Genomic DNA, 56,056 nt, shown 5'->3' on the forward strand with positions numbered 1-56,056 from the left:
ACCTCGGCACCCTGAACTTCGCCAAGATCAAGGGCAGCCATACTGCGATGAAGTCCGGCATGCTCGCCGCAGAATCCGTGGCTGACGCGCTGTTCGCAGAAAAGGACGGCACTGAAGAGCTGACCACTTACGTCGACGCGTTCAAGAAGAGCTGGCTCTACGACGAACTGTTCGCCAGCCGCAACTTCGGCCCGGCGATCCACAAGTTCGGCGCCATCGTTGGCGGCGGTTTCAACTGGCTGGATCAGAACATCTTCGGCGGCAAACTGCCGTTCACCCTGCACGACACCAAGCCGGATTACGCTTGCCTCAAGCTAGCGGCGGACTGCAAGAAGATCGACTATCCGAAGCCGGACGGCAAACTCAGCTTCGACAAGCTCAGCTCGGTGTTCATCTCCGGTACCAACCACGAAGAAGAACAACCTTGCCACCTGAAGCTGACCGACCCGAGCATCCCGATCAGTAAGAACTTGCCGCTGTACGACGAACCGGCGCAGCGCTACTGCCCGGCCGGCGTGTACGAAGTGATCACCAAGGAAGACGGCGAGAAGCGCTTCCAGATCAACGCCCAGAACTGCGTGCACTGCAAGACCTGTGACATCAAGGACCCTTCGCAGAACATCACCTGGGTCACGCCGGAAGGCGCTGGCGGCCCGACTTACCCGAACATGTAAGTCGAACCGCTGAACATCAAGGCTCCCGAATCGGGGGCCTTTTTGTTGCCCAAAATTTACTGCATCACTTGACTCCCTGTGGGAGCTGGCTTGCCAGCGATGGCGGTGGATCAGGTGACATCTATGTTGAATGTGCCGGCCTCATCGCTGGCAAGCCAGCTCCCACAGGGATTGTGAAAATCATCAGGCAGCGCGCTCGTCACCCGGGCTGCGCTCAAAGTAGCGCTTGTACTCGCGGCTGAACTGCGACGTACTCTGATACCCCACCCGATGCGCCACCTGCGCCACACCCAGGCCTTCGGCGACCAACAACGTCTGCGCCTTCAGTAACCTCAGGCGCTTCAGATACTGCACCGGCGACAACAACGTGCTGCGTTTGAAATGCTCATGAAAGGTCGACACGCTCATGTTCGCGCAACCGGCCAGCGTTTCAACGTTCAACGGCTCGGTGTAATGCGCATGCAGATGACTGATCGACGCCGCCACCCGCGCGAATTGCCCTTGCTGCTCGACCAATGCCCGCAACACATCCGCCTGCGGCCCGCGCAACGCGGTGAACAACAATTCACGCACCCGAGCCGGCCCAAGAATCTGGCATTCCAGCGGATCGTGCAGGCAACTCAGCAAGCGCTCGACGCAACCGCGCATGGCATCGTCGAGTACCACTGAGGTCATCGACTCCGGGGTCTGCGCCGGGATATGCCGGCCCGGCGCCAGCCCCATGGCCAGCACCAGCTCGCCGAGCAACACCCGATCAATCGCCACCGAAACACCGAGCAACGGCGCATCCGGCAAGGCAAACGTCTCGCATTCGAACGGCACCGGCAGCGCCTGAATCAGATAGTGCCCGGCGCCGTACTCCATGGTGCGCGGCCCGAGAAACGCCAGTTTGCTGCCCTGGGCGATGATCATCAGGCTCGGTTCGTAAATGTGCGGGCCACGGGCAACGTCGCAACTGGCGCGCAACACTTGCACACCGGACAACCCGGTCGGGGAATAACCATCGCGCAGCGCCAGCGGCTCGATCAGCGAAACCAGCCGCGCATTGGCATCAAGATGACGGGTCAACTGCATCGAATTGCTCTTCACAAAAAATCACGAAAATAAGGGATGAAAGCATCATCGCAGATCCTTTTGCCAATGCGACCGATCAAACCCGCATGCCGGAGGATTAGGCATGAGACCCGGAGGAATCGTCATGGCCGGACCGACAGTCGGCGCCCAGAATGCGCCGCCTCACTTGTTCCTGCTTTTGCGAGGTTTCACATGTACACCGCCATCGGTTATGCCGCCCAATCGGCCACCACCCCCCTCGCCCCGATGAAATTCGAACGCCGCAGCCCGCGCGCCGATGACGTCGCGATCGAAATCCTTTACTGCGGCGTCTGCCACTCCGATATCCACCAGGCGCGCAACGAATGGGGTATCGCCGTTTACCCGCTGATGCCCGGCCACGAGATCGTCGGAAAAGTCACCGCGATCGGTGCGAATGTCACTCAACACAAGGTAGGCGACCTGGTCGGGGTTGGCTGCATGGTCGACTCGTGCCGCACCTGCGAAGCGTGCCAATCGAACCTTGAGCAATACTGCCTCGAAGGCCCGACCATGACCTACGCCACCCCGGATCGGGTCGATGGCAGCAACACCATGGGCGGTTATTCCGACAGCATCGTCGTCAGCGAGCACTTCGTCGTGCGCATTCCGGAAAAACTGGCGTTAGCCAGCGCCGCGCCAATCCTCTGCGCCGGTATCACCACCTACTCGCCGCTCAAGCACTACGGCGTGAAGGCTGGCGACAAGGTCGGGATTCTCGGCATGGGCGGTCTGGGCCACATGGGCATCAAGTTCGCCAAAGCCATGGGCGCCGAAGTGACGCTGTTCACCCGCTCGGCAAGCAAGGCTGAAGAAGGCCGCCGTCAGGGTGCCGATCATGTGATCGTCTCCACCGACGCCGAGCAGATGAAAGCGGCTGCCGGTTACTTCGACTTCCTGCTCGACACCATTCCGGTGCAGCACGATCTCAACCCGTACCTCGACACCCTGCGCTTCGACGGCGTGCACATTCTGGTCGGTCTGATCGAGCCGATTGATCCACCGGTACACGCCGGCAAACTAGTGATGAGCCGTCGCGTGCTGGCCGGCTCGTTGATCGGTGGCGTCGCCGAAACCCAGGAAGTCCTGGATTTCTGCGCCGAGCACAACATCACCTGCGACATCGAAATGCTCGACATCCGCCAGATCAACGAGGCTTACGCCCGGATGATTGCCGGTGACGTGAAGTACCGCTTCGTGATCGACATGGCGACGCTCAAGGTTTAAACCTTCAGGCCTAGCTCTGCCGACAGCCGGGCTGTGACCCCTTTGATCAGGGGAATCAGCTCGGCCATTTTTTCCAGCGGCATGTACGGCACGGTGCTGGCGATACTGATCGCCGCCACGATGCCCTTGCTCGCATCCCGAATCGGCGCCGCCACGCAGCGGATCGACGGTTCGTTGTCCTCCAGATCGAAGGCGTAGCCCCCGGCGACGTACTCGGTCATACGCTGCTCAAGCTGCTCCCACGACTGCTGAGGATGCTGCGGCCAGAACTGACTCTTCCCACCTGCCGGCAGACTGATGTCGTACAGACGTTGCCAGTCTTTCGGTGAGTCATCGAGCATCAATGCCTTACCAATACCGGTGCGCGCCAGCGGCATGCGATGGCCGACCCGCGAACGCATTTCCGGGCCGTTGCGCCCCGGATTTTTCAGCAGATACAACACTTCATCGCCTTCGCGAATGCCCAAGTGCACGGTGTCACCAGTCAGCGCCGACAACTCGTCCAGATACGGCCCGGCCAGGCTCACCAGCGGCAACTCTTCACGCGCCTGGAAACCCAATTCGATCAGCTTCGGTCCGAGCAGATAACCGACTTGCGGCACCACGCGCAGGTAGCGCTCGTCGACCAGGCAACTGGCCAGCCGATGGGTGGTGCTGCGCGTGGTACCGATCAGCCGGGCAATTTCCTTGAGATCGCGGGCGCCACTGGCCACCGCTTGCACCACACCCAAGCCACGCAACAGCGTCTGCGTGCCGGTGGGCGCGGCGTCCTTGGTTTTTTCCGGAGCGTCTTCCTGCATATCCAGCCTTTTACCGTTGAGCGAAGGAACGGGCGGCATTATGGTCGCCCGACGCAGACCACTACAACTCGATACGCTCGACCTTGCCGACCAGCAGCACGTAGGACAAAGCACCGATCAAGGCGAGAACCGCGATATAGGTGATCGCCGGGGCGAACGAATCGCCGCTGGCAAGGAAACCGATGACGATCGGCGTAGCAATTGCCGACAGGTTGCCGATGAAATTGAACACCCCGCCAGTCAGCCCCAACAACCGCGCTGGCGCTAACGTCGACACCAGTGACCAAGTGATCGAGGCCAGGCCGTTGCCGAAAAATGCCAACGCCAGAAAGGCAATCACCAGCGGCGTCGACTCAACGAAGTTGGCGCCGATGATCGAGGTGGAAATAAGCAGCCCGCCAATGATCGGCAACTTGCGCGCAAACCCGACGGTGTAGCCGCGACGAATCAAGAAGTCGGAAAAGAACCCCGAACACAGCACACCGATGAACGCGGCGAGAAACGGCAGCGACGCCAGCAGGCCGGACTTGATGAAGTCCATGCCGCGATATTTCACCAGATAGGTCGGGAACCACGTCAGGAAAAACCACAGCGTCGAGTTCAGGCAGAACTGGCCGAGGTAGATGCCCCACAATTTGCGCTTGGTCAGGACGATGCCCAAATCGGTCCAGCTGAATTTGGCTTTGACCTTGGCCGACTCTTGCTGAATATCAACTAGACCACCGCCCTCGCGGATCAGGTCGATTTCCGCTTCGTTCGCGCCTTTGAAATCCCGTGGCTCGCGATACACCGCGTACCAGATCGCCGCCCAGATAATGCCGACAGCGCCTGTTGCGACGAACACCATGTGCCAGCCGAATTCATGTTGCAGCCAGGCGAGCACCGGAGTGAGAAATGCCAGACCAACGAACTGTCCCGACGTGTAAAAACCAATCGCCGTGGCGCGTTCCCGCTCGGGAAACCACGTCGTGACCACACGGCTGTTGATCGGATAAGCCGGCGCTTCCAGCGCACCGACCGCCATGCGCAATACAAACAACGCGATGAAACTCGCAGCGAAACCGAGCATCACCGTAGCCACAGACCACAACAACAACGCGACGCTGTAAAGAATGCGCGGCGGCACGCGATCGACCAACCAGCCGCCGGGGATCTGCATCGCGGCGTAAGTCCAGCCGAACGCGGAGAAAATCAGACCGACGTGAATCGGATCGATGCCCAGCTCACTGGTCAGCGCCGGCGCAGCAATCGACAGGTTGCTGCGGTCGAGGTAGTTGATGACCACGGTGATAAACAGCAACACCATGATGAAAAAACGCTTACGGCTGGGCGTGACTAAAGACGCCTGCCCGGTGAGGGTTTGCGGTTGCATGGGGAGAGCCTCTTTTTATGTTTATTGAGGTCGGCCTGAGGCCTGATCGTTCCCACGCTCCGCGTGGGAATGCAGCCCGGGACGCTCTGCGTCCCAAAAGCGCACGCAGAGCGTCCATTGAGGCATTCCCACGCAGAGCGTGGGAACGATCTCATCGGGTGTGTCAGGGACGACTCACCACTCGGCAAAACTGCCATCGGCATGGCGCCAGATCGGATTGCGCCAGCGGTGGCCAACGGCCGCGCGCTCGATCACGTATTCCTCGTTGATCTCGATACCCAGGCCCGGGCCGTTCGGAATCTTCACAAAACCTTTGTCGTAATCGAACACCCGCGGATCCTTCACGTAGTCGAGCAAGTCGTTGCTCTCGTTGTAATGGATGCCCAGGCTCTGCTCCTGGATAAACGCGTTGTAACAAGCCGCGTCCAATTGCAAACACGCCGCCAGCGCAATCGGCCCCAACGGGCAGTGCAGCGCCAGTGCCACATCGTAGGCCTCGGCCATGTTGGCGATCTTGCGGGTTTCGGTGATGCCGCCCGCGTGGGAGGCATCCGGCTGGATGATGTCGACGTAACCTTCGCTCAACACGCGTTTAAAGTCCCAACGCGAGAACAGCCGCTCACCCAGAGCAATCGGTGTGCTGGTCAACGGCGCCAGCTCTTTCAACGCTTCATAGTTTTCGCTGAGCACCGGCTCTTCGATAAACATCAGTTTGTACGGGTCGAGTTCCTTCATCAGCACCTTGGCCATTGGCTTGTGCACGCGGCCATGGAAGTCGACGCCGATACCGACGTTCGGCCCGACCGCGTCACGTACGGCGGCGACGTTGGCCAGCGCCAGATCGACTTTCTCGAAGGTATCGAGGAATTGCAGTTCTTCGGTGCCGTTCATTTTCACCGCAGTAAAACCACGGCTCACCGCCTCTTTCGCCGCACGCGCGGTGTCCGCTGGACGGTCGCCGCCAATCCACGAATACACGCGAATCTTGTCACGCACCTGGCCACCGAGTAGATCACTCACCGACACGCCAAGGGCCTTGCCCTTGATGTCCCACAACGCCTGATCGATACCCGCCAGCGCGCTCATGTGGATCGCACCGCCACGGTAGAAACCGCCGCGATAGAGCACAGTCCAGATGTCTTCGATGTTGCGTGGGTCTTTGCCGATCAGGTAGTCGGACAATTCTTCGACGGCAGCCGCGACGGTGTGTGCGCGGCCTTCGACCACAGGCTCGCCCCAACCGGTCACGCCCTCGTCGGTTTCGACTTTGAGGAAACACCAACGCGGCGGGACGATGAAGGTGGTGAGTTTGGTGATTTTCATCTTTTTGTCTCTCTTGTAGATGCAGCGCACGCAGCGCCAAAAAGTCTTAGCGAAGGGCCTTCCACGCGGCCACGTAGGCCTTGGCATTCACCGCCACTTGCTCCGGGGTCATGCCCGGTTTGAACAGTCCGGAACCGAGGCCGAAACCTTTTACACCGGCATCGATAAACGCCTGCATATTGTCCGGGGTGATGCCGCCGACCGGCACCAGTACCGTTCCCGTCGGCAACACTGCGAGCCAGGCTTTGACGACCGCCGGGCCCATCTGCTCGGCCGGAAACATCTTGAGAATGTCCGCGCCCTCCTCCAGTGCCGCGAAAGCCTCGGTCGGCGTGGCGACACCCGGCGACAGAAACAGCCCCGCCGCTTTCGCCGCACGCAAGACCTTGGCGTCACTGTGCGGCATGACAATCACTTGGCCGCCGGCTTCTTTCACCAGCTCGACCTGTGCCGGGGTCAACACCGTGCCGGCACCGATCAGGCAATCGGCGGGCAGGGCCTTACGCAGGATGCGGATACTTTCGTACGGCGAAGGGGAATTGAGCGGTACTTCGATGACGCGAAATCCGGCCGCATACAGGACTTCTCCGACAGCGGCGGCTTCCTGCGGATGCAGTCCCCGCAGGATCGCGATCAGACCGTTTTGCGCCAATGCTTGCTTGAGCATGTCAGGCCTCCAGTCAGGGTTAACGGGATGAGGAATCGATCAGTCCGGCGGCCAGCGCCAGTTGCCACAGACCACGCTCGGTGGCCTGTTCGGCCAGCGTCACGTTGGCGAAACCGCAGGCAGCGAGGGCACGGCTGTAGCGCGTGCAGAGTTGCGCGTTGCCGATGAGGATGATCGAAGGGAGATTCGGGTTGTTGCGGCGACGCCGCTGAACCGTGGCGAGCGCCGCCAGTTCATGGCCGATCATCAGGCCGGACAGATAATCCGCCTGCGCGGTCGGGCTGAGTTCGCCGGTCAGGCCCAAGGTACGGGCACTGAACAACGTCGACAGCACGCCGAGTTCGCCGTCCGCCGACTGCGCAACCTGCACACCACGGTCAAACGCCAGAGCATCGAACGCCGCCCCCTGCTTCAGGGTACGGCCGAGAATGCTGTGTTCACTGAGCACGGCGAACACTTCGCCGGTCATGAACGTGTCGAAATGGGTGATGCAGCCATCGACGACGTCCACCCATTTCGAATGACTGCCCGGCAGACCGATCAACAGATCAACACCCGCCTCAATCGGCAGATTCTGCAGCACGCCGAGCACTTGGGTTTCTTCGCCGCGCATCACATTCGGCAGGCGCGAACGCTGAATCACACCCGGCACGATATGCACGCGGGTGCCGCGCAGGCTGACAATTGTTTGTAGGGAGTTTCCGAGATTGGCGACGTTCGCCGGCGTCTCGCAGTAGGCTGCTTCACGCCAGCCCTGTGCACTGCCGACCATGCCGCAAGCTATCACCGGTAGATTCGGCTGCGCATCGAGCCAGTCGCCGCACGCCTCGTCGAAGGCCAGTTCAAAACCATCGGCGCATTCGCGACCGTTGATGACTCGCGGAGTCTTCGGCAGTTGCATGATCCCGGACGACAGCGCGCGCTGCTCCAGCACCACACCGTCCGCTGCGAGTTTGTAAGCACGTAATGAGGTCGTCCCCCAATCGAGCGCGATCAATTGCGCCAGCATCGCTTCACCTGTTTTGTTTTTGGCAGTGAGTGCGACGGACTATAGACCTCTCAGACGGGAAATCTCAATATGTAATTTTGCATCCCACATTATGGGATAAAGCAATCATTGCACGCGCTGCTGTTCAATGACGTGTACGAGGTCAGTTGCTGGAATCAGCATTGACTTCGAATAGTATCCCCCGAATGAGTAAGCTGAGGTAAACACTCTGCAAGAGACGGCGTTACGTTCATTTAATAATGCCAGCAGTTCTTCCGCGCTCATGAAAACATTTGAAACGCCCTCATCCTCCTTTCTCACTGCGGACAATCTAGACGTATAAATATGGTCTAAACCAGACTTATCGGCGTCAACCTCAACAAGATTACCAACAAAATAATTAGTCAATTTATCGGAGTTTTCAAATTCAAGCTCTTTATCCAGAGAGCAAAACAATGTTTCACCTAACTGTGTTTCTCCCGTCGCATCCTTAAAAAAATTCAACACATCGGTCTTCGAACTAAAGCGAACACTCCAAGACAAACTATCGCCCCCTGTAGCGACAGAAATGAATTCAATCTCGGTATCAGGAAGAATCGGCCGCTTGGCACAAGAACTACATAGAAGCATCGTCAGCACAATAAATAGTCGTATCATTTTTTCGATTCCAAATATTGAGTCACTCGCTCATAAACTATATCGCACGCAGACTTTCCACTTTGAAGTTTGGAGGCGAACAGCATACCTGCTTGCCGGTGATTCGCACTGACCGCCTCATTTATATTCGGTCCAGATGTCATGATCCAGCGCTCTCCCAAACTGGCAACAGTATCTGAATCGTCTTTTTCCTTGGGGGATGCCAATATATTTATCCAGTAATCTGCCACGGGCTTTGGCGTCGTAAAATAGATATCAGAGAACATCCATACACCTGTACCACCGCCAACAGGATCGAGTGTTACCAACATCTTGACTGTATAACCTCGCTCTTTCAAAATCGAGGTCAAATGTGCACCATTCCACCCCCCAAGGCTATGACCAACAATCACAAGATAAACCGTCTTATCACCTTTTAACGGGCGTATTACATACTTCTCGATATCCTTCTCACCGCGAACATCCTTATAGCTTATATAAGGTAAATTAACGTCGAGCTTTTGTTCCGGAGACAGTCTGTTCGACAACTGATTCCACGCATTTTGCACGTTATGATGAGGAGGTTCATTCTGATAATACTCCTCTTTATCCCCAGCACCGCCAATAAAGAAAACGGCTACCTTTTTCACTTTGACAGTAACTTGCTTGACGCTCTGGTCAGTCTTGCAGGTCAACTCATGGCCAGCCACTTCAGTTTTGCAGTCTCTGAGTGCAGGATTTTCGACTTCCATTTCGATCACTCTACAAACAATTTAATAGTTTCAGCCAAGTGAGAACTCACCATATGGGTAAAGCCCTGCTCATTGGTGATGCCATGTTCTATGCGCCCATCACCTCGCTGGATCGCATACGGATGATCGGGGATAGGCTCGCCAGTCGCCTCGTTAACCACTTGCAACCTGTCCGTAAAATGCACCGGCATCGGCAACAGCCCACTAAACGCTGCCCCTCCGCCACTCTGGCCGATAATCACCGTCCCCGAGCCACCCACCACGACATTGCCGTGGCCTCCGGTGCTGTCGAGCGTGGCGGCATTCAAGCCGTTGATAAAAACGGTGCCGGAAACTGCCCCGGTAATCGGACTGCCGCACGCCGATTTATCGGTCATGCGCGCGGCGGCGAGGCCGTCGAAGAAGACGTTCGGCGAGCCGGAGGCAATCGGGTTGGTGCCATGGCCTGGCAATGGGCAGGCGGTCGGGTCGGTGACGCGTGCAGCGGGTTTACCACTCAATTCAAAGCTCCTTGCTTCAGGGGTTCCGGGTGCGGCTGATGAATATCGATGTCGGTCGCGGCGAACCGCCAGCGGTTGTCGACGGGGTCGAACAGGGCGTGGCAATGCTCACGCCTGTCGGGTGATGCGGCGGTTTGCAGGTGTCGCCAGGCTTCGTCGGTTTGCCAGGCCAGTTCAGCCGGCGAGGCGTCGTCGAGTTCGTTGAGCCAGGCGTTGTAGTTGCGCAGGTGATTACGCTCGTAAGTCGATTGCAGCAGTTCGGCCATTTGTGCGCCGAGGTCGAGATGATGCTGGGCCGTCCACTGGCCGATCTCGGAATAGACGTACCAGCCCATCGGCATCAACCCGCCGTCCTTGAGCAGCGAATGCCCGGCAGGGGCGACGAAACCACAGCAAATGTGCAGCATCAGCCAGCCTTGATGGGCGTCGATAAACGCCGTCGGATCGAAAGTGCGCAGCGGTATCACGCGGTAATCGGCGAGCCCGGCACTGCGCGTCATCAACTCAGCATCGAGGCGTGACACGAACGCACGAATGGCGCTGCCGCCCATGCGGTTTGTCATGCACAGAATGTCGACCGGTTGGCGCTGGGGGTTGTCGCTCGAGCCTGAGTTTTTCACTAGGCCATACAGACGCATTGTCGCCCGTAGTCCGCTCATCGCCGGTCACTCGTTGACGCAGCGAAGGCTCCACGGGCGTGGAGAAGTTGTGCCAGAGGCATTGCAGGTGTCGTCCGTGAGCGCGCAAAAATGGCGCGTAGAATGCCGGACTAGAGCGCTGGCGACAATCGAATTACTGCCGGATTGCCATCATCGTGTTCAACCCTCGGCAAACTCACGCAAAACCTGGCCATCCATGCGGTAGCGCACCCACTCTTCCTGAGGTTGCGCGCCGAGGGATTTGTAGAATTCGATCGCCGGCGTGTTCCAGTCGAGCACGCTCCATTCGAAGCGGCCGCAGTCGTTATCGCAGGCGATTTTCGCCAGGTGACGCAACAAGGTTTTGCCAGCACCGCCGCCGCGTTGCTCCGGGGTGATGTAGAGGTCTTCAAGATACAGGCAATTGCTGCCGAGCCAGGTCGAATAGCTGAAGAAGAACACCGCGAAACCGATTGGCAAACCGTCGCGTAGGCAGATCAGGCCGTGGGCGGTGGCGCCTTCGCCGAACAGGCTGCGTTCGATGTCGGCGACGCTGGCGATGACTTCGTGACGGGCCTTTTCGAAATCGGCGAGTTCAGTGATGAAGGCGAGGATTTGCGGGGCATCGCTGGGGGTCGCCGGGCGGATTTCGATCGTCATGGACGGGCCTTGTCGGAAAAAGGAAAACGCCATACTAAGACGGTGCGCGGCGCTCGTCACATGGCAAAACACACACTACCCTGCGCAATGTTGCAAAAACAGCAGTCCCCTGTGGAAGCGAGCCTGCTCGCGAAAGCGTCCTTTCAGTCACCTGCATTGTTGATTGACAGACAGCATTCGCGAGCAGGCTCGCTCTCACACAGTGACTTCGACAGTCTAAAAGGATGTTTATGAACCTTGAGTTTTTTACACCGGTGGCGGCACTGGCAGCAGAGTTACTGCCTTACGCATTGGAGCCGTCCGACGACGGCGCTCACGACCTCGCCCACCTGCAACGGGTCTGGCACAACGTGCGTACGCTGCATGAAGAAGAAGGCGGTGATCTTGAGGTGTTGTTGGCCGCCGTGCTCTTGCACGATTGCGTGGCCGTCGAGAAGAATTCGCCACTGCGTTCGCAGGCTTCGCGGCTGGCGGCAGATAAAGCTTCGTCAGTGCTGGCCGATCTGAACTGGTCCGAAGAGAAAATCGCCGCCGTCGCCCACGCCATCGAAGCCCACAGTTTCTCCGCCAACATCACCCCGCTCACCCTCGAAGCGAAAATCGTCCAGGACGCCGATCGGCTCGACTCACTCGGCATGCTTGGCGTCGCCCGCACTTTCTACATCGCCGGGCGCATGGGTTCGGCGCTGTACGACCCGCAGGATCCCGAAGCGAAACAACGCGATTACGATGACACACGTTTTTGTCTCGATCATTTCCAGACCAAACTGCTGCACCTCGCCGACGGTTTCCAGACCACCGCCGGCCAGCGTCTTGCGCAGGTCCGTCATCAACGTCTGAAGGGTTTCATGGAACAGTTCAAGGAAGAGATTGGCATTGTTTAAGCCGTTACTCCGGCGTGCGCTGAACCTGACTTCGCCAACTTCAGACCTAACCCGCTCACCTGGCGTGCTAAACAGATGACGCTGAATTTCCGGTCAAGGAACCGCGTCATGTCGCAAGCATCACCCCAGGTATCAGGCAAGCTGTTCGGCTTGTTCTGCCTCGCCAGTTATCTGCTGTCGCTGTCTTACGGCTCGACGTTTTTATTGTCGCTGTTGATCAGTTCTCGCGGCGGCAATGAACACGATGCCGGCAGCGTGATTTCGGCGGCGATGCTCAGTACGTTTGTCGCGGTGCTGGTGTCCGGGCATCTGTCGGACTGGCTCGGTGCGGCGCGTTCGATTGCCCTGTTTGGTCTGTTGCTGGCGGCGGCGAGTCTGGGCTTTGCAATGACGCCGGGATTCGGTCATCTGCTGTTGTTTTTTGGTTTGTTACTGGGCCTGGGCTGGGGGGTGTTTTACACCTTGGGACCGATCATCGTTGCCAGTCTGGTGACGCCGGCGCAACGGGCCAGGTATTTCGCGTTGCTGTCGGGCAGCATGATGACTGGCATCGGCAGCGGCCCGTTACTCGGGCGCGCCGCCAGTGCGTTGGGTATGCCTGTGACCTCGGCGTTTTATCTGGCGGCGCTGGCAAGCCTGATCGGCGCGCTGCTGTTCTGGCAACTCGGCGCAAAACTGAAAAGCACACAGGCGACAACCACCGCGAAAATCAGCTGGCAAGCAACCACTCAAGTGCTGGGCTCGCGCGCCGTGTTCCCGATCATCATGGTCGGTCTCGGCGGTTGCGTATTCGGTGGCCTGTCGAGCTTTCAGACCAGCTATGCCGCTGCGCGCTCGCTGGATTATTCATTGTTCTTTCTGGGCTTCATGAGTGCGGCGATCAGCAGTCGAATGTTGATCGCGGGGTATGTGGTCAAGCGTGACCCGTTGCGCGCGTCGAGCCTGCTGTCAGGGTTGATGTTGAGTTCGATTGTGCTGTTCGCGTTCGGCGTGCACGGCGGGTTCACTTACCTGCTGGCGGCAGTGCTGCTGGGTGTTGGTTATGGCCTGACCTATTCGGTGATCAACGGTCTGGCCGCCAACGAAGCACCGGCCGGCACCACATCACAGGCGCTGTTGCTGTTCAGTCTGGCGTACTTTATCGGCGTATTCGGCTTCCCGTTGCTCGCTGGCAAAATCATCGTCGAACACGGCATGGCAACGCTTTTACACACTGTGTTGGTAGTGGCATTGATGAACTGGCTGATCACCCTTGGTCGTCTGCTCTGGCGTCGACTGAATGTCAAAACCGTACCAGTGATTTAGACCGTTCGTCGTTCATCAGGCACCAAACCGCTCAGAGGGCAGACCAACGACAGGTAAGGATTCCAATCACTGGAGACGCCCTATGATCCCGTCAAGGTTGACCGCTTTCGTATTCAGCGCCCTGCTCTGCCCTGCAGTTTTCGCAGCATCCGCTACCGCTGCGGGCACCGGCCCTACCGACCCGACCCCACCACGCGCCCCCGCCATCAACAGTGCTCCCGGTATGAATACCGATGGTTCCGGCGTGCCCTTGATCAATCAGCCGCCCGCCACCGGTACTGATCCGCGCACCCAGGGCAGTGACCCGGGTCGTCAGGGCGGGATGAACACTCCCGACGCCCCCGCCACGCCTGACAATGCGGGCCCCGGCGTCGGCTCCAAAACCACCACTGGTGGCTCCGGTTCCGAAGGCTCCGGTCAGTAGTTCGCCGACGCGAGCGTCCTATTCAATCCAATGAAGAGGTAACCATGAACGTCGATAAAAACCTGGAAAAAGAAGTCCTCACCCGCCTGCTGCATGCTCATCCGAGTGGACTGGGCAAGGAAGTGTTGGACAATTACCGGGGCGAGAAAGTCGTGGCCAGCGCCCTCGCCGCTTTGCAGGATCGTGGACTGATTCACCACGGGCATGTGACCTGCAACGAGGCTGGCGAACATTCGTTGAACCTGCCGATCAAGCTCAGTGCGGCCGGGGTTGAAGCGGCGCGCAAGCTGGATAGCTGAGCGATATGATCGTGTGATCGTGTGATCGTGTGATCGTGTGATCGTGTGATCGTGTGATCGCTAATCATGCAGGAGCGGCTGTTGGCTGCGATCTTTGCTTTTAGAAGATCAAAAGATCGCAGCCTTCGGCAGCTCCTACATTGGATCTAAGGCGAACAGAAATCCCCTGTGGGAGCGAGCTTGTTCGCGAAAACTATCTATCAGGCGCTGCTGGACTTGCGGATAAACGCATCCACTTCATCTGCCCCCGGCGATGTCGCCGGCCCCCAACGTGTCACCGCGATAGCCGCTGCCGCATTCGCCCGCCGCGCGGCTTCATGCGCTGACAAACCCTGCGCCAACCCGGCGACAAACACCCCGGCATGTGCATCACCGGCACCATTGCTGTCCACGGCTTTCACGGCAAACCCCGGCACATGCCGACGCTCGTTGGCCTCTTGAATCCAGCAACCCTGCGGCCCGTCCCGCACCACCATCAGCACCTCTTTGGGCAGATGCTCAGTCAGACGATCCAGCGCTAAAGCAATGTCTTCAGCCCCAGTAAAGCGCAACGCCTCAACACTGTTGCTGGTCCACACATCAATGCGCGGCAGCAACGCTTTCATCAGCAGCGAGTCCGGCGATTCAACCAACGGGCCCGGATCGAACACCACGTTGATCGACTCCGGTAACGCCAACGTCCAGTCGAGCAACGCTTGGGCCTTGCCTTCGTGGAGCAGGCTGTAGCCGCTGAGATAAACGTAATCGCCCGCCTCGGCCACAACGCTGTTCAGATCCTCTTCGGTCACCTCACCTTCAGCGCCGATGTAGGAAATGAAACTGCGCTCGGCCGACGCATCGGTCAGCGCGACGCACAAACCGGTGTCTTTCAGTGCGGGTTCGGTGATGCCGATGTGAATCCCCTCGGCGTTCATCGCCTGGCGCGCGAGATCACCGAAACGCCCAGTGCCATGGCGACCGAGGTACACCACCGACAGGCCATTACGCACCGCCGCCGCCATCACGTTGAAACCGCCGCCTGCTTCGAAACCGGCCGACTGCGCCAGCACGTCACCGCCAATCTGCGGCAGCTTATCCACGGCCATGACCAGGTCGATAATGACCTGGCCGGTGTGCAACATCTTAGGCATGAGCATTCTCGGTTTGCGCGGCGCGGCGGTCTTTCGCCCCGCCAAGGACAAAGTAAATGCCACCGGCGACCACGAAGGTCACGATCCAGCCGAGGCCGTTGTGGCCCAGCCAAGAGTCGGACAGGAAGCCTTTGAACCAGACGTTTTCAGCAGTGGTGCCAATGGTGGTGAAACTGAAGCCAAGGACGATGGCAATCGCCCAGGCGCCGAACGCGCGCCACTCGATGCCGCCGTGATACCAGTAGGCACTGCTCGGGCTGACGTCGAGCAGGTCTTTCGGGCTGTAGTAGTGACGGTGAATCAGGTCGACGACGAAGATCCCGACCCACGCGGTGATCGGCACCGCCAGCAGGGAAATAAAGGTAATGAACGGGCCGTAGAAACTGTCGGCGATCAGCATGAAGTAGATTGAGCCGGCGAAGATCGCGCCGATATCCACTACCACGGCGTAGACGCGTTTGACCTTCAGGCCAAGGGTCAGCGTGGTCAGACCGGCGGAGTACACCGACAGGTTGTTCGACAGCAACAAGCCACCGAACGCGGTGATCAGGTACGGCACGGCCATCCACGTTGGCAGCATGTCGCGGATCGCCACGATCGGGTCAGTCGCCGAAGCGAGGTCGTTGTTGCCCACCGACAGCAGACCGCCGAGGGTAATCAACAGCACCAGCGGAATGCCCGCACCGAACGCTGCTGATGCAACCAAACGCACGGCTTTGACGCTGCGATGCTGATAGCGCGACATGTCGGCGCCAGCGTTGGCCCAACCAATGCCGGTGCCCGCGGCCATGGTGCCGATACCGATGATCATTGCGCTCATCGGTGCTGGCGTAGCGTTGAACACGGCGCTCCAGTCGATGGTCGCGCAAAGGAAACCACCGACGAGAATGTTCAGCGCGCCGAACACGTAAGTGGCCCACTTCTGGATCACCAGCAGCGTCGCGTGGCCGAGGCCTGATACCGACAGAGTCAGCAGCACGAAAATCGCGATGAAGATCAGCGTCAGTATCGGCGCACTTTTCGCTTCCACTGGCGAGCCGAACAGGATCGAGCACAGCGACAACAGCACAAATGCAGCGGTGGTGGTGTTGACGGTTTCCCAACCCAGGCGCGACATCAGCGAGACCAGCGTCGGGCCGATATTGCCGCGCACGCCGAAGATCGCCCGCGACAAGGTCAGGCTCGGCGCGCGGCCACGGCGACCGGCAATCGAGATGATCCCGACCACCGCGAACGAACCGGCAGCACCGATGATCGCGACGATGATCGCCTGCCAGATCGCCAACCCGCGAAATGCGACCAGCGTGGCGCCCAGTGGCAGACCGAGGATGGAGATGTTAGCGGCGAACCAGACCCAGAACAGTTGCAGCGGATGCCCGTTGCACTCGGCTTCCGGTACCGGTTCGATGCCGCGGGTTTCCAGTTGCCCGGCGCTTTGCCCGACGGTTGATGAACTCATGAAGGTGCTCCTGTTTGCCTTTTTTGTGGTTGTGGCAATGATGCAAAACGACAAGACATCGCGGCCGTCCTCGGCCTGTCTGCGCGATCCATTGCGGGTTGTAAATTCGATTATGCGGTGCGCCTATCGCTGGCAAGCCAGCTCCCACAGGGATCAGGGTGTACACAAATGTGTGTTCACAGCAAAAACCTGTGGGAGCTGGCTTGCCAGCGATGGCGTCATTTCACTCAGCGCAACGCCAACAGCCCCTGCACCAACGGCTCAAGCTCTAGGTGATTAACCGATTTGACCGTGTCGATCATCGGCACTGGCCAACTCTCAAGCCCCAGGCAGGCCCCAAGCATCGCGCCAAGAATCGCCGCGATGGTGTCAGTGTCACCGCCAAGACTGGCGGCCATGCACAACGCATCAAACGCGCTCATCTCGCCGACGGCCACTTGCTGCGCCAGGGCAAAGGAGACCACCACCGATTCCTGCGACGCCACCGAAGTACCGATCACGTCATAGAGCAGATCCGCCAGCAAAGCCTTGTCGCTATCGACACTGATGGTGCGCGCCCAACTGATTCGCGAGCCAATGCGCCCACCGGCCACCCAGTGCCCGTGCGCCTCGGCTTGCTGAGCGATGTGCTGGCCGAGGTTCAACGCCTCGCCCAGGTCCATGCCATTGATGCCGGCAGATACCACCGCTGCCACCGCCGCCGCACTGGAAATCCCCAGCGTGGTGTTGTGGGTGACCTGACAGGCCTGTACCACCGCTGCGATAAACCGCTGAGGATCGGCAACATCCGCCGCGATCCCTACCGGCGTAATGCGCATGGCCGCGCCGTTAGTGGTGCCGTAGCGTCCGGCCTCTTCCGGCGAATGCCCGGCAAGGATCATTTCGATGGCGCGCTTGGTCGACGGCCCGAGCAAGTCCTGCGAGCCCTTGGCCTGCATCTCGGCCTCCCACTCGATCAAGCGTTGCGCGAGGATCGCCGGTTCGATGCGGCCTTTGCCTTCGACCAGCAACTCACCGACCAGAATGGCTTGTTCAGTGTCGTCGGTGATCGAGCCTTTGGGCATGTTTGCGGCGATGGGTTGCAAGGGACCTGCATCCTGCAGATCGGTGATTGTGCCGAAGCGGGTCTTGATGGTTTCGCGGTTCAGCGATTGCGTCGGCATGCCCAGCGCATCACCGAGGGCCAGGCCATAGAAAGCACCAAGGGCACGGTTGAGCGCGGTCATTTCGATTCTCCAAATTGCAGGTGCAAACGGAAATGCACCGGGTCGAGCAGGCTTTCGACCAGCTCCATAAAACGGTTCTGGCGATCGTAGGTGGTGCGCAACGCCTTGAGGAAAACCGTGCCGACCGGGCGCCCGAGCAATTCGGCGTCTTCGGCATTCAACGGCTCGGCACCGATCCACTGATCACCGCGTTCGCCGATGTAGCCGTAAGCGGCCAAGGTGATGGTCAGGGAATTGTCGATCAGGCCGACACGCGGCAGGCTTTCCAGGCCGCCGGTGGCCGGCATCAAAGAGCGTTCGAGAGAGACCAGCGTGCCGTCGTTGGAGCGCCGACGGCGGTCGAGGGTAATGAATTGGTCAGTGCCGAACCGCGAGAGCAGATCGGGCCGGGTCACGGCTTCCAGACGCAGCACTTCGGTATTGATCAGCGCGCCGCTGTCGGCCAGCGCCTGCGCCCAGCCGCTGCGCTGGTCGAGCGCGACACCGTCGAAAGTGACGATGGAGCCGACGCCGCTTTGCGTGGCGATGTAATTGCGCCGTTTCAGTTCGGCCAGCGCTTCGCGCAGCGTGCCTCGGCTGACTTTGAATTCTTGAGCCAACTGATGTTCGCCGGGCAACAGAAAGCCGTCCTCCATGAGGCCGCTTTCGATGCGTCGGACGAGTTCGTCGACCACCCGTTGTTTCTTGTCAAATCGTACCTGTCTAATCATGTACAAATTGATACCCGAAACTAGCGTGGGCGGGCAAGGGATATTTAGCGAGAGTGACGAAAGGCGGGAGAATCAAAAGCCCCTCACCCTAGCCCTCTCCCGAAGGGAGAGGGGACTGAATGGGGGATGCTCAAGAAGTACGCCGACCTGAAAGTGCTTCGCCGAATCCACAATCGACCTGAAAGTACTTTGCCGAATCCATAATCGACTAGGTCTTTCAGGTCGATGCAGGACGCAAAGCACCCCGGTCGGCCCCCTCTCCCTCCGGGAGAGGGCTGGGGTGAGGGGCTCTTGATTTTTAGCGTTGTTTCAGACGGTCGATGACGACGGCCAACAGCAGGATCGAACCACGGATAACATATTGGTAGAAGGTATCAATGTTCTTCAGGTTCATCGCATTCTCAATGATCGCCAAAATCAACACCCCGGCAATCACATGCCGAATCATGCCGATCCCACCGCTCAACGACACCCCGCCCAACACGCACGCCGAGATCACCGTCAGTTCAAATCCCTGACCAATCATCGGCTGCCCCGAGGTCATCCGCGACGCCAGAATCACCCCGGCCAGCGCACCGATCACACCGTGCACGGCAAAGATAATGATCTTGGTCCGATCAACGTTCACACCCGCGAGCAACGCCGCTTCCTGATTACCACCGATGGCCATGGTGTTGCGCCCGTAGGTGGTGTAATTCAACAGCCAACCAAAAAACAGAAAGCAAACAATGGTGATCAGAATCGGCACCGGCACGCCAAACAGCTGGCCGTTACCGAAGACGAAGAATGATTCCTGCGACACGCCCACCGCTTTGCCGTTGGCAAAAATGTAAGCCAGACCGCGAACGATCTGCATGGTCGCCAACGTCGTGATCAAGGCGTTGACGCGCAACTTGGCAATCACGATGCCGTTGATCAACCCGACAATCAGGCCCATCACCAACGCTGCACTGACACCGAGAAACACGCTATTGGTGTCACGCATCACCACCGCCGCGACCACACCGGCGCAGGCAATCACCGAGCCGACCGACAAGTCGAAATGCCCCGACGCCAGGCAGTACAACATCGTGCACGCGGCGATCCCGGTGGTGGAAATCGCCAAGCCCAATCCGCGCATGTTCAGCGGCGAAAGGAAGTTGTCGATCAGCAAGGTGCAGGCGACAAAAATGCCCACGGCCGCCAGCAGCATGACCCAGTCGTCAAGGAAGCGGCGCATGTCCAGAGGTTTGCGCTCTTTGGGCAGGGTTTCGTTTTGGGTTGTCATCATAGTCACCTCTCAGTTCGCCACGCCGTCAGCGCGGTGGCGCGGCAAAGCCAGTTGCAGCAGGTTGGATTCATTGGCCTGATCGCGGCCGATTTCGCCGCGCAGGGCGCCTTCGCAGAGCACCAGAATGCGGTCGGAAATACCCATCACTTCCATCAGGTCGCTGGACACCACGATCACCGAAATGCCGTCGGCGGCGAGGTTATGGATGATCTGGTAAATCTCGGCTTTGGCACCGATGTCGATGCCGCGCGTCGGTTCGTCGAGCAGCAGGACTTTCATCGGCATCGACAGCCAGCGACCGAGAATGGCCTTCTGCTGATTGCCACCGGAAAGGAATTTGATCTGCTGACCGGCGTGCGGGGTTTTCACTTTCAGGGCTTTGATCTGTTTGTCGGCGTTGCCCTTTTCCCACAGACCGCGAATCAGGCAACCGAGGCCCGAATGGGCGCCGCGTGCGCTGATATTGATGTTTTCGGCAACGCTGGCCAGCGGGATAATGCCTTCCTTCTTGCGATCTTCCGGGCAGAGCAGAATGCCCGCAGCAATCGCGTCGCGCGGTGAGCGCAGTTTCAGTTCGTGACCGCGCAATTCGAGGCGTCCGGCGGTGTTGCGTTCCAGCCCGCTGAGCAAGCGAAACAGCTCGGTGCGCCCTGCCCCGACCAATCCGAACAGGCCAAGAATTTCACCTTTGTGCGCTTCGAAACTGATCGGTTCGCGCAGACCCGGGCCGAGCAAACCATCAACCTTCAGCGCGACGGCACCGCGTGGTCGATGGCGATAATCGTAAATGTCCTGAATGTCGCGGCCGACCATGCAGGTCACCAACTGATCGTGGCTCAACTGGCTCATGTCGTCGAAGGTGCGCACGTAGCGACCGTCCTTGAACACCGTCACGGCGTCACAGATGCGGAACACTTCTTCCATGCGGTGGGAAACGTAGAGCACGACTTTGCCCTCGTCACGCAGGCGTCCGATGATCGCCATCAAGCGGTCGATCTCACGGGCCGAAAGGCTGCTGGTCGGTTCGTCGAAAGCGATGACGTGGGCGCCGCGCGACAGCGCCTTGGCGATTTCCACCAATTGCCGCTGGCCGAGGGACAAGCGCCCGACCTTGGTTTGCGGATCGATTTCGTCGGCCAGGCCTTTGAGGCAGTTCAACGCTTGCTGGCGTAAAGCACCGCGATTGATCAAACCGAAACTGGCCGGCAGATGGCCGAGGAACAGGTTTTCGGCGACGGTCATTTCCGGCACCAGATGCAGCTCCTGGTGAATCACCGCGACGCCGCTGCCGATGCTGTCAGCGGTCGACTTGAACGCCATGGTCTGCTCGCCGATCTGCAACTCGCCGCTGCTCGGGATGTAAGCACCGCCGAGGATTTTCAGCAGGGTCGATTTGCCGGCGCCGTTCTCGCCCATCAAGGCGTGAACCTGGCCGGGATGGGCGACAAAGCTGATAGCGTCCAGCGCTTTCACCCCGGGAAAGGTTTTGCCGATCCCGTTGAAGCGCAGGCTGCCGCTGGCGCCGTGTTGTTCTTGTGTTTGTACTTGCGCGTGCATAAAGCCACCTCTTCACACCGAAAAACGGCCCGGCTGCCCGGGCCGTCGCGGCATCAGTTCCACAGGCCGATTTTTTCCAGCTCTTGCTTGAAGTTCTCGCGGGTGATCAGGGTGACGTCGTCCATCGCGGTGTACTTCGGCGGTTCTTTGCCGGTGGTGACCCACTCGTACATCATCTCTGCGGTTTTGTAGCCTTCGATGTGCGGGCTTGGCAGCATCGAGCCGAAGAAACCGCTATTAGGCTTTTTCAGTTCGCCGATGGCGTCGGTGCCGTTGATGCCGATGCCGATCACGTTGGCCGCAGCAAACCCGGCGGCTTCGGTGGCGCGCACGCCGCCGAGCACGGTGTTGTCGTTCATACCGCCGATGATCAGGTTTTTCGCCGCGCTTGGCAGCTTCACCAGCGCCGAGTTAGTGGCGTCCATGCTGCCCGGTACGTCGAGGGTTTTCAGCGCAGCGAACAGAATGTGGTCTTTCGGCATACCGGCGTCTTCAAGGGACTTCACCGAACCGTCGGTGCGCTTCTTGCCGGTATCGAGCTCGTTGTAGGTGTTGACCACCGCGTAAGTGTCTTTCCAGTCCCAGTTACGTTTCTTCGCTTCGGCGACCATGGCGTTGCCCTGTTTCTGGCCAACTTCAAACGCGGCCATGCCGAGGTACGGCACGTCTTCCATGAACTTGCCGTTGGCGTCGACGAAACGGTCATCGACGGCAATCACTTTCAGGTCGTTGAGTTTGGCTTTGGCCATGATTGCCGGGCCGAGCGAGACGTCCGGCGGGCAAATCACAAAGCCCTTGGCACCGTTGGCAGCAAGACTGTCGATCGCCGAGAGGGTTTTCTCACCGTCCGGCACGGCAATCTTGATCAGTTCAAAGCCCTTGTCCTTGGCGGCTTTCTCGGCGAAGGCCCACTCGGTCTGGAACCACGGTTCTTCCGCCTGCTTGACCAGAAAACCGATTTTCACGGTGTCGGCAGCGAGCAGGGCACTGCTCAGGCTGAACGCGGTGACCGCCAGGGCGGTACTGCACAGGGTACGAATCCCGAAACGACGTTTCATAAGCTGACTCCTTGTTATTTTTTTTGAGCAATGTTTGAAAAGCGTTAAAGCGTGTTCCTGCAAAATCTTCTGACAATAGTCATATCGTATGATGATTGGATTTCACACGGATTTATCCGCGTGAAAGCCACTGTGCTCAGTCGTGGTACATCACCGAGCGCCCACCATCGATGGTGATGCATGCAGCATTGATGAACGGCGCCTCATCGCTGGCCAGAAATACCGCGGTCATCGCCACTTCGAGCGGCTGACCGATGCGCTTCGGCGGGTGCAGATCGAAGGCGCGCTGACGCTCGGCGTGCGGGTCGGCGAATCCGTTCCAGTAGTCGACGTTCAACTGCGTCTCGATATAGCCCGGGGCGATGGCGTTGACGCGGATGCCCTTAGCGGCGTACTCAATGCCGAGCGCGCGGGTCAGGCCGAGCAAACCGTGTTTGGCCACCGGGTACGGAAAGCAGCCGGGAATGATGTGGCTGGAATGGGTCGAAGCAATGTTGATGATGCTGCCGACGCCCTGCTCGATCATCTGTGGCAGCACCGCTTTGCAGCCGAACCAGGCGCCGTCCAGATCAATAGCGAAGCAGCGACGCCAATCTTCTTCGGTCATGACCAGCGGATCACAGAACACGTTGACCCCGGCGCAGTTGACCAGCACATCGATGCGCCCGTGCAGCTCAACGGCGCGTTTGGCCATGGCATGCAGGTCGGGCTGATGCGAGACATCCGCCTTCAGCGCTTGCACGTCGTAACCTTGCTCACGCCAGTGCACGGCAACCGTTTCGACTTTTTCCGCCTGAATATCACTGATCACCAGTTTCGCTTGCTGCGAGGCGAACGCCGCAACAATGGCTTCGCCGATGCCTTGGGCGGCGCCGGTCAGCAGCACGACCTTGTTTTTCAGACGCTCGCCCCTCGGCGGCGCAGGCACCGGCGGCAGGGAAAGAGGTTCAGCCATGGATCAGGACTCCTGTTTCGCAAGCACAAAAAAACCGGGCATCTGCCGATGTCCGGTCTGGAAGGCGGTTGGAACGAAACAGGCAAGCGCAGGCGACAGCTTGGGGCCGTTGCGAGACGCGGACTCCACACGGGAGTGCGATAGACATTCGCTGCATCACTTCACCTGTTTTGTTTTTTTAAGTGTGAGTGCGTGTTACTGCTGGAGCCGACTATAAACCCGACTGCCGAATAATCTCAATATATAATTTTGCATCCCATATTTTGGGATTTAACAAGCAAACCGCGTACAGAGTTTTCCTGCGACATCCACGCGTATCGACAGCACTGCGCCATCCAATGGATGGTTGTTCGGGCTCTGGGCGCTGGTGATGAACAGGGTTTTCAGGTCTTCACCGCCGAATACACAACTGGTCGGGCGGCTGACAGGCAGATCGATCCTGCGGTCGACCTTGCCGTCAGGCGTCAGGCGCAGCAGGCAGCTACCGTCCCAGCGGGCATTCCATACATAGCCTTCGGCATCCATTGCTGAACCGTCCGGGCCACCGTTCTGATCAGGGCCGTACCAGGGAGTGGCCACATCAAGGTTGCCGTCGGCGTGAATAAAATAGCGATACAGCGTGTCATCGAGACTGTCACCGAACAGGACTGTGGTGCCGTCGTCGCTCCACAGCAGCGTGTTGGGAATGCCCAAGCCGCGCAGCAATGGCGTAACACGTTTATCCGGATCTATGCGGAACAGGCCACCGGAGCGCTGGGTGATCGGCAGATCTTCGCCCTGCTCGCCGATGTTGTTTTGCATGGTGCCGAGCCACAGTCGCCCCTGAGCATCGCAACGCGCTTCGTTGGGGCGATTGCCCGGTTGCGGGTCGGCGACGCAGAACAGCGTCAGGCGTGGTTCGAGGCCCGGGGAATCTAGGTCGAGGCGATAGACGCCGCTACTCAGGGTCACCAGTGCATCGCCGCTGGCGCAGGGGATGAAGGCGGAAACGTGTTCGGGCATCTGCCAGATCTGCACGTTCTGGCCGATCAGACGCAGGGCCTGTTTGCCGGCAATGTCGACCCAGTACAACGCCTGGGTCGGCGCGTCCCAGAACGGGCCTTCACCGAGTCGGGCGCGGTGTTGGGTCAGGGCGGTCCACGGCATATAACGGTCTCCATTGTTCTTGTGATTTTCTGTAGGAGTGAGCCTGCTCGCGATGGCGTAGTGTCAGTTGACTTCAATGCGGCTGATATACCGCTATCGCGAGCAGGCTCACTCCTACAGGGGATCTGGGTGTTAGCCGGCTTTTTTGTCGGCCATGACTTTCGGGTAAAAACGTTTGATTGCCAGGTCGGCGTTGTCGATCAGGGTCATGCACGCCCACACGCCCCGCGCGGAATCCCGGGCGGCGATGGCGTCGGCAATGTCCTTGTGGATCGGCAAGGTGCGGCGCAGTTCATCCGGATCGGCAGCAGACACTTCGAACGATACCGCCAGCAACGCACCGAGCGCCGGAACCATTTGTTCAATGAATTGATTGTGGCTGGCCGCGAGGATGCATTCGTGGAAGAACTGGTCGGCGCGGTTGTAATCGGTGCCGCTGTCGACCGCGCGCTCGAGGGCGTTGTAAGCCAGTTGCACCGCTTCGATCTGGTCCAGCGTCGCCCGCTCACATGCCCAGCGCACGGCCATCGGTTCGATGGTGCGGCGCAGGTCAAGCAAGTCATCGACAAAATTTTCCGGCAGGCCGTTGCGCGACAGCCAACCGACCACTTGCGGATCGAACAGGTTCCAGCGCCGCACCGGCAGCACGCGGGTGCCGACTTTCGGCCCGACTTCGAGCATGCCTTTGGCGACGAGGGTTTTGATTGCTTCGCGAATAACCGTGCGACTGACGCCGAGCTGTTCACCCAGATCGGCCTCGACCTTGATGGTCTGCCCCGGCTTGACCTGGCCAGCGGCGATCCAGCTGCCCAGCCAGTCGACCGTGGATGCGTGAAAGCTGCTGGACATGAACACCTCAAAGCGGGTCTCGATGGGTGATCAAGCTAATCATCATACGATTAGCTGTCAACGACAAAAAAGATCGCAGCCTTCGGCAGCTCCTACAGGTGTAAGCCATGTAGGAGCTGCCGAAGGCTGCAATCTTTTAAGGTTCGAGGCCGATGCGGAAGAACTCGCCGCCGCTCCACACACCGAGCCAGCGCTGGCCATCGATTTCGCGACTGACCGCCAGTTCCACCAGTTGATAGAACACATTGCGGTGGATCAGCGCTTCAAGGTTGGTGCGCACATGCACGTAGGGCGCGGGCTCTTGCGTTGTCGGATCAATCTCGACGCGAATCGGATGCTCCGGCCCCGCTTCGGCGGTTTCTTCGACGTTGGTGGTAAAGCGCAACAGCTGCGCCTCCCCTTCGCCTTCAACCTCGACCGCAATCGCCACAAACGGCGCGTCGTCGACCTTGATCCCGACTTTCTCGACCGGGGTAATCAGGAAGTAATCATCGCCGTCGCGGCGCATGATCGTGGAGAACAATTTGACCATCGGCTTGCGCCCGATCGGCGTGCCCAGGTAATACCAGGTGCCGTCGCGGGCGATGCGCATATCGATGTCGCCGCAGAAGTCCGGATTCCACAAGTGCACCGGCGGCAAGCCTTTGGTTTTCGGGATCTGTCCCAACAGGTCATTGGCTTTTTGCGGGCCACTCATGGCGTTCTCCTTGAATTATTGGTCGCCGACTCCCAACAGGCTGCGCGCGTACTGTGCCAGCGGCGGGCCGATCAGGTCTTCGGGCTTGCTGTCGTGGAACGTCAGTAAACCGCCACGACTCTTGATCCGTGCAGTATCAATCAAATACTGGGTGCTGGTCTCGATCAACATGATCTGAATCACGCCGCCGTCGATGCCGAGGCGATCCACCGCTTCTTCATCGAGCCACTCATCGGAGTTGCCGATGCGGTCGTCAGCCTTGGCGAAACGCGTGTACAGCAGATAGTGCGCACCGGCATCACGAGCTTCACCCATCGCCTGATCGAGGCCTTCCGGCGCGCGAGCACGGCGGACCATCGGGAAGTACTCGACGAAGCCTTTGAAGGCTTCTTCGGCCACCACGTTCGGGCGCGGGTAGGAACCGCCCGGCGGTGCGAACGCGCCTTGGGCGATGTAGATGAACGAGTCCGGCTGAATGCGGAAATTGTTCACGCGACGGCTGTCGCTGTGATCCAGCAAGCCCGCGTCGCTCATCTGGTAGCGAGTGCCTTCGGCCATATCGCTGACAGTCATACAGCCGCCAAGCGCCAAAACGGCCAGCAGCAAAACCAGGCTACGCATCCTATTCCTCCAGAGGCCGGTGACGGAAAACCGGCGAATGGCCGTAGGATGCAGCTTTTGCGCCAGCTCTGGTTCTTCGTTGATTGTTAGATCGTATTCGCGAGCAGGCTCGCTCCCACCAGTGGAATGCATTCCAAGGTGGGAGCGAGCCTGCTCGCGAATAGGGGGATGTCAGCCGCCGATAATCTTCATGATCGTTGCGCCACCGGAGAACGCCACTTCCTGCTTGTCGCCCAACGCTTTGACCAGCAAACGCTGGAGCGCTGGCAAGGCCTGATGACGCGGCTTGTCGAGCAAATCGCCGACATAGTGACGGTTGCTCGACGACAGGCAGCCATGCAGCCAACCAGTCGACGACAGGCGCAAGCGCGAGCAGGTCCGGCAGAACGGCACGCTTTCGTTGGCGATCACGCCGAAGTTGCCCAGGCCGGGAATCGCATAGCGCACCGCCGTAGCGTCAACTGGCGCGTCGGTTTGCGCGTACTCGTAACGTTCGCCAATCAGCTGCAGCAATTGCTGCAGGCTGACGAACTGTTGCAGGAACGCATTGGAGTCCTTGGCCAGATGGCCCATGCGCATCAGCTCGATGAAGCGCAGTTCGTATCCGCGCTCCAGGCAGTAATCCAGCAGCGGCATCACCTGGTCGAGGTTCTGCCCGCGCAACGGTACCATGTTGACCTTGATCTTCATCCCCGCTGCTGCCGCTTGATCCATGCCGCCGAGCACGGTGGCCAGATCGCCGCCACGGGCGATGCTGCGAAAAGCAGCGGCGTCGAGGGTATCGAGGGACACGTTGATCCGGCGCAGACCGGCATCCACCAGCAGTGGTAGTTTTTTCGCGAGGAGTTGACCGTTGGTGGTCAGGCTGATGTCTTCAAGGCCCATCTTGCCGACAGCGGTCATGAACGTTTCGAGTTTGGGGCTGACCAGCGGCTCGCCACCGGTAATTCGCAGCCGCTCGATGCCGGCGGCCTCGATCAGATACGCCACGCCACGCGCCATGGCTTCGGCCGACAGTTCATCCTGCGCAGCCACCAGCCGCTTGCCGTTCGGCACGCAGTAAGTACACGCGTAATTGCAGGCTGAAGTCAGACTGATCCGCAAATTGCGAAAACGCCTGCCTTGACGGTCAACGATCATGATCACTCCGGCGAAAGAATTTCGAGCCGCTAAAACTTGACTCACAAATCAAGTTTTAGCAAGCCCTATGCCTGAGTATATTCCTGCGTTACTGCGCCATGTAGCGAAATCATGGCGCAATAAGGCGGCTGAATGGCTCAGCTGCTTGGCGTTTCCGGGTCACGCTTGCGTTTGTTGCCCATGCGCACGCCAATGTCCATCAGGAACTGGAAGAAACCTTCCTGATCTTCCAGCACATTGCTCCAGAACGGCGAGTGATACAGCGCAACAGCGCCGTGCACCAGCGCCCAGGAAGCGCAGTAGTGGAAGTATGGCGGCACGTCTTCGAGCTTGCCTTCGCTAATACGGCCCTTGATCAGCAGGGTCAGGCGTTCGAAGTTCGAGGCACGGATCTTGTGCAGCTCCTCGACCATTTCCGGCACCTGATTGCCTTTGACGACCTTCTCTTCGAGACGGTCGAACAGGCGATAACGCTGCGGGTCGCGCATGCGGAATTCGAAGTAGGCGCGGGACAGCGCTTCCTTGTCCTTGTCGACATCGGCCGAATGCAGCAGCTCGTTCAAATCGCGCTCGTAATCAAGCATGAGGCGCAGATAGATCTCGGCCTTGGATTTGAAGTGTTTGTAGATCGTGCCTTTGCCGATACCCACGGCATCAGCAATCATCTCGACGGTGACACTGTCTTCACCTTGGTCGAGGAACAGCTTGAGCGCGGTATCGAGAATTTCTTGCTCGCGGCGACGAAACTCACGGACCTTACGAGGTTCTTTGTGCATAAGAAAAGGTCTGAAGGGTCAAAATTCGAAGCCGCGTATTATGCCTAACTTGCGCAAAAATGCACGGATCATCCGACCATATCTGTGTTTCTTGTTCATTTTGAGAACGTTTTGGGCGCAATGAGAACTCAACTGAAGCGAACGTATTCCAAATTTGTTTAAAAACCCCGACCGGCTAACTGGACTGCACGCCAGACTGATCAATACTTGAAATGTCGGGCGACATCTCCCCCAAGTGTCGCGCCGATAAAGGTACCAAGGGACCGCGTGCCTTTGTTTTACTCCTAATGGTCTTAACCCGGATTCACCCCCCAGAACCCGGGTTTTTTTTGCCTGCGATTTGGCTAAGGCCTACAGGGCAGATTTAACACTGGCTAGCGGGAACAGACGCTTGAAGTTTTCGGTGGTCTGCTCGGCAAAACGTTCGTAGTTCTCACCACGCAGCATCGCCATGAATTCCGCCACTTCGCGCACGTACTGCGGCAGATTGGGCTTGCCGCGATAAGGGATCGGCGCCAGATACGGCGAATCGGTTTCCACCAGCAAGCGATCGGCCGGGACCTTGCTCGCGACGTCGCGCAACGCATCAGCATTGCGGAACGTGACAATACCCGACAGGGAAATGTAATAACCCATGTCCAGTGCAGCCTTGGCCATGTCCCAGTCTTCGGTGAAGCAATGCAGCACACCGGCCTGAGGCAACGCCGCTTCGCGCAGCAATTCAAGGGTATCGGCACGCGCGCCACGGGTGTGGATGATCACCGGTTTGCCGGTCTGCTGCGCCGCTTGCAGGTGCAGACGAAATGACTCCTGCTGCAGTTCGGCGGCTTCCGGTTCGTAGTGATAATCGAGGCCGGTCTCACCGATCGCCACGACTTTCGGGTGATTGAGTTCGTGCAATAGCCAGTCCAGCGCTGGCGCCGCACCGGGTTGTACATCGAGTGGATGCACGCCGACCGAACAATCGACATCGTCATAACGCTCAGCCAGGGCTTTGACGTCGGCGGCGTTATCGGCACTCACGCCGATGCACAAGAAGTGCCCTACTCCGCGCTCACGGGCCGCATCCAGTGCAGCATCCAGCGAGCCGTCATGGGCGGCGAGGTCGAGGCGATCAAGGTGACAATGGGAATCTACAAGCATAAAAAGACGGCTACTTACATCGTATGAGTGGGACGGTCGGATTTAAGCGCTCCGGCCAGATGGGTTTCGATGCGACTGCGCGCCGTGTTGTCGCCATCGTTGAACTGTACACCGACACCGGCAGCGCGATTGCCTTGCGCCCCTTTGGGGGTGATCCAAGCGACCTTGCCGGCCACCGGGATCTTCTCGGCCTCGTCCATCAGGTTGAGCAGCATGAACACCTCATCGCCCAACCGGTAACTCTTGTTGGTCGGGATGAACAAGCCACCGTTCTTGATAAACGGCATATAAGCGGCGTAGAGCACCGACTTGTCCTTGATGTTCAGGGACAAAATGCCGTTGCGCGGCCCTGGGCTGACGGATTCATTCATGTTGACCTCCACTGCTGATGTTCAGAGTCTAGGTACACATTCTTATCTTTGACCAGGCAATCCCGCCCATTGCACCAACAACGCTTCCAGCAGCAAGGCCGGATTGAGGTTGGCTTTGCTCATGACCTTCTGCCGCTGAGCGAGAATCCAGTCCTGAATCTCGAGGACTTTGCCTTGCGCACTTTTCTGCGCCAGGTATTGCACGACTTTGCGCATGTCGGTCAGGCCGAGGCCGGCTTCATCCTGAGTCAGTTGATAACGCAGGATCAGGCTCGACCAATCGCAGAACCAGTCAAACAGACGCAGCATCGGAATGCTTTTCCACTCCTCAGCCAGTTGCGTCGGCGATTGCTGTTGCTTGAGCAACTTCTTCACGCCCTCGACCACTTGCGCGCGTTGTTCACGCACGCCCTGGGATTGCAGACTGACCGCCATCAACGGTGAGCCGGCGGCCAGCGTCAGCAGTTCGACACGTTCGTCTTCGGAGCAGTCCGGCAGCGCCTGAGCCAGCCATTGCAGGCTCATCGCCTCGCCCGGCAGCGGACAGGCCTGCTGCACGCAACGGCTCTTGATCGTTGGCAGCAAGCGACTGGTCTGGTGGCTGACCAACAGCAGAACGGTATCGCCGGAAGGCTCTTCAAGGCTCTTGAGCAAGGCGTTGGCGGCATTGATGTTCATCGACTCGACCGGCTCGATCAGCACCACTTTGCGCCCGCCCAGTTGCGCGGTCTGCACCACGAAGCTGACCAGATCGCGGACCTGATCGACCTTGATCGCCTTATCGGCTTCTTCCGGTTCGAGAATGTAATTATCGGGGTGACTGCCGGCCTTGAGCAGCAGGCAGGATTTACACTCGCCGCAGGCTTGCGGCGTCGGCCGCTGGCACAACAGGCTGGCCATCAAGCGTTCGGCCAGCGCACGTTTGCCGATGCCGGCCGGGCCATGCAGCAGATAGGCGTGGGCGTGCTGCTTACGCCCGGCCAGTTGCTGCCAGAGGCTGTCCTGCCATGGATAGGCCTCAGCCACGGGCCAGCTCCAGCAAATTCGGAATCAGGGTATCCAGCGATTGTTGAACCTTGGCCAGTGGCTGACCAGCATCGATGCGCACATAGCGCGCGGGATCGGCTTCGGCGCGCTTCAGAAACGCATTGCGTACAGCCTCGAAAAACGCCCGGCCTTCCAGTTCGAAACGATCCAGACGGCCACGGGCACTGGCGCGGGCCAGGCCGATTTCTACCGGCAGATCGAAAATCAGCGTCAGATCCGGACGCAGGTCGCCCTGCACGAACGTTTCCAGTGTGGCGATGCGCTCCAGCGACAAACCGCGACCGCCGCCCTGATAGGCGTAAGTCGAATCGGTGAAACGATCACAAAGCACTACCGCCCCCCGGGCCAGCGCCGGTCGAATCACTTCAGCCAGGTGCTGAGCGCGCGCGGCGAATACCAGCAACAACTCGGCGTCCGGGTTCATGACCTCGTCGGCCGGCGCCAGCAGCACGTCGCGAATCCGCTCGGCCAATGGCGTGCCACCCGGCTCGCGGGTCAGCACCACTTCGATACCGGCGGCGCGCAGGCGCTCGGCAAGGTATTCGCGGTTAGTGCTTTTGCCGGCGCCTTCCGGGCCTTCCAGGGTAATAAACAAGCCAGTCACAGGCAGTCCTTAATCAAAGTCATTGCGTGTTTTGTGGGGCGGCAGCTTCTGGAGCCGGCGCAGATTCCTGAGGCGCAATTTGTGGCAACGATTCCGGCGCTGTATCCGGAGAGGCAGCGGGAATCGCCTCTTCAGGAGCGGGAGCGGTTTCAGGCGTTGTCGCCGGCGCAGGGCTGGAACGGTAATCGGCACGGCGTTTGAGCTGGTACTCACGCACCGCATTATTGTGCGCATCCAGATCATCGGAGAACACATGGCTGCCATCGCCACGCGCAACGAAGTACAGGCTGGTGCCATCCACCGGGTTCAGCGCCGCATGAATTGCTTCGCGCCCGACCATCGCAATCGGTGTCGGCGGCAGGCCGGGAATTACGTAGGTGTTGTAAGGCGTCGGCTCTTTCAAATGCGCCCGAGTCAGCTTGCCGGTGTAGCGATCGCCCAGACCATAGATGACGGTCGGGTCGGTTTGCAGCTGCATGCCCAGCGCCATTCGACGTACGAAGACGCCGGCAATCTGCCCCCGTTCCTGCGGCACACCGGTTTCCTTCTCGACCAGCGACGCCATGATCAGCGCTTGATAGGGTTCGCTGTACGGCACATCGGCAGAACGACTTTCCCACTCTTTCGCCAGCACTTCATCGAGGCGATCAAAGGCTTTCTTCAGCAGTTCGGCATCGGACATGCCGCGCACAAAGCGGTAAGTGTCCGGGAAGAAACGGCCCTCCGGGAACAACCCTTTATGACCAATCTTCGCCATGACGTCGCTGTCGCTCAAACCGTTGAGGGTCTGCTCGACCTTATCGTCTTTGGCCAACGCCGCGCGCACTTGATGGAAATTCCAGCCCTCGACCAGCGTCAGGCTGTACTGGACCACTTCACCGCGCTTCCACAAGTCGATCAGACCGTTGACGGTCATGCCCGGCTGCATACGGTATTCGCCGCTATGGATCGGTGTACCGGCGAGATTGAAGCGCCAATAGACTCGCAACCAGAATGCGTCCTTGATGACGCCATCGGTTTCGAGGGAAAGGAACGTACGGGTCGGAGTGGAGCCTTTCGGCACATCCAGCAGTTCTTCCTGCGTGATGTTCAGAGGCTGTTCCAGTGCGGAGTGAATCTTCCAGGCGCTGGCGCCCATCAACAGCCCTGCCAGAACCAGTCCGGTTTCCAGCAGCAGCAAAAGTTTACGTCTCACAAATCAGGCATCCAGTAGGGCGCGGGCAATGGTTTGCAGTTTACGGGTGAGCGGGCCAACCGGCCAGCTCAGTGCAGCGTAGGCGCGTACCGGCCAGACGCCATACACGCTGTTGCAGACAAACACTTCATCGGCCCATTGCAGCTGTTCGAGGCTGATGTCGGCGATCTGCGTGGGAATGGCCAGTGACTCGGCCTGAAACAATATTTCGGCGCGCATCACACCGGCAACGCCGCAGCGTTTCAGATCCGGCGTGATCAATACACCGTCGCGCACCAGAAACACATTACTGAACACCCCTTCGATCACTCGACCGGCTTGATCAAGCATCAAGCCTTCGGCGTGCTCGCTGTCCTGCCATTCGGCACGGGCGATGACTTGTTCCAGTCGATTGAGGTGTTTGAGTCCAGCCAGTAAAGGCTGTCTGGAGAGTCGCGTGTTGCACGGAAACAGGCGAATGCCTTGTTCAGTATGCACAGCGGGATAAGCTGCCGGAGGATTGCCTTGCAGAATACGTCGGCCAGGCGCCGCCGGATCAGGTGCATAACCGCGCAGACCGTCGCCACGGGTGAGGATCAGCTTGAGTACACCCTCGCCCATCGCTGCCGCATAACTCAGCAGCTCGTGGCGAACCCGTTCGATATCGGCGGCGATGGCCAGACGCGAACAGCCATCGGCCAGACGCGTCAGGTGCCGATCCAGCAGGATCGGCTGTCCATCACGCACGGCGATGGTCTCGAACAGACCGTCGCCGTAAGCCAGGCCGCGATCTTTCAGCGACAGAGCGTCAGCCGGTTGACCGTCGACCCAGCTGTCCATCAGCCTGCGAACCGACGGAACGCCAAGGTGCCGTTGGTGCCGCCAAAACCGAAGGAGTTGGACAGCACGACATCGATGTCCATGTTGCGCGCAGTGTGCGGCACGAAATCGAGATCGCAGCCTTCATCCGGCTCATCGAGGTTGATGGTCGGCGGTGCCACTTGGCTGTTGATCGCAAGAACGCTGAAGATCGCTTCAACCGCGCCCGCCGCACCTAACAGGTGACCGGTCATCGATTTGGTCGAGCTCACTGCCAGTTTGTAGGCGTGATCACCGAACACGGTCTTGATCGCATTGGCTTCGGCGAGGTCGCCGGCCGAAGTCGAAGTACCGTGAGCGTTGATGTATTGCACTTGATCGGCGTTGATCTTCGCATCGCGCAGCGCGTTGGTGATGCAGCGTGCTGCACCGGCGCCGTCGGCAGGTGGCGAGGTCATGTGGAACGCGTCGCCACTGGTGCCAAAGCCGATGAGTTCAGCATAGATGGTCGCACCGCGCGCCTTGGCGTGTTCCAGCTCTTCGAGAACCAGTGCACCGGCACCGTCGGACAGGACGAAACCATCACGGCCCTTATCCCATGGACGGCTGGCGCGGGTCGGTTCGTCATTGCGGGTCGACAGCGCACGGGACGCGCCGAAGCCACCCATGCCCAGACCGCATGCGGCCATTTCGGCACCGCCGGCAATCATCACGTCGGCTTCGTCGTACATGATGTTGCGTGCCGCCATGCCGATGCAGTGCGTACCGGTGGTACATGCAGTGGCGATGGCGTAGTTAGGTCCCTGTGCCCCCAGGTGGATGGACAGGAAACCGGAAATCATATTGATGATCGAGCCAGGTACGAAGAATGGCGAGATTCGACGCGGGCCCGTCTCATGCAGGGTACGGCTGGTTTCTTCGATGTTGGTCAGACCGCCGATCCCCGAACCCATGGCCACGCCAATGCGTTCACGGTTGGCGTCGGTGACTTCCAGACCAGCGTTGCGTACAGCCTGAAAGCCGGCAGCGAGACCGTACTGAATGAACAGGTCGAGCTTGCGCGCTTCCTTGACCGACAGGTATTCCTCGACATTGAAGCCCTTTACCGAGCCGCCAAAGCGGGTGGAATAGGCAGAAAGGTCGGTGTGTTCGATCAGACCAATGCCACTGCGGCCAGCCAGAATGCCCTGCCAACTGCTCGGCACATCCGTGCCCAGTGGCGACAACATACCCATACCGGTGACTACGACGCGTCTACGCGACACAGCACTCTCCTTTTTCAAATGACGATTTTGCATCAGGCCTAAAGAAAAAACCGCACGCCATGATGGCAGTGCGGTTTTTCCATGACAGCAAACAACGATTACAAACTATTACGCCTGGTGGCTAGTAACGTAGTCGATTGCAGCTTGTACAGTAGTGATCTTCTCAGCTTCTTCGTCAGGGATTTCGGTCTCGAATTCCTCTTCCAGAGCCATCACCAGCTCAACGGTGTCAAGGGAGTCGGCACCCAGGTCTTCTACGAAGGAAGCAGTGTTGACCACTTCTTCTTCTTTAACACCCAGTTGCTCGGCAACGATTTTCTTGACGCGCTCTTCGATGGTGCTCATACCTTGTTTTCACTCCTAATGGACAAATTCAGGCAGCTGGCCAGTGGGTAAGTGTATAGAAAGACTTTTCAGTTTTTCAACTGAAAGCTTCACTCCTCAAACCCTGCAGCCCTCTGCCTATAAATAGATTGCAGCTTTATAACGGATTTTAGACAGCTCGTATGACATTTTTTTGAAGCAATCCGTCACATTTTACTTACATGTACATCCCACCGTTCACCGGGATTGTAGCCCCAGTGACGTATGCCGCACCGTCGGATGCAAGAAAAGCGACCACAGACGCGATCTCTTGAGCTTGCCCCAGACGACCCAGCGGAATCTGCGTCTGCAAGGCTTCACGCTGTGCTTCAGGCAGTTCGCGCGTCATATCGGTGTCGATAAACCCTGGGGTTACCGAGTTGACCGTAATCGAACGCGAACCGACTTCACGCGCCATTGCACGGCTGAAACCTTCCAGACCGGCCTTGGCGGCTGCATAGTTTACTTGGCCTGCGTTGCCCATGGCACCCACCACCGAGCCAATACTGATAATTCGACCCCAGCGCGCCTTGGTCATACCGCGCAGAACGCCCTTGGACAGGCGATACAGACTGTTCAGGTTGGTATCGATTACGTCGTACCACTCGTCGTCTTTCATGCGCATCATCAGGTTATCGCGGGTGATGCCGGCATTATTGACCAGGATTGCCACCGGCGCACCGAACTGTTCCTGAATACCCGCCAGCACTGCACTGACCGATTCATCGCTGGTGACATTGAGTTCGAAGCCGGCGCCCTGAATACCGTTTTCCTTCAGGGTCGCAGCGATACGCTCGGCGCCCGAAGCGGAAGTCGCGGTGCCAATGACGATGGCGCCCTGACGACCCAGCTCCAGTGCGATAGCCTGGCCGATGCCGCGGCTTGCACCGGTGACCAGTGCAACTTTACCTTGCAGACTCATGCAAGTTTCTCCTGATTCAGGCTTGCGCTGCGCGAGCGGCAGCGAAAGCGTCTGGGGTATTGAGGTTGGAAGTCGCCACGCCTTCGGCGCAACGTTTGTTCAGGCCGGCCAGGACTTTGCCCGGGCCGCACTCGACCAGATTGGTCGCGCCTTTGGCGGCCAGGGTCTGTACCGACTCGACCCAGCGCACTGGCTTGTACAGTTGTTCGAGCAGATCACGCTTGAGGGTTTCCAGATCGGCCGGCACTTGCGCGCTGACGTTCTGTACCACCGGGATCTGCGGTGCCTGCCAGTCAATGGCGGCGATGGATTCGGCGAAGCGCTCAGCGGCCGGACGCATCAGCTCGCAGTGCGACGGCACGCTCACCGGCAACGGCATGGCACGCTTGGCGCCACGCGCCTTGCAGCCTTCGATCGCGCGCTCGACGGCAGCCTTGGCACCGGCAATGACCACTTGGCCCGGCGAGTTGAAATTGACCGCGCTGACCACTTCACCTTGCGCCGCTTCGGCGCAGGCAGCCAGCACATCGGCATCTTCCAGGCCGAGGATGGCAGCCATGCCGCCCTGCCCGGCCGGAACAGCTTCCTGCATCAACTGACCGCGACGCTCGACGAGCTTCACCGCATCAGCCAGTGTCAGGCTGCCGGCAGCAACCAGCGCGCTGTATTCACCCAGGCTGTGACCGGCAACAAAGGCCGGACGCGCACCACCTTCCGCCAGCCACAAACGCCACAGAGCGATCGAAGCGGTCAGAATGGCCGGTTGGGTTTTATCGGTTTGATTGAGCAGCTCTTCCGGGCCCTGCTGGGTCAGCGCCCACAGGTCATAGCCCAGAGCCTCAGAGGCTTCTTTGAAAGTTTCGAGGATCAACGGATATTCCGCGCCCAGCTCGGCCAGCATGCCGAGGGACTGCGAACCTTGTCCTGGAAAGACGAATGCGAGGGAAGCAGACATGTAACAAGCCCCTAATGATCTTGTCGTCGGAAAATGGCGCCCCACTGGGGACGCAAGAAACTGACAGTTGGATGGCCCTTTGAACCGGGCGGTCACATTTAAGCATTGTCCGACGAAAACGCCTAAGACAACAAATCCTCCAGACGACCATGGAGACGCTCGGGAAGATTTTCCTGAATCTCGATCAGCGCACGGGAAATAGCACTCTGAAAGCCCTGAACACCGGCCGAACCGTGGCTTTTCACCACGATACCCTGCAAGCCGAGAAAGCTTGCGCCGTTATGTCGCGCCGGCGCCAGATCCGCCTGCAAACGCTTCATCAGCGGCAACGCCAACGCCCCCACGACACGAGAGGCCAGATTCTTTTTGAACAGCGCCTCGATACGCGCAGCAATCATCGTCGCCAGACCTTCGCTGGACTTGAGCAGGATGTTGCCGACGAAACCATCACACACCACAACATCCGCCTCGCCGCGATACAAACCGTCGCCTTCGATAAAGCCGATGTAATTGATGCCACGGGCAGCCTGCAACAGCGTCGCAGCCAGCTTGACCTGCTGATTGCCCTTAATGTCTTCGGTGCCGATGTTCAGCAGCGCGACGCGCGGGCGATGGATGCCCAGCGTCTGCGCCGCCACCGAGCCCATTACCGCAAATTGCAGCAAATGCTCGGCGCTGCAATCGACGTTGGCGCCCAGATCAAGCAACTGGCAATAACCCTTCTGCGTCGGGATAGCCGCCACCATTGCCGGCCGATCGATACCGGGCAGCGTCTTCAGCACGAATCGTGACAGCGCCATCAACGCACCGGTATTGCCGGCGCTGACACAGGCCTGAGCCTTGCCGTCACGCACCAGCTCAAGGGCGACACGCATCGACGAGTCCGGCTTGCCACGCAACGCCTGGGTCGGTTTTTCGTCCATGGTGATGACTTCGCTGGCCGCAACAATCGTCAGGCGCGCGCGATCGGCAGCCGATTGGCCGTGGATCAATTCTTCAAGAAGGGAGGGTTGACCGACGAGGGTGAGGTGCAGCGAGGGCGTAGCAGACAGGCAAGCAAGGCTGGCCTGAACAATGCTGCGGGGACCGAAGTCCCCGCCCATTGCGTCAATCGCGATGACTTGAGCGGACAAGTGATTACTCGTCAGCGCCCTTGTCGATCACTTTACGGCCACGGTATACGCCTTCTGGCGATACGTGGTGACGCAGGTGAACTTCACCAGTGGTTTTTTCTACAGACAGGGTGCTAGCCTCGAGAGCGTCGTGCGAACGGCGCATGTCACGGGCAGAGCGGGATTTTTTGTTCTGCTGAACAGCCATAATTGATTAACTCCTAAACGTTTGGGTCACGCTTTAACTGCGCCAATACACTGAACGGGTTGGACCGCGTTACCTCGTCCTCGCTCGGTTCGGGCTCATCTGCTCCCGCCGGCTGCTGGCATTCTTCCGGATGATGAGCAGGCACAATAGGCAAGGCAAGCAAAAGCTCTTCCTCGACCAGTGACTGCAGATCCAATGGATCTTCGCCCAGTTCCAGCACGTCATAACCTTTCGGTAACGACTGGGTATTCGCACCCTCCTTCACTACAGCGTAACTGCATTCGCTGTGGATCGGCAGGGTGACCAGCTCAAGACAACGCTGGCAAACCATTTTGACCTCGGTGTCGATAAAGCTGTGGATCACCACAGATTTACGTTCATCTCGTTCAAAAACGAATTTCGCCTGCACCGTACCGACATCGTCGGAAAGCGGGTCGCAGAGTCTCTTCAAATCGGCCAGCAGCAGTTCACCTTGAAGGGTGGTGCCACGGTCAGCCAATTTGCGCGGGTCAACGTGAGGTGGAATCGGGTCATTCAACATAGGCGCAGCATTATAGGGATGCACCCACCCATGTCAAAGGAAATTGTGCCCTGTCCGTCACTTGCGTGCCTCCGCTAGAATTCGCACCTGCCTCAGGAGACGCGAATGCTGCCTTTATTACTCGCTTCAAGCTCGACCTATCGTCGGGAATTGCTCGCCCGCCTGCACCTGCCGTTCGTCTGCAGCTCGCCGGATATCGATGAAAGTCACCGCCCGGGCGAATCGGCGATCGAACTGGTCAAGCGCCTCGCCGAACAAAAAGCCCGGGCATTGGCTGACAGCTATCCCGCCCATCTGATTATCGGCTCGGACCAGGTTGCCGTGCTCGGCGAGCAGATCATCGGCAAGCCGCACACCTTTGAGAAGGCGCGCGAGCAACTGATGGCCGCCAGTGGCGCCAGCGTGACATTCCTGACCGGCCTTGCGCTGCTTAACAGTCAGACCGACCAGTGCCAGGTCGATTGCGTGCCGTTCACGGTCCACATGCGCACGCTGGATCAGGCAAGCATCGAACGCTATTTGCGCATTGAACAGCCTTACGACTGCGCAGGCAGCTTCAAGGCGGAAGGCCTCGGTGTGAGCCTGTTTCAATCTACCGAAGGCCCTGATGCCACCAGCCTGATCGGCCTGCCGCTGATTCGCCTGATCGACATGCTACTGGTTGAAGGCGTACAGATGCCTTAAAGCAAAAGATCGCAGCCTGCGGCAACTCCTACACCGATCTCTGTAGGAGCTACCGCAGGCTGCGATCTTTTGATCTTTACAACGAACTAACGCAACGAAGGTCCGTGGAAACCCATCCACATCGCCAATTGCTCTGCCACGCTGGCACCGAGCTTCTTCGAGAAACGATCGAACGGCGACTCCTGAACGGTGAAGTCGACCAGCTCTTTCTCGCCAATCACATCACGCGCCACCGAACTGGCATTGCCCAGACCATCGATCAAGCCCAGCGGCAGCGCTTGCTCACCCGACCAGACCAGCCCGGAGAACAGCTCCGGATGCTCTTTGTCTTTCAGACGATCGCCACGGCCCTGCTTGACGCTGTTGATGAACTGCTTGTGCGTGGTGTCCAGCACCGTTTGCCAGAACGCCGTTTCATCAGACTTCTGCGGCTGGAACGGGTCAAGGAACGACTTATGCTCGCCCGAGGTGTACGTGCGACGCTCGACACCCAGTTTCTCCATGGTGCCGACAAAGCCGTAACCGGCCGCCGTCACACCAATCGAGCCAACCAGACTCGCCTTGTCGGCATAGATCTGATCCGCCGCACTGGCAATGTAATAAGCACCGGAGGCGCCCAGATCGGAAATCACCGCGTAAAGCTTGATCTCCGGATGCAGACCGCGCAGACGCTTGATCTCGTCATACACATAACCCGATTGCACCGGACTGCCGCCAGGACTGTTGATGCGCAGGATCACGCCTTTGACCTTCTTGTCCTCGAACGCCGCCCGCAGGCTGCCAACAATGTTGTCGGCACTGGCGGGCTCTTTGTCGGCGATCATGCCGGTGACGTCGATCAACGCGGTGTAGTTCGGCCCGCGCGTGGCGCTCTTTTCCATGTCCATCAGCGGCGTGAACAGGATCAGCGCCACAAACAGATAAACAAACGTCAGCAGCTTGAAGAAAATCCCCCAACGCCGCGAACGACGCTGTTCCTGAACACCAGCCAGCAGAGTCTTTTCCAACAGCTTCCAGCTTTTTTCGTCACCGCCGTCGGCACTTGCCTTGGCCGGTGCTTTCCATTCGTCGGTCATGCCATCCACCCCAGCAAAAACGTATTAGGCCTACTTCCCCAGCCAGGCATGCAATTCGGAAAAACGGTCGATCGACAGACGTGGCTCGAATTGTTGCAGCGATTCGATCGATTGCGCGCCATAACTGACCGCGACCGAATCCATCCCCGCATTACGCGCCATCAACAGATCGAAGGACGAATCGCCGACCATCAAGGCCTGCTCCGGGCGCACACCACAATGAGCAAGGATCTGCTCCAGCATCAGAGGGTGCGGCTTGCTCGCAGTTTCATCGGCAGCGCGGGTGATATCGAAATAATCTTCCCAGCCATTAGCCTTGAGCACTCGATCCAGTCCGCGACGATTCTTGCCGGTCGCCACCGCGAGGTGATAACCCTGCTCGCGAAAGGACGCCATCGACTCGACTACGCCTTCGAACAACGGCGAAGGCACAGCTTCTGCGGCGATGTAGTGATCGGCGTAATACTCGCGAAACGCGGTCATTTCGGCGTCACTGATCTCGGGATACAGCGTGCGAATCGCCTCGGGCAAGCCCAAACCGATAATGCCTTTGACAGCAAAGTCGTCGCGCAACTCGAAACCGGAGCGCCCGGACGCCGAATGCATGGCTTCGACAATCCGATGAATGGAATCTGCCAGGGTGCCGTCCCAATCGAAAATCAGCAGTTTGTAATCAGATGGGCGCACTCAATCGCTCCACGGTCTTGGCCCACATTTCATCGACCGGCGCCTGCAAGGTCAGCTTGCCGCCATCGGGCAGCGGCACGGTCAGCATGTAGGCGTGCAGGAACAGGCGCTTGCCGCCCAGATCACGGATTTCCTTGGTGAAATCCTCATCGCCATACTTGCTGTCGCCAGCAATGCAATGACCGGCATGCAAGGTATGCACGCGAATCTGGTGGGTGCGACCGGTCACCGGTTTAGCCTCGACCATGGTGGCGAAGTCACCAAAGCGGCGCAGCACTTTGAACATGGTCAGGGCTTCTTTGCCCTCGTCATTGACTTCGACCATGCGCTCACCGGAACGCAGATTGCTCTTGAGCAATGGCGCACTGACTTTCTTGATCGAGGTCGCCCAGTTGCCGCGGACCAGCGCCATGTAGCGCTTGTCGACGCCATCGCCGCGCAATTGCTCGTGCAAGTGGCGCAACATGCTGCGCTTTTTCGCGATCATCAGCAGGCCGGAGGTATCACGGTCGAGACGGTGCACCAGCTCCAGCTCTTTGGCATCGGGACGCAACTGACGAAAGGCTTCGATCACGCCGAAGTTCAAGCCACTACCGCCGTGAACCGCAATGCCGGCGGGCTTATTGATCACGATCAGGGCTTTGTCTTCGAAGACAATCGAAGCTTCCAGGCGCTGCAACAGACCCTGCGCCAGCGGCACCGGCTCATCGCGCTCAGGCACGCGAACCGGCGGCACGCGCACGATATCACCGGCCTGCAGCTTGTATTCGGGCTTGATCCGACCTTTGTTCACACGCACTTCGCCTTTACGCAAAATGCGGTAAATCAAGGTCTTGGGCACGCCTTTGAGCCGGGCGAGGAGAAAATTGTCGATTCGTTGGCCGGCATACTCCGGCGAGACTTCAAGCAATTGAACGCCTGGAGTCGAAGGGGCAGTAGTTGTCATGCCGCGGATGATAACAATTTTTATGGAATTGAAGCACTTAATCATTGCTGCTATAGTCGCGAACGCCGCCAAAAGCGGCCTGGACAGAGGAACCACGGTCAAAAACCGGCCCTGACCAACGCAATTCACCAGGACGCGAGGCCGTCCTACGGGGCTTTCGCTACGTAACGGTGGAGTTTGCAGTTGTAACAAGCGCAGGTGACATGAGGCCTGAATTACACCGTCGAGCAGAGTTTTTACTCGCCTGATAGGCACACATTCAAGGCCAGTTCACAAAGTGCAGTCAGCTACAGATGACCCCGAGCGAATGCTTCGGAAACAACGCCTGAATTAGCCATGATGCGTGACCTCCCCTTTCGGAGCTCACGGTAAATGCCAACCCGCTGCGGATTCTGCGCGCGGCAGCACCCGAATTATCAGGGATACGTGTAGGGTGGAGATGCACAACCGCTGGACTGTGTAGCAATAGGCTTTATCAAGACGCTTCATCTCGTCCACAGCCGCTGGTTGATTCCTCCTCCTGACTGAGTGCTTAAGTAGCCACAGCAAGCAGGACGCGTACGTCGCTATATCGGCCCAATTGGCCGCATATCGCTGGACACGGGAATGGCCAACCACTCCCGACGCACCTGACACCGACCGTGAGAAGTCGTGTGTGCCGAACGCCGTTTCCGGCAGCCCGGAAACCGACGGTACTACATGAAAAGAATGCTGATTAACGCAACTCAACCCGAAGAGTTGCGTGTTGCACTGGTAGATGGCCAACGCCTCTACGACCTGGACATCGAATCCGGTGCACGCGAGCAGAAGAAGGCCAACATCTATAAAGGCCGCATCACTCGCATCGAACCAAGCCTTGAGGCTGCCTTTGTCGATTTCGGCTCCGAGCGCCACGGCTTCCTGCCCCTCAAAGAAATCTCCCGCGAATACTTCAAGAAAGCCCCTGAAGGCCGCGTCAACATCAAGGACGTCCTGAGCGAAGGCCAGGAAGTCATCGTTCAGGTCGAAAAAGAAGAACGTGGCAACAAGGGCGCAGCCCTGACCACCTTCATCAGCCTGGCCGGTCGTTACCTCGTGCTGATGCCGAACAACCCGCGTGCCGGCGGTATCTCCCGTCGTATCGAAGGCGAAGAGCGCAACGAACTGCGTGAAGCGCTGAACGGTCTGGTCGCACCAGCCGACATGGGTCTGATCGTGCGCACTGCCGGCCTTGGCCGCAGCAGCGAAGAAATGCAGTGGGACCTCGACTACCTGCTGCAACTGTGGACCGCCATCAAAGAAGCCTCGCTGGATCGCTCCGCGCCATTCCTGATCTACCAGGAAAGCAACGTGATCATCCGCGCCATCCGCGATTACCTGCGCCAGGACATCGGCGAAGTGCTGATCGACAGCGTTGAAGCCCAGGACGAAGCCCTGACCTTCATTCGCCAGGTTATGCCGCAATACGCCAGCAAGATCAAGCTGTACGAAGACAGCGTGCCGCTGTTCAACCGTTTCCAGATCGAAAGCCAGATCGAGACCGCTTTCCAGCGCGTCGTTGAACTGCCTTCCGGCGGCTCCATCGTTATCGATCCGACCGAAGCCCTGGTGTCGATCGACATCAACTCGGCGCGCGCCACCAAAGGCAGCGACATCGAAGAAACCGCTCTGCAGACCAACCTTGAAGCTGCCGAAGAAATCGCCCGTCAGTTGCGCCTGCGCGACATCGGCGGCCTGATCGTCATCGACTTCATCGACATGACCCCTGCCAAGAACCAGCGCGCCGTGGAAGAGAAAGTCCGCGAATGCCTGGAAGCCGACCGTGCCCGCGTGCAGATCGGTCGCATCTCGCGCTTCGGCCTGCTGGAAATGTCCCGTCAGCGCCTGCGTCCATCCCTGGGCGAAAGCAGCGGTATCGTTTGCCCGCGTTGCAACGGCACCGGCATCATCCGTGACGTTGAATCGCTGTCGCTGGCGATCCTGCGCCTGATCGAAGAAGAAGCCCTGAAAGACCGCACCGCCGAAGTGCGCGCCCAGGTGCCGATCCCGGTCGCCGCGTTCCTGCTCAACGAAAAACGCAACTCGATCACCAAGATCGAACTGCGCACCCGTGCTCGCATCATCATTCTGCCGAACGACCACCTCGAAACCCCGCATTTCGAAGTTCAGCGCCTGCGTGACGACAGCCCGGAAGCTGCGACCAACCAGTCCAGCTACGAAATCGCAGCTGCCGCTGCCGAAGTCGAAGAAGTCCAGCCAGCCGCTGCGACCCGCACCCTGGTTCGCCAGGAAGCTGCGGTCAAGACTGCTCCGGCACGTGCCAACGCTCCGGTTCCGACCGAAGTCGCCGCCCCGGTCGCTGCTGCACCAGCTCCAGTCGCTGCACCAGAGCCAAGCCTGTTCAAAGGTCTGGTGAAATCGCTGGTCAGCCTGTTCGCCACCAAAGAAGAACCAGCCGCTCCGGTTGTGGTTGAAAAACCAGCCACCGAACGTCCGGCCCGCAACGAAGAGCGTCGCAACGGTCGTCAGCAGAGCCGCAACCGTAATGGTCGCCGCGATGAAGAACGCAAGCCACGCGAAGAACGTGCTCCACGTGAAGAACGTGCGCCACGCGAGCCGCGCGAAGAGCGCGCGCCACGTGAAGCCCGTGAAGTCCGCGAACCACGTGAAGCTCGTACCGAAGCGCCAGTTGCCCGCGAAGAACGTGCACCACGCGCTCCGCGTGAAGAACGTGCACCACGTGCACCGCGCGAAGACCGCAAGCCACGCGGCGAGCGTGAAGAGCGTGTGCGTGAACTGCGCGAGCCACTGGACGCCGTTCCAGCCGCTGCTGCTGACGTTGCCGTTACCGCTGAAGAACGCCCGACCCGTCAGCCCCGTGAAGAACGCGCACCGCGTCCGCCACGTGAAGAGCGTCAACCGCGTGCCGAACAGGCCGCTGCTGCCGTCGCTGAAGAAGAAGTGAACACCAACGAAGAGCAACTGCCGGAAGACGGTTCGGAGAACGCCGAAGGCGATCGCCCACGTCGTCGTTCGCGCGGTCAGCGTCGTCGCAGCAACCGTCGTGAGCGTCAGCGTGATGCCAACGGCAACGTGATCGAAGGTTCGGAAGAATCCGAAGCCGGCGAAAACGCTGAAGCGCCAAGCACTGCCGATCTGGCTGCTGGCCTGGCTGTGACCGCCGCTGTTGCCAGCACCGTGATCAGTGCACCGGCTGAAGCACAAGCCCACGAGCAAGCTGAACGCGCCACCGCGGCTGTTCAGGAAACCGCTCCAGTGGAAGCGCCGGTTGTTGAAGCAACCACGCCAGTGGAAGTGGTTGCTGCTCCGGAAGTCGAAGTGGCACCGGTTCAAGAGACCCTGCCTCAGGTAGAGCCAGCGCCAGTTGTGGCTGCGGAGCCGGTGGTAGAAACCGTCGCAGAAACCGTAACCGAAAGCGTACGTGAAGTTCGCGAAGAGCAGACTGCCTTCAACTGGGTTGCCGAGCCGACTGTTGCTGAAACCCCAGCGCCAGTGGTGGAAGCACCGGTTGTTGAAGCGCCAGTGTTCGAAACCCCAGTGTTTGAAGAACGTAAAGCTGCCGAACCAGCACCTGTCGTTGAAGCACCGGTTGTCGCAGCACCCGTGGTGACCGAGGCGCCAGCCCCGGTTGTTGAAGCTGCAGCACCGGTCAGCGCTCTGACGCCAAGCGGCCGCGCGCCAAACGACCCACGTGAAGTGCGTCGTCGCAAGCGTGAAGAAGAGCGTCTGCAGAAGGAAGCTGAACTGGCTGCCGCTGCTGCGCCAGTCGCTGCCGAGCCAGCCGTGGTTGCTGAAGTGGTCGAGGCAGCGCCTGCCCCGGTGACTGAAGAAGCTGTGGTTGAGTCGGTGATTGCTGAAGCACCACGCTCCGTTCAGGACGCGGTCGAGCAGCACCAAGAGGCCGAGGAAAAAGAACACGAGCCTAAACCACTCGTGTAATTTCCAAAGCCAATAAAAAGCCCCGCCCGATTATTCAGGCGGGGCTTTTTTATGCCTCGATTTTTTGTGCTGGACTCTAGATCCAACCCCCTCACCCCAGCCCTCTCCCCGAGGGGGCGAGGGGGAAAGGGAGCAGATCTCCGTGTGTTTCAAGGCCGGAGTTCGACTCGAAGTTTCAGGTCGGTGTACCTCGAAAGAACACCTCGGTCAGTCCCCTCTCCCTCTGGGAGAGGGTTAGGGTGAGGGGCTCTCAGGAATTTACGCAGCTCTCAAGACGAAGTAAAAACCAAAGCCTCCGGCACATCGATATCCCACAACACCCCAGGATCATCCACCGCCACTTCCACCACCCTGCCCTGCTTGAACAACGGCCGAGCCCCTCGATCGCCACTCAAAGCCTGCAACCCCGCACCAAACGACCGCCCAAACCCCACAGGATGACCAAACTCCCCTTCCTGCACCGGCACGCTCACCGCATCATCAGCAATCGACGCGACCACCAGCCCAATACTCGACGGCAAGATAAACGGCATGTCACCAAGGACAATCAACCAGCCATCGGCATCAGGGCAAGCGGCGACCCCGGCGGCAATACTGTCACCCATTCCAGTCGATTCAATCGAGACCACGTCACAGCCATAGGCCTGGGCCATGCGCATCGCCTGCGGCCGCGCCTCGGTCGTCACCAGCACGCGCCTGTCGAGGCTGCCCGGCAGATTCAACAGCACCTGCTCAATCACCGAACGCACTGCACCATCACGCCCGGTGCAGTCCGCCAGCAACTTGTCCTTATCGGCACCTGCCTCCTGGCGAAAACGGCTGCCTTCACCCGCCGCCAGCACAATCACTGCAATGGATCGACTCATGCGTCCTCCAAACTTTTCTTCTGCTTCAACTCGACGCCGTTCTTGATTGCGACGATCTCCGCCAACAGGGACAAAGCAATTTCCGCTGGCGAATGACTGCCGATGTGCAAACCGATCGGCCCGTGCAGCCGATCGATCGCCTGCACCGACAAGCCCAGCTGAGCAAGATTCTCCCGACGCTTCCGGCTGTTAACCCGAGAGCCGAGAGCGCCGACATAGAAGGCCGGAGAATCCAGCGCCGTGAGCAGCGCCATATCGTCCAGACGCGGATCGTGGGTCAACGCGACAATCGCCGTACGTTCGTCGGTCTGGATACTCAACACCGCCTCATCCGGCATGCCCGAGACGAAACGCCCGTGATGCTCTTCCCAGCCGTAGACGAATTCGCTGCGCGGATCGCAGATCAGCACCTCAAAATCCAGCAACCGCGCCATATCCGCCACGTAACGCGACAACTGCCCGGCACCGATCAATAGCAGGCGCCAGCGCGGCCCGTAGATCGCTCGCAGGGTTTTGCCGTCGAACTCCAGCGAGTCGGACTTGCTGGCCGGCGACAGAAGCACTTCACCGGTTTCAATGTTCAACTCACGGGCAACGATCTCGTGTGCTTCGCACCGCGCGAGCAACTCGGCAACCCACGCGGGATCGCCGATCCGTTCTTCAGTCAGGCGCAACGTGCCGCCACAAGGCAAGCCAAAGCGCGCCGCCTCCTCGCGTGTAACGCCATAAGTGATCAACTGCACCGGCGGCCCATCGGTGGCGATGCGTCCGTCGTGCAGGCGGGCGATCAAGTCATCCTCGACGCACCCGCCCGACACCGAACCGATCACCACGCCATCCTCGCGCAAGGCGAGCATGGCGCCGGGAGCCCGGGGCGCCGTGCCCCAGGTCTGCACCACGCTGAACAGCACCACCCGCTGCCCGGCGCGGCGCCATTCAAGGACGCTGCGCAGGACATTGAGGTCGACGCTGTCCATTACGCCTCTGCCTTCTGCCAGCCCTGCAACTGGTAACGCACCGGCAGATTACGGATGCGCTTGCCAGTAGCGGCAAAGATCGCGTTACACAAGGCCGGAGCAATCGGCGGCACGCCCGGCTCGCCGACACCGCCCAAGGGCACGTCGCCCGGCGGCGTCACCAGATGCACGGCAACTTCTTTCGGCGCCAGCGACATGCGCGCCACTTCGTACATGTGGAAGTTGTCCTGCTGGACCTTGCCGTCCTTGAAGCTGATTTCGCCCAGTACTGCGTTGCCCAGGCCCATCACGCAGGCGCCTTCGAACTGCGAACGGATACGTTCAGGGTTGATCTGCGGCCCGCAATCCACGGCAATATCGGCCTTGTGCACGATCAGCGTACCGTCGTCCTTGACCTCGACTTCGATCACCGCCGCCACGTACGTGACGAAGCTGTAATGCACCGCCAGACCCAGACCACGGCCCTTCGGCAGTTTGCGCCCCCAACCGGCTGCTTTCGCGGCGGTTTCCAGCACGGTGCGCATGCGCCCGGTATCGATCGGATACCGCTCGGGCGATTCGCCGTAGTTCCACTCTTCGCTCAAGGTGCGCGGGTCGATCTGCCGATCAGCGCCGAGCAGTTTGATCTGGTATTTGAGCGGATCCTCGCCGGCCTTGTGCGCCAGCTCATCGACGAAACTCTGGATGGCAAAACCATGAGGAATATTCGACACCGAGCGATACCAGCCAACCCGTGTGTGCACGGTCGCCTCGGGGTTTTCCAGGCGTACGTTGGGAATCGCGTAGGCCATGTTGGTGAAACCCATGCCCAGCTCGAAAGCCGCTTCATGGTTCATCCCCGGCGCGAACAGCGCGGTGATGCTCGGCGCCACGGTGCGATGCAACCAGCCGGACGGCATGCCGTCCTTGCCCACGCCAGCCTTCAGATACTCGGCGGACACAGTGTGGAAATACGAGTTGTGGATGTCATCTTCACGCGTCCACTGCACCCGCACGGCTTTGCCGGGGAACTCTTTGGCGAGAATCGCCGCTTCGACGACGAAATCCGGTTTCGACTTGCGACCAAAACCACCGCCAAGCAAGGTGACATTGAATGTGACATTGTCGAACGGCAGTCCAAGACGCTCGGCAATGCGCTCGCGGGTGACTTGCGGCGCCTGACTCGGTGCCCACGCTTCGCAAACGCCGTCCTTGTAGCGAGCGATGGCAACCATTGGCTCCATCGGTGCCTGGGCCAGATGCGGCAGGTAGTAGGATGCTTCAAGCGTACTTGCAGCACCGCTCAGGGCCTTGTCGATATCGCCGGTGTTGCGCACCACTTTGCCGGGTTTCAGCGAGGCGGCTTCAAGCTCTTTGCGATAGGCGATCGAGTCATAACTGGCGTTCGGACCGTCATCCCATTCGATTTTCAACGCTTCACGGCCCTTGATCGCGGCCCAGGTATTGCTCGCCACCACGGCCACACCACCCAGTGGCTGAAACTCAGAAGGCAGCGGCCGGCTTTCGATCTGCAGCACTTTGAGCACACCGGGGACTTTCAGCGCAGCGCTGTCATCCAGCGATTTGACCTTGCCGCCGTACACCGCCGGACGGGCGATAGTTGCGTACAGCATGCCGTCGAAATGCACATCGGCGCCGTATACCGCACGACCGTTGACGATGTCTGCGCCGTCGATGGCTTTCGTACCTTCCTTGCCGATGTAGCGAAACTCCGACGGCTGCTTGAGGCGCAGGCTGTCACGCGCCGGTACCGGCAACGCACTGGCTGCGGCGGCCAGTTCGCCATAGCCCAGCTCACGGCCAGACGGTTTGTGAATGACTTTGTGCAGTTGCGCGTGGCACTCACCGACCGGCACTTTCCACTGCGCAGCGGCGGCCTGTTCAAGCATGGTCCGCGCCGCCGCACCGCAACGCCGCATTGGTTCATACCAATGGCGCATGCTGCGCGAACCGTCGGTGTCCTGGTTGCCGAAGCGCACTTCATCACCCGGCGCCTGCTGCACTTTGACGCGCGCCCAATCGGCTTCCAGTTCATCAGCAACAACCATGGTCAAACTGGTGCGCACGCCCTGGCCCATCTCGGAACGGTTGCACACCACAGTGACCGTGCCGTCAGCGGCAATGCTGACGTAGACCTTCGGATCGTCGATCCAGCCATTGGGCATGCCATCGGCGCCGAATTGCTTCGGTTTGTCTTCAGCCAACGCATCCTGCCAACCCCAACTGGCGGCCAGCACCAGCGCGCCGGTGGCGCCGACGCCTTTGAGGAAACCGCGACGGCTGAGATTGCTCAGGGCGAAATCATTCGGAAGGCGACTCATGCCTTGGCCTCCTTCAAGTGAGTGGAAGCCTGGCGGATCGCAGTCTTGATCCGGTTGTAGGTGCCGCAGCGGCAAATGTTACCGACCATGGCTTCTTCGATCTGCTCGTCGCTCGGGTTCGGGTTGGTCTTGAGCAACGCGGTAGCCGACATGATCTGCCCGCCCTGACAGAATCCGCATTGCGCTACAGCGGTGTCGAGCCAGGCTTGCTGGACCACCTGCCCCACCGGGTCGGCGTGCAGGTTGTCGATGGTGGTGACGTTCTGGCCGACCACCGAACCGATCGGCGTGATGCAACTGCGCGCCGGCAAGCCGTCGATATGAATGGTGCAGGCGCCGCACAGCCCCATGCCGCAGCCGAACTTGGTGCCGTTATAACCGGCGACATCACGAATCGCCCACAACAGCGGCATGTCTTCGGTGACATCGAGAGGATGGTCTTGACCGTTGAGTTTCAGGGTAATCATGGGCACGCCCGCATATTTTTAGTGGTTATGGGGTCGAGCAATCTGCCGCCGTTGAATCGGCGGTGGTTCACGCAGATCGACTCAGGCTAATCAGGCTCTCTTGTGCCGACGCGAACGTCTGCACCGGGCCTTTGGTGGAGCAAATGACGGTTATCGTTAGCTCGCTAAGTTAACCCAGCGTTAACAAAAAAGCCCTGCACTTTTTATCAGTGCAGGGCTTTGGATGGCGCTTTGAAAGCGTAGCCTCAATAGCGATTAGGCTCCATCTCCAGGTCGACATTGAAACGTTCGGCAATGTCTTTCTGGATGCGTTGCGCCAGATCGAGCAGTTGCAGCCCGGTTGCCGCGCCGTAGTTGACCAGCACCAGCGCTTGCAATTTATGCACGCCGGCATCGGCTTCACGGAAACCTTTCCAGCCGGCACGCTCGATCAGCCAGCCTGCCGCGAGCTTCATTTGTCCGTTCGGCTGCGCGTAGGCGACCACATCCGGATGCTGTTCCTTGATCCTCGCGACGATGGCCGCCGACACCAGCGGATTCTTGAAGAAGCTGCCGGCATTGCCGAGTACCGCCGGATCCGGCAGTTTTTCGCTGCGGATACTGCAAATCGCACGGCTGACGTCGGTAGGCGTCGGCTGCTCGATGCCCTGCTCGGTCAGGCGCTGACGCACCGGGCCGTATTCCAGATGCAAATGCGCGATGCGGTCGAGTGCAAAGCGCACGCGCAGAATCAGCCAACGCCCCGGCTGCTGCTTGAACAAGCTGTCGCGGTAGGCGAAGTTGCATTCTTCGAGGGTGAAATCGCGCAGCTCGCCGGTCTGGCGATCCAGCGCGGTGAGGCCGGCGAATACATCCTTGATCTCGACGCCGTAGGCACCGATGTTCTGCATCGGCGCAGCGCCAACCGTGCCGGGAATCAGGCTGAGGTTTTCCAGCCCGGAGAGTCCTTGCGCCAACGTGTGCTGCACAAACGGATGCCACGGCTCGCCCGCTTCCGCCTCGATCACCACACGGTTGCCGTCATCGCTGATCACACGAATCCCGCGCGTGGCCATGCGCAGCACCAGCGCCGGAATATCTGCCGTTAGCAGCAAGTTGCTGCCACCGCCGATCACCAGCAACGGCACATCATGAGCAACGGCATAGGCCAGCGCTTCACGGACATCGGCATCGCTGTGGGCTTCGGCGAACAGTTGCGCGCGCACATCCACGCCAAAACTGTTGAACGGTTTCAGGGAAACCTGCGGTTGCACCTGCAAACTCATAACCGGCCCTTCACTTCGATCAACAATTGGTCACAGGCTGCTTCGATCAGATCCAGCACTTGCTCGAAACCCTGATCGCCGTCGTAATACGGATCCGGCACTTCATCGACGACACCGGCATAACGGCGCAAAAACAGGTCCAGCTCGGCTTTGCCGGTGGACGGCTGCAACGCCTTGAGGTTGCGCAGGTTGCTGTTGTCCATGGCCAGAATCAGGTCGTAACTGGCGAAATCGGCACGGCGGACCTGCTGCGCGCGTTGCGCCGACAGGTCATAGCCGCGCACTTTGGCCGCGGCCTGGCTGCGTTTGTCCGGCGGGTTGCCAACGTGCCAGTCACCGGTGCCGGCGGAGGCTACTTCGACCTGATCCGCCAGCCCTGCTTCACGCAGTTTGTGGCGCAATACGCCTTCGGCCGTGGGCGAGCGGCAAATGTTGCCCAGGCATACAAACAGAACGCGCATCAGGCCCCCAGCAGGCGACGAACGCGCTCGAGATCTTCAACCGTGTCAACGCCGGTTGGCGGTGCGATCAGCGCGTCGGCAACGTGAATGCGCACACCGTGCCACAGGGCACGCAGCTGTTCGAGGGATTCAGTGTTTTCCAGCCAGCACGGGCCCCAACTGACGAAGTCCTGAAGGAAACCGGCGCGGTAGGCATAGATGCCGATATGGCGACGGTATGGCACGCCCTCCGGCAATTGCTCGCGGCTCTTGGCAAACGCATCGCGCGCCCATGGCAAAGTCGCACGGCTGAAGGTCAGCGCCAAACCGTTGAGATCACTGACGACCTTGACCACGTTCGGATTGAACAGGGTATCTACGTCTTCGATCGGCTCGGCCAGCGTGGCCATGCGCGCTTCGGTGTGGGCAGCCAGATTGGCGGCGACCTGATCGATCACGCTCGGCGGAATCAGCGGCTCGTCACCCTGCACGTTGACCACGATCGCGTCGGGTTCAAGACCCAGTTTCGCCGCGACTTCGGCCAGACGATCGGTGCCGGAGTTGTGATCTTCACGGGTCAGCACCACTTCGGCACCAAAAGCCTTGCAGGCCTCGACGATGCGCGCATCGTCAGTCGCGACGACCACACGGCTGGCGCTGCTTTTGCTCGCCTGTTCCCAGACGTGCTGGATCATCGGCTTGCCGGCGATGTCGAGCAGCGGTTTGCCGGGCAGGCGGGTCGAGGCGAAACGCGACGGGATGACAACGGTGAAGGCAGTGGTCATTTATCCAGACGCTCGTCGGTGGTCAGGGTGCGGGCTTCGCTTTCGAGCATGACCGGGATGCCATCGCGGATCGGGTACGCCAGACCGGCGCCCTTGCTGATCAGTTCAGTTTTGTCGGCGCTGAGCTTGAGCGGGCCTTTGCAGATCGGGCACGCGAGGATATCGAGCAATTTGGTGTCCATGAACATTCCCTGAGTAAAGAGTTAAGGCAAAAGACGATCCGGCAACAGGCGCATCAGCTGCGTGTCGAACCAGGCCACAAAGGCCGGCGACGGCAGCGCATCGACCGCCAGATACCACCAGTCGTCAGCCGCAAAGGCACGGCACTTCACCGCGTCCTTTTCGGTCATCACCAACGGCAATGACGGTGTGAAATTCAACGCCTGCACGCTGTATTCGGCGTGGTCGGCAAACGCATGGGGGACTGCTCGCCAGTCTAGCGCTTCGAGGGTATTGAAGAAACGTTGCGGATTGCCGATCCCGGCGACCGCGTGCACGGCCTGGCCGGGTGGAAAATGATCGAGCGACTTGCGCTCGCCGCTGCGCAGATTGACCAGCGCGGTCGGTTGCAGACGGAAAGCGAAACCGTCATCGCGATCCTCGGTGGCACCATTGAACAGCACGCCGTCGACACTTTGCAGGCGCTCGATCGGCTCACGCAACGGCCCTGCCGGCAAGCAGCGTTTGTTGCCCAAACCACGGGCGGCGTCGATCAGCACCAGCTCCAGATCCCGCGCCAGACGATAATGCTGCATACCGTCGTCGGAGAGGATCAGATCCAGTGGTTCACTGGCGAGCAAGGCTTTGACCGCTGCGCTGCGATTGGGGTCGATCATCAGCGGCACGCCGGTGCGCTGGACGATCAGCAACGGTTCGTCACCGGCGATGTCAGCGGTTTGCTCGGCCGCAACGCGCCACGGCAGTTGCGGTGGTTTGGCGCCGTAACCACGACTGACCACGCCGACGCGCAAACCGCTGCGCCGGCAATGTTCGATCAACCAGAGAATCATCGGCGTCTTGCCGGTGCCACCGACGGTGATGTTGCCGACCACGATCAACGGCACCGATGGCTGGTAGATCTGACCTTCACCGGCAAGAAAGCGCTGGCGCTTACCCACCACCACGCGGCGATAGAGCATTTCCAGCGGCCGCAGCAGCGTCAGGGCCGGGTGCCCCTGATACCACGCGGCGAGCAAACGATCGGACAGGCTCATCAGGATTTGGGCGCCGCCTCGACCGTGGTCATGCGCAGATGGCTGAAACCGAGCTTGCCGGCCGCGTCCATGGCAGTGATCACGGATTGATGCTGAGTCTTGCCATCGGCACTGATCGACAACGGTATGTTGGTATCGCCGTTGGACTCTTTCTGCATGGCTTCCATCAGGGTCGCCAGGTCGTTCTTCGGCAGAATCTTGTTGTTCACCGAAAACACGCCTTCGGCGCTGATGGCCACGTCGATCTGCTTGACTTGCTGGTCTTCGGCCGGGGAGCCGCTGACCGCTTCCGGCAGGTCAACACGCAACTGGGTTTCGCGAGTGAACGTGGTGGTCACGACGAAAAACAGCAGCAGAATGAACACCACGTCGATCAGCGAAGCGAGGTTGATGTCCACGGTTTCCCGGGGTTTGCGACGGAACTTCACGCGCGGCCCTCGGCCAGGTCGACATCACGGTCGCCCTGTACCACTTCAACCAGCTTGATCGCTTCCTGCTCCATGCCCACCACCAATTCATCGATACGGCGTTGCAGGAACCGATGGAAGAACACCGCCGGAATACCGACCATCAGGCCCGCAGCGGTGGTGATCAATGCCTTGGAGATACCGCCTGCCAGCACCGAGGCATTGGTGGTCATACCGGAGCCAGTGAACGCGCTGAAGATATCGATCATGCCCAGCACGGTGCCAAGCAGACCCAGTAATGGCGCCATGGCTGCGATAGTGCCGAGAGCATTGATGTAGCGCTCGAGTTCATGAATGACCCGGGCGGCGGCCTCTTCGATGCACTCTTTCATGATCTCGCGACCATGTTTGGAGTTGGCCAGGCCCGCCGCGAGGATTTCCCCCAGCGGCGAATTGGCGCGCAATTCCTTGAGTTTTTCTTTATTGAGCTGCTTGTCCTTGATCCAGACCCAGACCTGGCCCAGCAGATGCTCGGGGGTAACGCGACTGGCGCGCAGGGTCCACAGGCGTTCGGCGACAATCGCCATGGCCGCGATGGAGCTCAGAATGATCGGCAACATCAT

The 56,056-nt window shown here is 59.4% G+C and carries 60 protein-coding genes (2 of these 60 cut by a window edge); 8 read left to right on the top strand and 52 right to left on the bottom strand.

Translation table 11 applies throughout. The annotated features are described in order from the left end of the window. A protein-coding gene (locus CKW14_RS09115) for an electron transfer flavoprotein-ubiquinone oxidoreductase (RefSeq protein WP_064120345.1) crosses the window boundary here: on the top strand, positions 1-674 show its 3' portion. It extends 991 nt beyond the left edge of the window; 674 of the gene's 1,665 nt are visible here — the last part of the coding sequence; the start codon falls outside the window, past its left edge; its stop codon occupies positions 672-674. Positions 675-857: 183 nt separating this feature from the next. On the opposite strand, the gene CKW14_RS09120 is transcribed toward CKW14_RS09115, so the two are convergent. Next, a complete protein-coding gene (locus CKW14_RS09120; protein ID WP_095125189.1) occupies positions 858-1,748 on the bottom strand; it encodes an AraC family transcriptional regulator in 891 nt (296 codons plus the stop codon). A gap of 192 nt (positions 1,749-1,940) precedes the next feature. On the opposite strand from CKW14_RS09120, the gene CKW14_RS09125 reads away from it, so the two are divergent. Further along, positions 1,941-2,993 (top strand): NAD(P)-dependent alcohol dehydrogenase, encoded by a 1,053-nt coding sequence (locus tag CKW14_RS09125; RefSeq protein WP_007908332.1) that lies wholly within the window; start codon positions 1,941-1,943, stop codon positions 2,991-2,993. Here CKW14_RS09125 and CKW14_RS09130 read toward each other — a convergent pair. The 10 genes from CKW14_RS09130 to CKW14_RS09175 form a co-directional block, all read right to left on the bottom strand. After that, the gene (locus CKW14_RS09130) at positions 2,990-3,793 is read right to left on the bottom strand and encodes an IclR family transcriptional regulator (RefSeq protein WP_053122534.1); all 804 of its coding nucleotides are present in this window, start codon (positions 3,791-3,793) and stop codon (positions 2,990-2,992) included. The two genes, CKW14_RS09125 and CKW14_RS09130, sit on opposite strands and share 4 nt — an antisense overlap. Before the next feature lie 61 nt (positions 3,794-3,854). Then, positions 3,855-5,165, bottom strand: a complete 1,311-nt coding sequence (locus CKW14_RS09135; protein ID WP_095048589.1) for an MFS transporter — start codon at positions 5,163-5,165, stop codon at positions 3,855-3,857. 174 nt (positions 5,166-5,339) lie between these two features. Then, a complete protein-coding gene (gene dgoD / locus CKW14_RS09140) occupies positions 5,340-6,488 on the bottom strand; it encodes a galactonate dehydratase (protein WP_007908327.1) in 1,149 nt (382 codons plus the stop codon). Between the two features lie 46 nt (positions 6,489-6,534). Then, positions 6,535-7,155: a 2-dehydro-3-deoxy-6-phosphogalactonate aldolase gene (locus CKW14_RS09145; RefSeq protein WP_095125190.1), complete on the bottom strand. Its 621-nt coding sequence runs from the start codon at positions 7,153-7,155 to the stop codon at positions 6,535-6,537. A 19-nt stretch (positions 7,156-7,174) separates the two neighbouring features. After that, positions 7,175-8,164, bottom strand: coding sequence for a 2-dehydro-3-deoxygalactonokinase (locus CKW14_RS09150; protein ID WP_095048591.1), 990 nt, complete (start codon positions 8,162-8,164; stop codon positions 7,175-7,177). Between the two features lie 105 nt (positions 8,165-8,269). Then, positions 8,270-8,800 (bottom strand): hypothetical protein, encoded by a 531-nt coding sequence (locus CKW14_RS09155; protein WP_095125191.1) that lies wholly within the window; start codon positions 8,798-8,800, stop codon positions 8,270-8,272. After that, a complete protein-coding gene (locus tag CKW14_RS09160) occupies positions 8,797-9,531 on the bottom strand; it encodes a hypothetical protein (RefSeq protein ID WP_077574055.1) in 735 nt (244 codons plus the stop codon). The genes CKW14_RS09155 and CKW14_RS09160 overlap by 4 nt, the downstream gene beginning before the upstream one ends. Before the next feature lie 5 nt (positions 9,532-9,536). Then, on the bottom strand, positions 9,537-10,031 hold the full coding sequence (locus tag CKW14_RS09165; RefSeq protein WP_016986005.1) for a PAAR domain-containing protein: 495 nt from the start codon (positions 10,029-10,031) through the stop codon (positions 9,537-9,539). Next, positions 10,028-10,690: a hypothetical protein gene (locus CKW14_RS09170; RefSeq protein WP_095125192.1), complete on the bottom strand. Its 663-nt coding sequence runs from the start codon at positions 10,688-10,690 to the stop codon at positions 10,028-10,030. Before CKW14_RS09170 ends, CKW14_RS09165 begins: the two co-directional genes overlap by 4 nt. Positions 10,691-10,849: 159 nt before the next feature. After that, the gene (locus CKW14_RS09175; RefSeq protein WP_007908312.1) at positions 10,850-11,329 is read right to left on the bottom strand and encodes a GNAT family N-acetyltransferase; all 480 of its coding nucleotides are present in this window, start codon (positions 11,327-11,329) and stop codon (positions 10,850-10,852) included. Between the two features lie 230 nt (positions 11,330-11,559). Here CKW14_RS09175 and CKW14_RS09180 point away from each other — a divergent pair, with 230 nt between their 5' ends. The 4 genes from CKW14_RS09180 (at position 11,560) to CKW14_RS09195 (ending at position 14,241) form a co-directional block, all read left to right on the top strand. Beyond that, positions 11,560-12,213 (top strand): HD domain-containing protein, encoded by a 654-nt coding sequence (locus CKW14_RS09180; RefSeq protein ID WP_095048595.1) that lies wholly within the window; start codon positions 11,560-11,562, stop codon positions 12,211-12,213. A 108-nt stretch (positions 12,214-12,321) separates the two neighbouring features. Further along, positions 12,322-13,518, top strand: a complete 1,197-nt coding sequence (locus tag CKW14_RS09185; RefSeq protein ID WP_095125193.1) for an MFS transporter — start codon at positions 12,322-12,324, stop codon at positions 13,516-13,518. A gap of 82 nt (positions 13,519-13,600) precedes the next feature. After that, positions 13,601-13,942, top strand: coding sequence for a hypothetical protein (locus tag CKW14_RS09190; protein WP_007908306.1), 342 nt, complete (start codon positions 13,601-13,603; stop codon positions 13,940-13,942). 44 nt (positions 13,943-13,986) lie between these two features. Continuing rightward, positions 13,987-14,241 carry a hypothetical protein gene (locus CKW14_RS09195; protein WP_092279308.1) on the top strand — a complete coding sequence of 85 codons (255 nt, stop codon included), beginning with the start codon at positions 13,987-13,989 and terminating at the stop codon, positions 14,239-14,241. 200 nt (positions 14,242-14,441) lie between these two features. Here the strand turns inward: CKW14_RS09195 and CKW14_RS09200 are convergent, their stop codons facing one another. The 27 genes from CKW14_RS09200 to CKW14_RS09330 form a co-directional block, all read right to left on the bottom strand. Beyond that, entirely contained in the window at positions 14,442-15,371 is a 930-nt protein-coding gene (locus CKW14_RS09200) for a PfkB family carbohydrate kinase (protein WP_095125194.1), read from the bottom strand. Next, positions 15,364-16,830 carry a cytosine permease gene (locus CKW14_RS09205; protein WP_095125195.1) on the bottom strand — a complete coding sequence of 489 codons (1,467 nt, stop codon included), beginning with the start codon at positions 16,828-16,830 and terminating at the stop codon, positions 15,364-15,366. The genes CKW14_RS09200 and CKW14_RS09205 overlap by 8 nt, the downstream gene beginning before the upstream one ends. Before the next feature lie 227 nt (positions 16,831-17,057). After that, complete coding sequence (locus tag CKW14_RS09210; RefSeq protein WP_095125196.1) at positions 17,058-18,056, bottom strand: ADP-ribosylglycohydrolase family protein; 999 nt, start codon at positions 18,054-18,056, stop codon at positions 17,058-17,060. Then, entirely contained in the window at positions 18,053-18,766 is a 714-nt protein-coding gene (locus CKW14_RS09215) for a GntR family transcriptional regulator (protein WP_095048600.1), read from the bottom strand. The genes CKW14_RS09210 and CKW14_RS09215 overlap by 4 nt, the downstream gene beginning before the upstream one ends. Positions 18,767-19,064: 298 nt before the next feature. Continuing rightward, complete coding sequence (gene araH / locus CKW14_RS09220; protein ID WP_026000669.1) at positions 19,065-20,033, bottom strand: L-arabinose ABC transporter permease AraH; 969 nt, start codon at positions 20,031-20,033, stop codon at positions 19,065-19,067. Between the two features lie 12 nt (positions 20,034-20,045). Next, positions 20,046-21,593, bottom strand: a complete 1,548-nt coding sequence (gene araG / locus CKW14_RS09225) for an L-arabinose ABC transporter ATP-binding protein AraG (RefSeq protein ID WP_095048601.1) — start codon at positions 21,591-21,593, stop codon at positions 20,046-20,048. 53 nt (positions 21,594-21,646) lie between these two features. Further along, entirely contained in the window at positions 21,647-22,651 is a 1,005-nt protein-coding gene (locus tag CKW14_RS09230) for a substrate-binding domain-containing protein (protein WP_064120360.1), read from the bottom strand. A 136-nt stretch (positions 22,652-22,787) separates the two neighbouring features. Further along, the gene (locus tag CKW14_RS09235) at positions 22,788-23,606 is read right to left on the bottom strand and encodes an SDR family oxidoreductase (protein ID WP_095048603.1); all 819 of its coding nucleotides are present in this window, start codon (positions 23,604-23,606) and stop codon (positions 22,788-22,790) included. Positions 23,607-23,876: 270 nt separating this feature from the next. Then, a complete protein-coding gene (locus CKW14_RS09240) occupies positions 23,877-24,752 on the bottom strand; it encodes an SMP-30/gluconolactonase/LRE family protein (RefSeq protein ID WP_095125197.1) in 876 nt (291 codons plus the stop codon). 132 nt (positions 24,753-24,884) lie between these two features. Continuing rightward, positions 24,885-25,601: a FadR/GntR family transcriptional regulator gene (locus tag CKW14_RS09245; protein WP_095125198.1), complete on the bottom strand. Its 717-nt coding sequence runs from the start codon at positions 25,599-25,601 to the stop codon at positions 24,885-24,887. Positions 25,602-25,737: 136 nt separating this feature from the next. Further along, complete coding sequence (locus tag CKW14_RS09250) at positions 25,738-26,298, bottom strand: DUF1285 domain-containing protein (RefSeq protein ID WP_095112887.1); 561 nt, start codon at positions 26,296-26,298, stop codon at positions 25,738-25,740. Positions 26,299-26,313: 15 nt separating this feature from the next. Next, the gene (locus tag CKW14_RS09255; RefSeq protein ID WP_007908280.1) at positions 26,314-26,919 is read right to left on the bottom strand and encodes a DUF4823 domain-containing protein; all 606 of its coding nucleotides are present in this window, start codon (positions 26,917-26,919) and stop codon (positions 26,314-26,316) included. Between the two features lie 171 nt (positions 26,920-27,090). Next, complete coding sequence (locus CKW14_RS09260; protein WP_095125199.1) at positions 27,091-28,059, bottom strand: GTP 3',8-cyclase MoaA; 969 nt, start codon at positions 28,057-28,059, stop codon at positions 27,091-27,093. Positions 28,060-28,196: 137 nt separating this feature from the next. Beyond that, positions 28,197-28,835, bottom strand: coding sequence for a TetR/AcrR family transcriptional regulator (locus CKW14_RS09265; RefSeq protein WP_007908276.1), 639 nt, complete (start codon positions 28,833-28,835; stop codon positions 28,197-28,199). Positions 28,836-29,186: 351 nt separating this feature from the next. Continuing rightward, entirely contained in the window at positions 29,187-29,978 is a 792-nt protein-coding gene (locus tag CKW14_RS09270; RefSeq protein WP_095125200.1) for a TatD family hydrolase, read from the bottom strand. 14 nt (positions 29,979-29,992) lie between these two features. Further along, entirely contained in the window at positions 29,993-30,349 is a 357-nt protein-coding gene (locus tag CKW14_RS09275) for a PilZ domain-containing protein (RefSeq protein ID WP_093435417.1), read from the bottom strand. 42 nt (positions 30,350-30,391) lie between these two features. Beyond that, positions 30,392-31,375 (bottom strand): DNA polymerase III subunit delta', encoded by a 984-nt coding sequence (locus CKW14_RS09280; RefSeq protein ID WP_064120369.1) that lies wholly within the window; start codon positions 31,373-31,375, stop codon positions 30,392-30,394. Beyond that, entirely contained in the window at positions 31,368-32,000 is a 633-nt protein-coding gene (gene tmk / locus CKW14_RS09285) for a dTMP kinase (RefSeq protein WP_095048609.1), read from the bottom strand. The genes CKW14_RS09280 and tmk overlap by 8 nt, the downstream gene beginning before the upstream one ends. Before the next feature lie 19 nt (positions 32,001-32,019). Beyond that, positions 32,020-33,195 (bottom strand): endolytic transglycosylase MltG, encoded by a 1,176-nt coding sequence (gene mltG / locus CKW14_RS09290; protein ID WP_095048610.1) that lies wholly within the window; start codon positions 33,193-33,195, stop codon positions 32,020-32,022. 3 nt (positions 33,196-33,198) lie between these two features. Further along, a complete protein-coding gene (gene pabC / locus CKW14_RS09295; RefSeq protein ID WP_095048611.1) occupies positions 33,199-34,014 on the bottom strand; it encodes an aminodeoxychorismate lyase in 816 nt (271 codons plus the stop codon). After that, the gene (gene fabF, locus CKW14_RS09300) at positions 34,014-35,258 is read right to left on the bottom strand and encodes a beta-ketoacyl-ACP synthase II (RefSeq protein ID WP_093435430.1); all 1,245 of its coding nucleotides are present in this window, start codon (positions 35,256-35,258) and stop codon (positions 34,014-34,016) included. The genes pabC and fabF overlap by 1 nt, the downstream gene beginning before the upstream one ends. Before the next feature lie 108 nt (positions 35,259-35,366). Further along, positions 35,367-35,603, bottom strand: coding sequence for an acyl carrier protein (gene acpP / locus CKW14_RS09305; RefSeq protein WP_003175607.1), 237 nt, complete (start codon positions 35,601-35,603; stop codon positions 35,367-35,369). 196 nt (positions 35,604-35,799) lie between these two features. Beyond that, positions 35,800-36,543 carry a 3-oxoacyl-ACP reductase FabG gene (fabG, locus tag CKW14_RS09310; protein WP_034155354.1) on the bottom strand — a complete coding sequence of 248 codons (744 nt, stop codon included), beginning with the start codon at positions 36,541-36,543 and terminating at the stop codon, positions 35,800-35,802. Between the two features lie 16 nt (positions 36,544-36,559). Further along, entirely contained in the window at positions 36,560-37,498 is a 939-nt protein-coding gene (fabD, locus tag CKW14_RS09315; protein ID WP_034155355.1) for an ACP S-malonyltransferase, read from the bottom strand. A 122-nt stretch (positions 37,499-37,620) separates the two neighbouring features. After that, positions 37,621-38,631, bottom strand: coding sequence for a phosphate acyltransferase PlsX (gene plsX, locus CKW14_RS09320; protein WP_095125201.1), 1,011 nt, complete (start codon positions 38,629-38,631; stop codon positions 37,621-37,623). Between the two features lie 4 nt (positions 38,632-38,635). Continuing rightward, positions 38,636-38,818 (bottom strand): 50S ribosomal protein L32, encoded by a 183-nt coding sequence (rpmF, locus tag CKW14_RS09325; RefSeq protein WP_003179396.1) that lies wholly within the window; start codon positions 38,816-38,818, stop codon positions 38,636-38,638. Between the two features lie 13 nt (positions 38,819-38,831). Then, positions 38,832-39,359 carry a YceD family protein gene (locus tag CKW14_RS09330; RefSeq protein ID WP_038364482.1) on the bottom strand — a complete coding sequence of 176 codons (528 nt, stop codon included), beginning with the start codon at positions 39,357-39,359 and terminating at the stop codon, positions 38,832-38,834. A 105-nt stretch (positions 39,360-39,464) separates the two neighbouring features. On the opposite strand from CKW14_RS09330, the gene CKW14_RS09335 reads away from it, so the two are divergent. Beyond that, positions 39,465-40,043 (top strand): nucleoside triphosphate pyrophosphatase, encoded by a 579-nt coding sequence (locus CKW14_RS09335; protein ID WP_095048614.1) that lies wholly within the window; start codon positions 39,465-39,467, stop codon positions 40,041-40,043. Positions 40,044-40,129: 86 nt separating this feature from the next. Here CKW14_RS09335 and CKW14_RS09340 read toward each other — a convergent pair whose 3' ends face one another. From CKW14_RS09340 to rluC, 3 genes are read right to left on the bottom strand one after another with little or no spacing between them, the layout of a single operon-like run. Next, positions 40,130-41,119 carry a S49 family peptidase gene (locus CKW14_RS09340; RefSeq protein WP_095048615.1) on the bottom strand — a complete coding sequence of 330 codons (990 nt, stop codon included), beginning with the start codon at positions 41,117-41,119 and terminating at the stop codon, positions 40,130-40,132. A 30-nt stretch (positions 41,120-41,149) separates the two neighbouring features. Next, on the bottom strand, positions 41,150-41,806 hold the full coding sequence (locus CKW14_RS09345) for an HAD-IA family hydrolase (protein ID WP_095125202.1): 657 nt from the start codon (positions 41,804-41,806) through the stop codon (positions 41,150-41,152). Next, positions 41,793-42,752 carry a 23S rRNA pseudouridine(955/2504/2580) synthase RluC gene (gene rluC, locus CKW14_RS09350; RefSeq protein WP_034155359.1) on the bottom strand — a complete coding sequence of 320 codons (960 nt, stop codon included), beginning with the start codon at positions 42,750-42,752 and terminating at the stop codon, positions 41,793-41,795. Before rluC ends, CKW14_RS09345 begins: the two co-directional genes overlap by 14 nt. A gap of 699 nt (positions 42,753-43,451) precedes the next feature. Between rluC and rne the strand changes: the two genes are divergently transcribed. Next, on the top strand, positions 43,452-46,691 hold the full coding sequence (gene rne, locus CKW14_RS09360; protein ID WP_095125203.1) for a ribonuclease E: 3,240 nt from the start codon (positions 43,452-43,454) through the stop codon (positions 46,689-46,691). A gap of 269 nt (positions 46,692-46,960) precedes the next feature. Here the strand turns inward: rne and CKW14_RS09365 are convergent, their stop codons facing one another. From CKW14_RS09365 to CKW14_RS09415, 11 genes are all read right to left on the bottom strand, one after another. Continuing rightward, positions 46,961-47,557 (bottom strand): nucleotidyltransferase family protein, encoded by a 597-nt coding sequence (locus CKW14_RS09365; protein WP_095125204.1) that lies wholly within the window; start codon positions 47,555-47,557, stop codon positions 46,961-46,963. After that, the gene (locus CKW14_RS09370; RefSeq protein WP_095125205.1) at positions 47,554-48,534 is read right to left on the bottom strand and encodes an XdhC family protein; all 981 of its coding nucleotides are present in this window, start codon (positions 48,532-48,534) and stop codon (positions 47,554-47,556) included. The genes CKW14_RS09365 and CKW14_RS09370 overlap by 4 nt, the downstream gene beginning before the upstream one ends. Then, a complete protein-coding gene (locus CKW14_RS09375) occupies positions 48,534-50,855 on the bottom strand; it encodes a xanthine dehydrogenase family protein molybdopterin-binding subunit (RefSeq protein ID WP_095125206.1) in 2,322 nt (773 codons plus the stop codon). Before CKW14_RS09375 ends, CKW14_RS09370 begins: the two co-directional genes overlap by 1 nt. Continuing rightward, the gene (locus tag CKW14_RS09380; RefSeq protein ID WP_095048621.1) at positions 50,852-51,322 is read right to left on the bottom strand and encodes a (2Fe-2S)-binding protein; all 471 of its coding nucleotides are present in this window, start codon (positions 51,320-51,322) and stop codon (positions 50,852-50,854) included. Before CKW14_RS09380 ends, CKW14_RS09375 begins: the two co-directional genes overlap by 4 nt. Before the next feature lie 245 nt (positions 51,323-51,567). Then, entirely contained in the window at positions 51,568-52,587 is a 1,020-nt protein-coding gene (gene murB, locus CKW14_RS09385) for a UDP-N-acetylmuramate dehydrogenase (protein WP_095125207.1), read from the bottom strand. Next, positions 52,584-53,048, bottom strand: coding sequence for a low molecular weight protein-tyrosine-phosphatase (locus CKW14_RS09390; RefSeq protein ID WP_093435454.1), 465 nt, complete (start codon positions 53,046-53,048; stop codon positions 52,584-52,586). The genes murB and CKW14_RS09390 overlap by 4 nt, the downstream gene beginning before the upstream one ends. After that, complete coding sequence (gene kdsB / locus CKW14_RS09395) at positions 53,048-53,812, bottom strand: 3-deoxy-manno-octulosonate cytidylyltransferase (protein WP_095125208.1); 765 nt, start codon at positions 53,810-53,812, stop codon at positions 53,048-53,050. The genes CKW14_RS09390 and kdsB overlap by 1 nt, the downstream gene beginning before the upstream one ends. Further along, the gene (locus CKW14_RS09400; RefSeq protein ID WP_003174668.1) at positions 53,809-53,994 is read right to left on the bottom strand and encodes a Trm112 family protein; all 186 of its coding nucleotides are present in this window, start codon (positions 53,992-53,994) and stop codon (positions 53,809-53,811) included. The genes kdsB and CKW14_RS09400 overlap by 4 nt, the downstream gene beginning before the upstream one ends. A 21-nt stretch (positions 53,995-54,015) precedes the next feature. Next, positions 54,016-55,026: a tetraacyldisaccharide 4'-kinase gene (lpxK, locus tag CKW14_RS09405; protein ID WP_095125209.1), complete on the bottom strand. Its 1,011-nt coding sequence runs from the start codon at positions 55,024-55,026 to the stop codon at positions 54,016-54,018. Next, a complete protein-coding gene (locus tag CKW14_RS09410; RefSeq protein ID WP_095048625.1) occupies positions 55,026-55,454 on the bottom strand; it encodes a biopolymer transporter ExbD in 429 nt (142 codons plus the stop codon). The genes lpxK and CKW14_RS09410 overlap by 1 nt, the downstream gene beginning before the upstream one ends. Then, positions 55,451-56,056, bottom strand: partial view of a MotA/TolQ/ExbB proton channel family protein gene (locus tag CKW14_RS09415; protein WP_042560451.1) — the 3' portion only. Its footprint extends 30 nt past the window's final position; only the last 606 of its 636 coding nucleotides appear in the window; its start codon lies off the right edge, out of view; it ends in the stop codon at positions 55,451-55,453. The genes CKW14_RS09410 and CKW14_RS09415 overlap by 4 nt, the downstream gene beginning before the upstream one ends.

The sequence above is a fragment of the Pseudomonas sp. Irchel s3a12 genome (assembly GCF_900187485.1).
Classification (GTDB): domain Bacteria; phylum Pseudomonadota; class Gammaproteobacteria; order Pseudomonadales; family Pseudomonadaceae; genus Aquipseudomonas; species Aquipseudomonas neuropathica.

Excerpts from the sequence above, each read along its gene's own strand:
- CKW14_RS09230 (WP_064120360.1), bottom strand. The coding sequence starts at position 22,651 with ATGAAACGTCGTTTCGGGATTCGTACCCTGTGCAGTACCGCCCTGGCG.
- kdsB (WP_095125208.1), bottom strand. The coding sequence starts at position 53,812 with ATGACCACTGCCTTCACCGTTGTCATCCCGTCGCGTTTCGCCTCGACC.
- rluC (WP_034155359.1), bottom strand. The coding sequence starts at position 42,752 with ATGACAACTACTGCCCCTTCGACTCCAGGCGTTCAATTGCTTGAAGTC.
- CKW14_RS09240 (WP_095125197.1), bottom strand. The coding sequence starts at position 24,752 with ATGCCGTGGACCGCCCTGACCCAACACCGCGCCCGACTCGGTGAAGGC.
- CKW14_RS09195 (WP_092279308.1), top strand. The coding sequence starts at position 13,987 with ATGAACGTCGATAAAAACCTGGAAAAAGAAGTCCTCACCCGCCTGCTG.
- CKW14_RS09175 (WP_007908312.1), bottom strand. The coding sequence starts at position 11,329 with ATGACGATCGAAATCCGCCCGGCGACCCCCAGCGATGCCCCGCAAATC.
- CKW14_RS09250 (WP_095112887.1), bottom strand. The coding sequence starts at position 26,298 with ATGAGTGGCCCGCAAAAAGCCAATGACCTGTTGGGACAGATCCCGAAA.
- CKW14_RS09375 (WP_095125206.1), bottom strand. The coding sequence starts at position 50,855 with ATGAGTCGCCTTCCGAATGATTTCGCCCTGAGCAATCTCAGCCGTCGC.
- rpmF (WP_003179396.1), bottom strand. The coding sequence starts at position 38,818 with ATGGCTGTTCAGCAGAACAAAAAATCCCGCTCTGCCCGTGACATGCGC.
- CKW14_RS09390 (WP_093435454.1), bottom strand. The coding sequence starts at position 53,048 with ATGCGCGTTCTGTTTGTATGCCTGGGCAACATTTGCCGCTCGCCCACG.
- pabC (WP_095048611.1), bottom strand. The coding sequence starts at position 34,014 with ATGGACAGCTGGGTCGACGGTCAACCGGCTGACGCTCTGTCGCTGAAA.
- CKW14_RS09170 (WP_095125192.1), bottom strand. The coding sequence starts at position 10,690 with ATGAGCGGACTACGGGCGACAATGCGTCTGTATGGCCTAGTGAAAAAC.
- CKW14_RS09135 (WP_095048589.1), bottom strand. The coding sequence starts at position 5,165 with ATGCAACCGCAAACCCTCACCGGGCAGGCGTCTTTAGTCACGCCCAGC.
- fabD (WP_034155355.1), bottom strand. The coding sequence starts at position 37,498 with ATGTCTGCTTCCCTCGCATTCGTCTTTCCAGGACAAGGTTCGCAGTCC.
- CKW14_RS09260 (WP_095125199.1), bottom strand. The coding sequence starts at position 28,059 with ATGATCGTTGACCGTCAAGGCAGGCGTTTTCGCAATTTGCGGATCAGT.
- CKW14_RS09400 (WP_003174668.1), bottom strand. The coding sequence starts at position 53,994 with ATGGACACCAAATTGCTCGATATCCTCGCGTGCCCGATCTGCAAAGGC.
- CKW14_RS09160 (WP_077574055.1), bottom strand. The coding sequence starts at position 9,531 with ATGGAAGTCGAAAATCCTGCACTCAGAGACTGCAAAACTGAAGTGGCT.
- araG (WP_095048601.1), bottom strand. The coding sequence starts at position 21,593 with ATGCACGCGCAAGTACAAACACAAGAACAACACGGCGCCAGCGGCAGC.
- CKW14_RS09130 (WP_053122534.1), bottom strand. The coding sequence starts at position 3,793 with ATGCAGGAAGACGCTCCGGAAAAAACCAAGGACGCCGCGCCCACCGGC.
- CKW14_RS09340 (WP_095048615.1), bottom strand. The coding sequence starts at position 41,119 with ATGACCGACGAATGGAAAGCACCGGCCAAGGCAAGTGCCGACGGCGGT.
- araH (WP_026000669.1), bottom strand. The coding sequence starts at position 20,033 with ATGACAACCCAAAACGAAACCCTGCCCAAAGAGCGCAAACCTCTGGAC.
- CKW14_RS09125 (WP_007908332.1), top strand. The coding sequence starts at position 1,941 with ATGTACACCGCCATCGGTTATGCCGCCCAATCGGCCACCACCCCCCTC.
- dgoD (WP_007908327.1), bottom strand. The coding sequence starts at position 6,488 with ATGAAAATCACCAAACTCACCACCTTCATCGTCCCGCCGCGTTGGTGT.
- CKW14_RS09370 (WP_095125205.1), bottom strand. The coding sequence starts at position 48,534 with ATGGACAGCGTCGACCTCAATGTCCTGCGCAGCGTCCTTGAATGGCGC.
- CKW14_RS09380 (WP_095048621.1), bottom strand. The coding sequence starts at position 51,322 with ATGATTACCCTGAAACTCAACGGTCAAGACCATCCTCTCGATGTCACC.
- CKW14_RS09235 (WP_095048603.1), bottom strand. The coding sequence starts at position 23,606 with ATGGCTGAACCTCTTTCCCTGCCGCCGGTGCCTGCGCCGCCGAGGGGC.
- murB (WP_095125207.1), bottom strand. The coding sequence starts at position 52,587 with ATGAGTTTGCAGGTGCAACCGCAGGTTTCCCTGAAACCGTTCAACAGT.
- CKW14_RS09150 (WP_095048591.1), bottom strand. The coding sequence starts at position 8,164 with ATGCTGGCGCAATTGATCGCGCTCGATTGGGGGACGACCTCATTACGT.
- CKW14_RS09265 (WP_007908276.1), bottom strand. The coding sequence starts at position 28,835 with ATGCACAAAGAACCTCGTAAGGTCCGTGAGTTTCGTCGCCGCGAGCAA.
- CKW14_RS09155 (WP_095125191.1), bottom strand. The coding sequence starts at position 8,800 with ATGATACGACTATTTATTGTGCTGACGATGCTTCTATGTAGTTCTTGT.
- CKW14_RS09120 (WP_095125189.1), bottom strand. The coding sequence starts at position 1,748 with ATGCAGTTGACCCGTCATCTTGATGCCAATGCGCGGCTGGTTTCGCTG.
- CKW14_RS09275 (WP_093435417.1), bottom strand. The coding sequence starts at position 30,349 with ATGAATGAATCCGTCAGCCCAGGGCCGCGCAACGGCATTTTGTCCCTG.
- rne (WP_095125203.1), top strand. The coding sequence starts at position 43,452 with ATGAAAAGAATGCTGATTAACGCAACTCAACCCGAAGAGTTGCGTGTT.
- CKW14_RS09330 (WP_038364482.1), bottom strand. The coding sequence starts at position 39,359 with ATGTTGAATGACCCGATTCCACCTCACGTTGACCCGCGCAAATTGGCT.
- CKW14_RS09335 (WP_095048614.1), top strand. The coding sequence starts at position 39,465 with ATGCTGCCTTTATTACTCGCTTCAAGCTCGACCTATCGTCGGGAATTG.
- lpxK (WP_095125209.1), bottom strand. The coding sequence starts at position 55,026 with ATGAGCCTGTCCGATCGTTTGCTCGCCGCGTGGTATCAGGGGCACCCG.
- acpP (WP_003175607.1), bottom strand. The coding sequence starts at position 35,603 with ATGAGCACCATCGAAGAGCGCGTCAAGAAAATCGTTGCCGAGCAACTG.
- CKW14_RS09215 (WP_095048600.1), bottom strand. The coding sequence starts at position 18,766 with ATGATTAGACAGGTACGATTTGACAAGAAACAACGGGTGGTCGACGAA.
- CKW14_RS09185 (WP_095125193.1), top strand. The coding sequence starts at position 12,322 with ATGTCGCAAGCATCACCCCAGGTATCAGGCAAGCTGTTCGGCTTGTTC.
- CKW14_RS09210 (WP_095125196.1), bottom strand. The coding sequence starts at position 18,056 with ATGACCGCGCTCAACCGTGCCCTTGGTGCTTTCTATGGCCTGGCCCTC.
- CKW14_RS09245 (WP_095125198.1), bottom strand. The coding sequence starts at position 25,601 with ATGTCCAGCAGCTTTCACGCATCCACGGTCGACTGGCTGGGCAGCTGG.
- CKW14_RS09270 (WP_095125200.1), bottom strand. The coding sequence starts at position 29,978 with ATGCTTGTAGATTCCCATTGTCACCTTGATCGCCTCGACCTCGCCGCC.
- CKW14_RS09145 (WP_095125190.1), bottom strand. The coding sequence starts at position 7,155 with ATGCTCAAGCAAGCATTGGCGCAAAACGGTCTGATCGCGATCCTGCGG.
- CKW14_RS09190 (WP_007908306.1), top strand. The coding sequence starts at position 13,601 with ATGATCCCGTCAAGGTTGACCGCTTTCGTATTCAGCGCCCTGCTCTGC.
- CKW14_RS09200 (WP_095125194.1), bottom strand. The coding sequence starts at position 15,371 with ATGCCTAAGATGTTGCACACCGGCCAGGTCATTATCGACCTGGTCATG.
- CKW14_RS09255 (WP_007908280.1), bottom strand. The coding sequence starts at position 26,919 with ATGCGTAGCCTGGTTTTGCTGCTGGCCGTTTTGGCGCTTGGCGGCTGT.
- CKW14_RS09180 (WP_095048595.1), top strand. The coding sequence starts at position 11,560 with ATGAACCTTGAGTTTTTTACACCGGTGGCGGCACTGGCAGCAGAGTTA.
- fabG (WP_034155354.1), bottom strand. The coding sequence starts at position 36,543 with ATGAGTCTGCAAGGTAAAGTTGCACTGGTCACCGGTGCAAGCCGCGGC.
- CKW14_RS09205 (WP_095125195.1), bottom strand. The coding sequence starts at position 16,830 with ATGAGTTCATCAACCGTCGGGCAAAGCGCCGGGCAACTGGAAACCCGC.
- CKW14_RS09365 (WP_095125204.1), bottom strand. The coding sequence starts at position 47,557 with ATGAGTCGATCCATTGCAGTGATTGTGCTGGCGGCGGGTGAAGGCAGC.